A 57,671-nucleotide genomic window follows, 5' to 3' on the forward strand; every position below is an offset into this window, starting at 1 on the left:
TGCGGCAGTTGGCGCAAAGCGTGCGGCGCGAAGTGGCCGCGGGCGTCGAGCGTTTGCCGTTCGTGCTCGACGTCTCGCCGCGCTGGCCGCAAGGCGGCGATGGCACCGACGGCGCCGTCTCCCTGTTTGGCGACTACGACGCGCTGTTGCTCGAGTCCGCCGAAACGCCGCTGCATTTGCGCGGCACGTTGAACCTGCTGACCGGAACGGGACAAGTGATCTTTCGTTATGCCAAAGCCAGCGCGCGAGACTATCTGTCCGCGTGGCTCGCGCATCTGGTCTATTGCGCGGCGCAGCCGGACGGCCCGCGCCGCACCGTGTGGCACGGCAGCGGCGAGAGCTTCGAGCTCGCGCCCGTCGCGGCTCCGCTCGACGAACTCGCGCCGTTGGCTGCGCTCTTCAATGCCGGCCGCCGGCTGCCGCTGCGCTTCTTCCCGAAAAGCGCATGGGCGCGGCTCAGCGAAAGCGAATCGGCGGCGCAAGGCGTATGGGTCAACGACCGCGTGCGCGGCGAATCCGACGACCCCGCGTTGCGCATCGCGCTGCGCGGCACACCGCTCACGCTCGACGAGCCGTTCGGCAGCCTCGCCGCGATCGTTTTCAAGCCACTGATCCAGCATTTGCGGAGCGCCTCATGAGCGACGCGCTGCGCCATCAAAGCCTCGCCGCCGACGAACTCGACGTGTTCGCATGTCCGCTCGACGGCGTGAACCAGATCGAAGCGTCGGCGGGCACCGGCAAGACGTGGAACATCTGCGCGCTGTACGTGCGGCTGCTGCTGGAAAAGAACCTGAACGCGGATCAGATTCTCGTCGTCACGTTCACGAAGGCCGCGACCGCGGAGCTGCACGAGCGCATACGCGGCCGTCTCGCGGAACTGCATCGCGCGATCGAGATGGACGACGACGGCGACGATCCGTTCATCCGCCGGCTGTTCGAAACGACGCTCGCGCCGGAGCGCGGTATCGAGCGCGAGGCCGCGTTGAAGGTCGTGCGCCGCGCGCTGCGTACGTTCGATCAGGCCGCGATCCACACGATCCACGCGTTCTGTCAGCGCGCCTTGCAGGAAGCGCCGTTCGCGGCCGCGATGCCATTCGCGTTCGAGATGGAAGCCGACGACGCGGCACTGCGTTTCGAACTCGCCGCCGATTTCTGGCGCGAGCAGGTCGAGCCGGTCGCGCATGCGCATCCGGCGTTCGCCGCGTGGCTGGTGGCCAAGCGCGCCGGTCCCGCGTCGCTCGACGAGCAGCTGGCCCGGCGCCTGAAAAAGCCGCTCGCGCAATTGCGCTGGGGCAGCGTCGGCGCGGACGGCGCAAGCGCCGATCCGCAGGCCGGCTTCGATGTCGCGTGCGCGATCTGGCGGGCCGAACGCGACGCGATCGTCGCGCTACTGGCCGAGGCACAGGAGCGCCTGAGCAAGACCACGCACAAGCCCGATCACGTGAGCGCCGCGATCGCCGCGTGGACCGACTACTTCGCGCAGGGCGATTGCCATGCGCCGCCGCCGCGCGCCGCGCTGAAGCTGACGGCGTCGGCGTTGAAGAAGGCAACCAAGGTCAAGTTCGAGCCGCCCGCACATCCGTTCTTCGAGCATGCCGACGCGCTGGCCGCGGCCGTGGTCGCCGCCGAGGCCGCGCAGCGCGCGCGCTGGCTCGCGCTGGTGCAGACATGGCTCGACTACGCGCCGGCCGAGTTGGTGGCGCGCAAGCGCACGCGTCGCGTTGTATCGTTCGACGATCTGCTCGCGAATCTGTATCGCGCACTGGCCGGGCATGGCTGGCTCGCCGATGCATTGCGTAGCCGCTATCCGGCCGCGCTGATCGACGAGTTCCAGGACACCGATCCGCTGCAATTCGCGATCTTCAGCCGCATCTTCGCGCCGGCGGGACCGCTGTTCCTCGTCGGCGATCCGAAGCAGGCGATCTACAGTTTTCGCGCGGCGGATCTGCATACGTATCTCGCGGCGCGCGAGTCGGCGTCCGCGTGCTACACGCTCGCGGTCAACCAGCGTTCGACCGCACCGATCGTCGAGGCGTGCAACCGGATCTTCGAAGCGAACCGCCAGGCGTTCGTGCTCGACGGGCTCGACTATCAGCCAGTGCGTGCGGGCGAGCGGCGCCGCGCGCCGTTTACCGATCCCGACGCGAGCGGCGGCGATTTCCGCATCTGGACGTTGCCGCGCGGCGCAACGCCGCTGGACAAACGCAGCGCGCAGCGCGCCGCGAGCGAAGCGTGCGCGGCCGAGATCGTGCGGCTGTTGCGAGGGGCGCGCGAAGGTGTCGTGACGATCGGCGACAAGCCGCTCGCACCGGGCGATATCGCCGTGCTCGTGCAGACGCACAAGCAGGGCAGCCTCGTCAAACGCGTGCTCGCGGCGTGGGGCGTCGGCAGCGTGGAGCTTGCGCAGGCGTCGGTGTTCGCGACGCTCGACGCCGAGCAGATCGAGCGCGTGCTGGCCGCCATCGACACGCCCGGCGATCTGCGTCGCCTGCGCGCCGCGCTCGCCACCGACTGGCTCGGGCTCGATGCCGCCGCGCTGTGGCGTCTCACGCAGCTCGCCGATGCGCCCGCGGCCGTTGACGAACCCGCGCCGGCGCTCGACGCCGCCGACGCGATGGGCTGGGTCGAGCGTTTTTCGCGCTACCGGATGCTGTGGCACGAACGCGGCTTCGCGGTGATGTGGCGCACGCTGGTGCGCGAGCTGCGCGTCGCGCAGCGGCTCGTCGCGGGTGTCGACGGTGAGCGTCGGCTGACCAACGTGAACCATCTCGCCGAGCTCGTGCAGGCGCGCGCGGCCACCCAGCCCGGCATCGCGCCGACCTTGCGCTGGCTCGCCGCGCAGCGCGAGCAGGGCGGCGGTGACGAGGCCCAACTGCGGCTCGAGTCGGATCGCAATCTCGTGCAGATCGTCACGGTCCATAAATCGAAGGGACTCGAATACGCGGTCGTGTTCTGTCCGTTCCTGAACGATGGCGGCTTGCGCGAGCCGCCCTCGTCGGGCTTGCCCGATGCGCGCGAGTATCACGACGACAGCGGCGACGCGGTGCTGCACTACGGTTGCGACGAAGAGGAAGCCGAGCGCGCCTCGCGTTACGCGGTGCGCGAGCAGGCGGCGGAACGCGCGCGGCTCGTCTATGTGGCGCTCACGCGCGCGGTGTATCGCTGCTACCTGGTCGCGGGCACGTATCTGTCGTCGCGCTCGACGAAGGAGTCGCGGCGCAGCGTGCTGAACTGGCTCGTCGGCGGCAGCGGCCACACGTTCGACGCCTGGCTCGCCGAGGCGCCCGACGAGGCCGCGCTCGCGGCGAGCTGGCAGGCGCTCGCGGGCGGACCGGTCACGTTGCGGGGGCTGCCCGAAGTGACGCGCCGCGTACCGCTCGAAAGTCTGCGGGATCAGGGCGCGCATCTGCACGCGCGCGCGAATCGGCGGCCGTTGCGCGATCAGTGGCGCATGGCAAGTTTCAGCGGGCTGATCGCGGCCGGCGGCAGGAGCGGGGATGCGCACGCGCCGCAGGAAGACGTGCGGCCCGACCACGATGAAATCGCCGATGCGCTGCCCTCCGCGCCGCTGCTCACGCCGCTCGCCGCGGCGAGCGCCCCGGCGCATGCCGACGACGACATCCTCGGGTTCCCGCGCGGCGCGGCGGCCGGCGATTGCCTGCATCGGATGTTCGAACTCGCCGATTTTACCGAGGCGCGCACCTGGCCCGACGCGATCCGCGGCGCGCTGCGCGAGCGTCCGGCGCCGGCCGCGCCCGAGCTCGCCGCGCGCTTGCCCGCGATGATGCATCGGCTGATCGCCGACGTCGTCTCGACCGAACTCGTGCCGGGCATGACGCTCGCGCGGCTCGATCCGCGTCGGCGCCTGAACGAACTCGAGTTTCTGTTCGCGGCCCCATCGCTGGATTTTCGGGCGCTGCGCGAGCTGCTGATCGAATACGGCTATCCCGACGTCGCGCTGGAGCCCGGCGTGCTGCGCGGGTTCGTCAAAGGATTTATCGACATGATCGTCGAGCACGACGGCCGCTTCTGGATCGTCGACTGGAAGTCGAACCATCTCGGCGACACCGCCGCCGACTACGCGGCCGCGCCGCTCGAAGCGGCGATGACGAGTCACGCGTACCACCTGCAGGCGCTGCTTTATACGGTCGCGCTGCATCGCTATCTGAAGACGCGCGTGCGCGACTATGCATACGACACGCATATCGGCGGCTATCTGTATCTGTTCGTGCGCGGCGTGCGGCCCGACTGGCGCGATGTCGACGGTGCCGCCGGTGTGCACAGGCGGCGTGCGCCGTTCGAACTGGTGGCGCTGCTCGACGCGGCGATGATCGGAGGTGGCGCATGAGCACGCCCGGCACGCTTGATGAGCGCGCGGCCGCGCCGCTCGGGCTCGAAGACATCGGCGTCAACCTGCCCGCACCGGCCGATTTCAGCATCGCGCTCGCCGAAGGGTTCGCGCGCCGTATCGGCGTGCTCGCGCGGCGCGGTGGCGCCTCGACCGAGGTGGTGAAGTGGGCGGCGCGCGGCGCGTTCGCCGCGAGCCGCGCGACCGCCGAAGGGCACGTGTGCGTGCCGCTCGCGACGCTCGCGCGCTGCTTCGACGCGTCGAGCGCCGAAGTGCGCGCGGCGCTGCTCGCGAGCGGCATGGCAAGCGATGGCGCGGCGGACGCGGCGGGCGCGGCGGCGTTGCGCCCGCTCGTGATCGACGCGCAGGGGCGTCTCTATCTCGCGCGCTACTACGACTACGAGCGGCGCCTGGCCCACGCCCTGGTCGCGCATGCGACGGGCGAGGCGAGCACCGCGAAGGCCGACGCGGACACCACCCCCGCCGCTTTGCGCGAACGCCTGCTGCGCTACTTCGGTCCGCCGCGAGACGACGACGTCGACTGGCAACGCGTCGCGGCCGTGATGGCGCTGTCAGGGCGGCTGACGATCGTCAGCGGCGGCCCGGGAACCGGCAAGACCACGACCGTGGTCGGCGTGCTTGCGTGTCTGCTCGATGCGCGGGCCGATTTGCGCATCGCGCTGGCGGCGCCGACCGGCAAGGCGGCGCAACGGATGCAGGAAGCGTTGCTCGCGCGCGCGGGCGACCTGCCGCCCGAACTCGCCGCGCGTTTGCCGCAGACCTCGTACACGCTGCATCGATTGCTGGGGTCGGGGCCGGGCGGGCGCTTCCGGCATCATCGCGATAATCCGTTGCCGTATGACGTGGTCGTGATCGACGAGGCGTCGATGATCGACGTGGCGATGGCCACGCATCTGCTCGACGCGATCGGGCCGCAAACGCGGCTCGTGATGCTCGGTGACAAGGACCAGCTCGCCGCGGTCGAAGCCGGCGCGGTGTTCGCCGAACTCAGCGCGCGGCCGGCGTTGAGCGCGCGCGGATTGCAATGGGTCGCGCAGGCGCTCGACATCGACGAGGCGCGGCTCGCGCGGGCTTTGCCGCGCGCGTTGCGTGAAGTCGATGAAGCAGCGTTAGACGATTTATTTGCGCCGCCCGAGACGCCGCAAACCTTCGAGTCACCCGCGTCGGGCGATCTGTTCGGTGACGGCGTGACATCGGCGACTGGCGAGCAGGCAGATCGCGATAAGCGATCTGCGATCGAACGCAACCCGCTCGCGGACTGCGTCGTCTGGCTCGAGCGCAACTACCGGTTCGGCCTCGAGTCGCCGATCGGCCGTTTGTCCGTCGCGATTCGCAACGGCTCACCGAGCGCGGCGCTCGACGTATTGCAGATCGACCCGACCGAGGTCTGCGCCGCGGCGCTGCACGAGGACGCTCACACGACGCTGGCCGAGCGCACCATCGCGAGACTTGCCGGTGGCTTCGCGCCGTACGCCGACGCGCTTGCCAGGGCGCTCGCCGTCGATACGCCCGATCCAGTGCCGCTCTTCGACGCACTCAACCGCTTCCGCATCCTCTGTGCGACGCGGCTCGGACCTCGCGGCGTCGATCAGGTCAACGCGGCGATGGCGGCTGAGGTGCGCCGCGCCGCGGGCGTCACGCTCGCGGTCGGCGCGCAGTGGTTTGCCGGACGTCCGGTGATGGTGACGCGCAACGATTACGCGCTGGGTCTGTTCAATGGCGACATCGGCATTGCGCTGCCGGGCGCGGGTGGCGCGCTGCGCGTGTACTTCCGCACCGGCGACGGCGGTGTGCGCGCGGTGTCGCCGGCCGCGCTGCCGCCGCACGACACCGCGTTCGCGCTGACGGTCCACAAGTCGCAAGGTTCGGAGTTCGAGCAAGCGGTGCTGGTGCTGCCGTCGGCGTTCAGCCGGGTGTTGTCGCGTGAGCTCGTGTATACGGCGATTACTCGCGCGCGCGAACGCGTCGAGGTGATCGGCGCGCGGGCCGTGCTCGCGCAGGCGATCGCGACGCCGACGCAGCGTGATTCGGGGCTGGCCGCGCGGATTGCCGAAGCATCGCGTTGATCGCGCGGCAGCAGGCAGAAAAAGCGAAGTGGCGGACTTGTGGTGCGAGCGGCGCTCAACCGGCAACCCCGCTCGCCCGCTCGATGGCCTCGACGCGGCTGCGCATCGTCCTGCGATACCACAGTGTCCACAGCGCGAGTCCCGCGTAGATGCCGTAGCCGATCAAGGGCGACACGACGAGGAAGCGTTCGATCGGCCACGTCAGCGCCATCCACGCGCGTAGCGCGGTTTCGGCGGTCAGCCCGATGCCCCACACGAGCGTCATGGTTCGCATCGCGGTGGCGAGACCGGGGCGCTCGCGCCATAGCGCCTCGAAATGCGCGGCGCCGCCTTCCATTTCGCGCGCGACCGTCGCGCGCGCGAGGTAGAAGATCAGAGGACGACGCATCGGCAGTGACAGCAGGAACACGACGCCGACCGCGCCGGACACCAGCGACTCGCGCAACAGCAGCATGCGCGGACTGCCCCCGAGCGCCATGGCCGCGACCGACAGCACGATGCCCGCCACCACCATCACGCTGAGCGCATCGACGCGCCTGAAGCGCGCGAGCTCGATCGCGCTCCACACGAGCGGCGGCACGGCGGACGCGATCAGCGCGCCGGTCTCGCCGACCCGCGGCAACGCGAGCCGGTAAGCAAGCCACGGCAGCAGAAAGTTGACGGCCAGTTCGAGCACGAAACCGGGACGGATTTTCATATGAATTTACGCCGTAAGCGAAAGAACCAGTATCGATGAACCGGTCGGGCCGACGCAAATGGTTTTTTTCGTAGCGTTCGCGAGCCGGTGCCGCCGGGCGCTCCGCCGCCTTCCCGCGAGCGCGGGCATCTCGCGTCGAGCGCTTGTACACTGACGCATCTTCCTTCCCGACCACCCATGACATCCCGCTATCCGGTCCCGCCCAACGAAATCGAATTGACCGCCGTGCGCGCGCAGGGGGCGGGTGGTCAGAACGTCAACAAGGTGTCGAGCGCGATCCATCTGCGGTTCGACGTGCGTGCCTCGTCGCTGCCGGAAGTGCTGAAGATGCGTCTGCTCGCGCTGTCCGACCACCGGCTCACGCGCGACGGCGTCGTGATCATCAAGGCGCAGGAGCATCGGACCCAGGAGATGAACCGCGCGGCGGCGCTCGCGCGGCTCGATGAACTGATCGAAAGCGTCAGCGTGACCCGCAAGCATCGGGTCGCGACGCGGCCGACCCGCGCGTCGAACCTGCGGCGGCTCGACAGCAAGACCAGGCGCAGTGAGGTCAAGTCGGGGCGCGGCCGCGTGCACGAGTAGCGGCGTGGGTCGCTAACGCCCGGCGCCGCGTCTGCCGGTGCGCACATCCGGCGGCGACGCCTCCGGCACGAAGTCGACGCACAGCACGTGCGTGCCGTCGCGCTCGAACGCGATCGCCGCGGTGTAGCAGTCCTGACCATCGGCGAGCGAATAATGCGGCCCCATCATCGCGACGCGGCCCGGCGCCGCGAGCGCGTGCCGGAAATACGCGCGACGCGACCAGTTGCTGCGCGTCTCCGTATAGAGCGGCGCGAGCCGCTTCGGAGGCGGCGGGACCGACGCCGCCGTCACCGAAGGCTGGGTCTGCTCGCCCAGGCCGTCGGTGAGGAACACGCGGCGCGCTTCGGGCAGATGCCAGATCTTTTGCGCGGCCTGTTCGAGGTCACCGGTCGCCTTGTAGGTGTCGGCGGCGGCCAGCACCGCTTCCGCGAAGCCCTCGAACCCGAGCCGCTGGTGGCCGGCGTGCGCACGCTCGTATTCGGCGAACTTGCTCCAGATCGACGCGACGAGCGCAGGCACCTTCGTGCAGGCGGCCAGCACGCTGCTCTTTGGCTGACCGAACCAGAACCCCTGCACGAAATCGACGTCGGCCTGCATCAGGATCATCAGCTCTTCATCGGTTTCGACGCCTTCGGCGAGCACGAGCGTGCCCGACTGATGGAGCATCGCGATCAGATGGCTGATCATCGATTCGTCGCCCTCGCGCTTGCCCGCGCGCGCGACGAGCGAGCGGTCGAGTTTGACGATGTCGGGGCGGAAGCGCCACACGCGATCGAAGTTCGAGAAGCCGGTGCCGAAGTCGTCGATCGCGATCAGAAAATCGCGCGGCTGCGAGGCGGCGAGCATGCTGGCGACGGCGGATTCATCGTCGGCGGGCTGCTCGAGCACTTCGATCACGATGCGCTCCTGCGGCAGCCCGAAATGCGCGGACAACTCGTCGATGAAAGCGCGCTGCGGCCAGCCGGTTTCGAACACCTGCGGGCGCGTGTTCAGAAACAGCCACCCGGTGCTGATGCCTTGCTCCATGAAGTTCGCCACATGCAGGCAGCGCGCGATGCGATCGAGTTCGCGCGCTTCGGCGGCCGAGCGCGTGCCCGAGAACAATACTTCGGGCGAGACGGGCAGACCGACGGGATCGAACGCGCGCAACAGCCCCTCGTAGCCGACCACGCACTGATGCGTGACCGACAGCACCGGCTGGAACACGCTGTGCAATGTCAACGCGCGCCAGGTCGCGGTCCAGCCCGACTCGCCGCGGACCAGGTGCGGGAGCAGGCCGCTCACGGTCAATTCGCTGACGGATGGCATAGAAGCGGGCATGAAAGCTGACATGGGATCGTTGCGGCAAGGGAATGAAGGGGCACGCAAACCCATTCGGCGCGTAGCGCTCGCACACCCGAAGCGCCGCCGGAACGAAACGAATGCGTCCCGCGAACACGGAGGGCGGTACCAGCCACGCTGGACTCCGGCGAATTGGTCAAAATGAGTCTAGCAGTTTGCAGCGCGCGACAATGTGCGGGTTATCACAAACGCATGGGCGCGAAAATTGTCTGCAAAACGGCTGCCTACGGCCGTGCGGCAATCCGTTGCGGTCATGCGCCGGAGCGTCCCGCGCGGTTGCCACGCGCGAAACCGATTCTCAATCGCAATGAGTTACCGTACCACGCCGAGGGTAGCAGGGCGCCCAGTGGTCGCCCGCCAAACTCCAGGCCGACGGTGCTCACATGCTAGTGCCGCTGTAGGCGCTGATGCGGCCATTCGGGCGGCGAGCTTGGCACTGCTCTGCCGGGCGGATTCTGGCGCGACGTGCAGGAGCCGCGCCGGTTCGTGTTCATCGAGCGGTGGGAAAGCCAGGATGCGCTCGCGGCGCATGCGAAATCCGCGCATATCCAGGCTTATAAGAAGGCGGCCGCGGATTGGATCGAGCACGCGGAGATTCGCGTGGTGTCGAAGATCGCCTGAATTCGGGCGCGGGCGTCAGCGGCGCGCGGACACGCTGGACAGGTGGGGCGGCCCTGAGGCCGCCGGCGCGCCGTCAGCGATCAGTGGGTTGCTTGCGGGACATCGAGAATCAGGATGATGGTCCAGTCGGCGTCGCCGTCATGGTGATACTGGCGCTCCGCGACAATGAACGGCTCCTGCTTGCCAGCCGGGCCGAGAAACAGCACGTCGCCTTCCATCGGCAGGCATTCGACGGGCGGCAGCGCGAGGTACGCTTCCTGACCGCCACGCGGCATCAGTTTTTCGATCTTGCGAGATGCTGCTTCGGTCCATTCGATATCAAGCTGGATGTTGCTCATGCTGTCCTCCGCACCAGGGTGCGCACGGGTTAGGGGATGCCGGCGGCTCGCCGGTCGGTGCGCGACTTTAGCATACAGAGAGCAGAGCGCCGGCGGCTTGCCAAGCCGGTGCGCGCTCGGAGTGCCTTGCCAGCAGCGAGCGGGTCGCACAAATAAAAAAAAGCCGAAACCGGCGCTGCCAGCTTCGGCTTTTTCACCTTCACGACGAGGCCGCGAGGCGAGATCCGCGAAGTCGTTCAGGTGCCCGACGCGTCGGCACCCTTCTTCGGATGATGCGGAGCCATCTTGTGATGCTTGGCCGGCGCGGCCGGTGCGCTTCCCATCGACTGCTCGCGGTTTTGCAAATCTTGCGCACGCTGCTCGACGTCGGCGGCCTTCGCCGGATCGGTGCTCGTCGTGATGCCGTTGTCCTGCGCGTGAGCCGCGCCGGCTGCGGCACACAAGGAAACCAGGATCGCCATGGACACTTTCTTCATCGTTACCTCCGTAGAATGGTGGTGGACCCGAGTATTGCCTGTCCAGTGGGAAAGACAATGCATTCTATCGAGCAAACTCTTCTCCAGCCGATGGCTTTGTAACCGTGCTCAACACTTGTTACGTTTTGTAATAGCTCGAGGCTGGTTGAATAAACCGCGACGTCCTCGAGTGCGAGTGCGAGTGCGAGAGCGGAGCGGCCTACATCGTTCGTCAGAACCAGCCGATCGCGCGATACAGGTGAAATTGCGCGAGGCCGATTAGCTCATGCAACGCTATCTCCGCGGCCACGAGATTGGCGAAGCGCGGCAGCACGCCGATCCGCGCGCGCCGCGCGCTCGAAATCTGCGGCTGCGGCTCGACGCCGAAGCGCTGAAAATCGAGCAGCGCACGCGGCATGTGATACGCGGAGGTGACGAGTATCAACGTGTCGTAATGTGATTGACCGACAATAACCGAGACGTTGCGCGCGTTCTCATAGGTCGTGCGGCTGCTTCGCTCGAGCACGATGTCCGAGCGCGCCACCTGCTGACGCAGCAGATAGGGCAGGTAGGTGTCGGCTTCGGTCGCGCTATGCCGCTGCGGATTGCCGCCGCTGACGATCACCCGGCAAGTGCTCGCCGTGCGCTTGCAGGCCGCGTAGTTCTGCGCGCTGACCTCGATGCGCCAGAGTACGTCGCGCGGTGGCACCAGCACGTGGTCGTGGTCGTAGACCGTGCCGCCGCCGAGCAGGATGATCGCGGTGCGTGGCGCAAAGGTGGCGGCCGTGGCGCTCTGTCGTTGCGGCTGCGCCAGATCGAGCAGTGGCGCGGTCAGCCAGCCGGCCGCGAGCAGCCAGAACAGCGCGATCATGCAGACGATGAGCGGCCGGCGCGCACGTTTCCATAGCACGATTGCTGCAAAAAAAAGCGCTAATAAAGTGAATAGAATCAATTTAAATGGGGTAACGTATGTCTTTCGGGACAAATCCACGGGCCTGCCATCGCGCCGCGGCGGTTGCATCGTCGGTTCATGGAGAGAACGCTAACATGCCGTTCTGACGGGGGTTCCGAAAACGAGACCAGGCAGCACCTGGCGGAAATCCGCCGTCAGACAGGCGGCGAGCTTCCGACCAGGAGCGGGTGCTACGCGCGTCGCCGGTGGCGCAGTGACGCGTGGGCATGAATGTGTCATAGCTGCACTTTAAGAAAGAAGTGAGATGACCACGTATTCCAACGAAGCGGTACTTGAAGGGCTGCGGCGAGCGCAATATCGTCAGGTTCCCTGGGCCAGAAGGCCGGGTGTCTTCCAATATCTTCGCGCGCTGGGGCTGATGGACACCGTTCGTCAGCGAACCGTCGCACCGGCGCCAGGCTTTCATGCTCCCGTCGACATCGCGGTGCTCACCGAACGCGGCAAAGCGGAGTTTGCGCGGCTCGAGCACGACGAGCGTCTGCTCACATGGACAGCGCAACGCATGAACGATTATGTTCTCGGCGCGACCGAACCGCAGTCCGCCGCGACAGCCGAAGTCAGATCTTAGCTCAAGGTTCATCGCTTATCTGAACTGAGTCACTGTCCGCCCGGGCCTGTCACCCCCTCGGCGGGCCGTCGCTGACGTCGACCGGTCGCCGTGCGCGTCCGGGGGCGAATCTCGGCTTCCCATTGACAAGGCGGCGACGCGATCCGCGCAGGTCGTTGCCGTTGCGCGCCTTTCATGCCATCAACGCCTCGAGGGCGAAAAAAAGCCCGTATCACGAAGATACGGGCATACCGGAATTACTACTGCCACGCTGTGCTAATGGCGTTAAGTCAGACTGGTGCCGCGTCCGGTGGTTCCCCGATCGTAAGTGCGCAATGCAAGATACTGGGCGACCGCGTCGCGCCACGCGCCGTCCGAGCGGCGACTTAGCAAATCATCGCCGCCGCTGAACCTCACGCGGCGCATCGGGCCGTGCCCGCACATTGCTGGCGATATCGCCGCGCAGATCGCCACGCGGCGTCGGCGGCGTGAAGTCGCGATTATGGGCCTCGCTCTGCTGCCACGCTTCCAGCGTGGCTTGGCGGTCCGGGCGCCAGTTCCACCCTTGCGGGCGTTGTTGCGCAATTGCGGGCGCGGCCATCGATGAAATCACAATGCCGCACAACACCAGTGACATTGGTTTCATTTCGAAATCCCCCTCAACCTCGAGCCCCTCGACTCAAGGCCTGTTTGCATAAGTACTAACGTATGCCGGGGGACGAAAGCACGTTGTAATTAATAGTAAATGGATGTTTCACCCGGAGCTATCGGGTAGTTTGGCAGTCTGAGGCAGCGCGCAAGGAGCGCTGTGGTGGGCGTGCGGGAGGCGCGACGAAAGGGGCGCGCGAAGCGGAGAAGACAGCGTCTCGCGGCGACCGTCGAATGCTGGCGGGTCGTGGGCGCGCACGCAATCGTGGAAAAGCCGGCTGGATAAAAAACCGGGCGCCTATAGGCGCCCGGTGACCGCGTAGTTTCGCGTCAGGCCATCTTGACCGGCGCGCGCCACGATTCCGGATTGGTCCAGAACGCGCCGCGTAGGCGGTCGCGGCTCGGCGGTGCCGGCGGTTTCGCGGCCGTTGCGCCGATCCGGCCGCGCAGCGAGATTTCGCGGCCGCTCGTGCCAAGCCGTTTCACAATTTCAGCGAGCGTGCCATCGGCTTGCCACTCGTCGAAGCGCCGGCGGCAAGTCGGGGGGGACGGGTAGCGGCCCGGCAACTTGGACCAGCCTTCGCCTGTCGACAACACCCAAAGCACGGCGTTGACCACCGCCCGAGCTTCCACGCGCGGTCGACCGCGCCGTTCGCTGCGCGCCGGCTCGGCGCAGAACAAAGCCTCGACCAGCGCCCACTCGTTATCTCTCAAATCGTCGAACAGCATCATGTTTCACCTCAGCGAAGCTAACTCCGGTGCGCTGCCCCGCGCCGCGCACTCTTCACGCACTCGATAGGCGAGTGCCAAAGGGGACGGGCTTGCCACGGATTGCCGTCGGACATCATGGCGCCCTCCCTGTGCGTTTCACAACGCACGAAGTGTGCCAATCTGCTGCCGATTGCCTGAAAGCCCCGTGGCGGCGGGCCAACGCGGGCGCCAACCAGGGCCGTATAAGAATCCAAAAAACCCATCTCGCAAATCGGGACAATCACCAATCTGGGGCAGAAAAGCCCGGCCGGCGTGCGTTCGCGCTTTTTTGCTGCATTGCAGCGGCCGCGTGGACGGTGCTATGCCGCATGTATTTGGTCGTACAATGCGCATCAAGCTGCGCTATTGATGAGGTCAACAAATGAATGTGACGCTGCGACAGCTCAGGGTTTTCATCGAGGTGGCGCGCTTGCAAAGCTTCAGTCGGGCCGGCGACGAAATCGGCCTCACGCAGTCGGCGGTCAGTCGCTGCGTACGCGAGCTCGAAAGCGAGATCGGCCTGAAGCTCATCGATCGCACGACGCGCGAAGTGCAACTAACCGACGTAGGCGGCAACCTCGTGGCGAGTGTGTCGCGACTGCTGGGGGATCTCGACGACGCGTTGCGCGAGATCCGCGAAATCGGCGAGCAGCGCCGCGGACGCGTGGTGGTCGCGGCGAGCCCGACCGTCGCGTGCCGGCTGATGCCGCGCGTAGTCGCGTCGTGCGGACAGCAGTTTCCTTATGTGACGCTTGGGCTGCGCGACGACGTGCAAAGCGACGTAGTGCGCAAGGTGAAGTCGGGTGAAGTGGACTTCGGCGTGATCATCGGCCCGTTCTCCGACGACGATCTGCTCAGCGAGACGCTGATGACGGACTCGTTCTGCATCGTGTCGCGTGACGATCACCGGCTCGCCGCGCGCAAACAGGTTACGTGGAAGGACCTCGACGGCGAGCAACTCGTGATGCTCGATTATGCGTCCGGCAGCCGCCCCCTCATCGATGCCGTGATGCAGGCGCAGGGCGTGAACGCCACCGTGGTGCAGGAACTGGGCCATTCGGCGACGGTGTTCGGGCTCGTCGAGGCGGGCGTCGGGATCAGCGTGCTGCCGTGGCTCGCGCTGCCGCTGCCGGCGGGGGCGTCGCTGGTCGCGCGTCCGCTGGTGCCGCGCGCGGAACGCCTCGTCGAACTGGTGCGGCGGCGCGACCGGTCGCTGTCGCCCGCGGCCGAGGCGGTGTGGAATCTGATCCGCCAGTTGCCGGGCCGGGCCGAGGAGTTGAATTAACGGGCGGGATCGCCTGCGATCCGTTCGACTGGTGGATTGGCGCCGGGCGCGGCCCGCCGCCCACACGCCGCCCACCGCCCGCCCACCGCCCGCCCACCGCTACTCGCTGCGCCGCTGTCCGGTTACCCGGCGCGCTAAACTACCATCTTCATCGCGCACGCCTTCGCGGTTGCGCTTCGAGCCTCTTATCCTTCACCCACCCGGAAGCCTCGATGAGCGAATTGGACCTGCCCGTGCCCTCCATCCCGAATGCGCGCGACGCCGTACGCGCGCTGCGTCCATCGCAAATCCGTGAAGTCGCGAACGCCGGTTTCGGCGTCGACGACGTGCTGCCGTTCTGGTTCGGCGAGTCCGATCGCGTCACACCCGCATTCATTCGCGACGCCGCGAGCGCCGCGCTCGCCGCCGGCGCGACGTTTTACACGCACAATCTCGGCATCGCGCCATTGCGCGCGGCACTTGCGGGCTACGTCAGCGAGTTGCACGGGGCGACGTCGCCCGAGCACGTCGCGGTCACGAGCGCGGGCGTCAACGCGCTGATGCTCGCCGCGCAGCTGGTGGTCGGCGGCGGCGACCGCGTCGTCGCGGTGACGCCGCTATGGCCGAATCTGGTCGAAATCCCGAAGATTCTCGGCGCGCATGTCGAAACCGTCGCGCTCGGCTACGGCGAACGCGGCTGGGAGCTCGACGTCGGGCGATTGCTGAGCGCGCTGACGCCTGACACGAAGATGCTGATGATCAACTCGCCGAACAACCCGACCGGCTGGGTGATGAGTCGCGACGACCAGCGCAGCGTGCTCGAACACTGCCGGCGGCACGGCATCTGGATCGTCGCGGACGAGGTCTATGAGCGGCTCTACTATCCCGGCGATGACGCCGCCCAGGCGGCCGGTGTGCGCACCGCGCCATCGTTTCTCGACCTCGCGACACGCGGCGAACGCGTGATCTGCGTGAATTCGTTCTCGAAAGCCTGGCTGATGACGGGGTGGCGGCTCGGCTGGATCGTCGCGCCGACCGCGTTGATGGACGACCTGGCGAAGCTGGTCGAGTACAACACGTCGTGCGCACCGTCGTTCGTGCAGCAGGCGGGCATCGCGGCGCTCGAGCAGGGCGAGCGTTTTACGCAGCAGCTGGTGCGCGACCTGAGGACGTCGCGCGATCATCTGGTGCGCGCGCTGTCGGCGGTTCCCGGCGTCGATGTGAAGGCCCCGCTGGGCGCGATGTATCTGTTCTTCTCGATGCCGGGCTCGACGCGCAGTCTCGATTTGTGCAAGGCGATGGTGCGGGAGGTCGGGCTCGGCGTGGCACCGGGCAGCGCGTTCGGGCCGCAGGGCGAGGGGTTCGTGCGCTGGTGCTATGCGTGCGATACGGTGCGGCTCGATGCCGGCGTCGAGCGCTTGACGCGGTTTCTGGCGCGCCACGCCGGGGCCTGATCATGCGGCCTCGTACGCCCCCCGCGCTTCGTGTTGACGCACCGCGAGCGGCGAAAAGCTGCGAATCGTGAGAATCTTCTTGCTGTCGACTCGACCCGGGCGGGCGCGGCTACACCGGTCGGCGCCGCAGCAGAAGATGCACGGCAGATCGCGGCTTTACGCCCCGGTCGTTTTTGCGTAATATGGCGCTCAGTCACGCGATTCCTTTCAGGAATTTCGCCGCTCCGTCCGGCTGGGTCTGGCTCGATAAGTCTGTTCGCCACCCCCCGGTGCGTGCTCCCATCAATATGACCGATCAGAATCGGGCGAGCGCGTCTTCAGTTCCACATCGTCTGTTTGATCCGGTTCTTTGACCACAGGGTCTGACCTAGCTGCATGAATACCCAAGAGGCGAAGATCGTCCTCGAGACTGCCTTGATCTGCGCGCAGGAGCCGTTAAAGCTCGGCGAGTTGCGCAAGCTCTTTGCCGACGGCGTGTCGGCGGACACTGTTCGGACCTTGCTCGAAGACCTGAAGCGGGACTGGTCTGGGCGCGGTGTGGAGCTGGTCGGGCTGGCATCGGGCTGGCGGTTTCAAAGCAAGCCCGCGATGCGTTCGTACCTGGATCGGTTGCATCCGGAAAAACCGCCGAAATATTCGCGCGCGGTGCTCGAAACGCTCGCGATCATTGCCTACCGGCAACCGGTGACACGGGGCGATATCGAAGAAATTCGCGGTGTGACGGTGAATACGCAGGTCGTCAAGCAGCTCGAGGATCGCGGCTGGATCGAGGTGATCGGTCATCGCGACGTGCCGGGGCGTCCGGCGCTGTATGCGACCACGCGCCAGTTCCTCGATGACCTTGGTCTAACGGCGCTTGACGAGTTGCCTCCGCTTGCCGATCCGTCCGCACAACTGAACGCGGATCTGCTGGGTCAGCACGCGATCGAGTTTGCCGAGGGCGACGCGCAAAGCATGCAGCAGCCGGTGCAGGATGCCGGGCACGTCATCGCGGGTGAGGCTGGCGAGCCGGCTCCGCCGGAAGCGGCGCAGCACGCCGCGTCGGGATTTGAAGCAGCGCCTCCCGAGACGGTAGCCGAGTCGACGCTCGAACCGGAGCCCCCCGCGGAAGCGACCGGGCAGGCCGGCACGACGAATGCGTCAGACGCGTCGAGCGCGCCGCACGACACGCAACAACAGCCCGAACCGGCACCCGCGGCAGCGCATGCCAGCGTCGCCGGCTCGGCACAGCATTACGATCCGGTCGCCCAGACCGATCCGGCAACACCCGCGCACGGCTCGGGCGTAGCTCGCAATACGGAGCACGTTGCCGAGCCGAATCCGATCGAGGCGGCGCACGGCGATCCCGAGGATCGCCGCGATGCCGCGCAGGACGCAGGTTTTCTGACCGACGACGAAACCGAGTCGCGCAGCGCCTGACGTAACCGAACTTTTTTGCCGCGCCCGCAACGGGCGCGCGCGACCTGACATTTTGAGGTTGTTTTGACACATACCCACGACACCGATTCGTCCGAATCCGAGCGCCCCGTGCCGTCGGCGCGGACCGACGAACGCACTACGCAAGCGGCGGCAGGCGAGGGCGAGCGCCCGGCTCATGGCCCGGAAGCAGAGGGCGAAGAGCGCCCCCGCCGCGGTCTGCGTCGCGGGCCGCGCAGCCTGATCGCGCGACGCCGCGCCGGCGCGAAGACGAAGGCAGCCGAGGGCGCGCCCGCGCAAGGCGCGCCGGTCGTCGCCGAAACGCCGCCGGACGGCGAGGTCGTCGCCCAGGTGCGCACGCCGCGCAAGGACGCGGGCGCGAAACAGGGCGGGCGTCGTAACGCTGGCGGTGCGAAGCGCGAGGGCGTATCACGCGAAGACCAGCGCGAACGTCAGCCGCGCGAAGGTCAACGTGAGGGCCAGCGCCAGAATCGCCGCGGCGCCGATGCGGCAGCGGAGTCAGCTCAGGACGATCTGTTCTCATACGTGACGTCGCCCGCATTCGATGCCGACAACACCACGACTGGCGGCGTACGCGCGCCGATGCTGCGCCGTGGCCAGGCAGCGGGCCCGAAGCGCGTGCTGTCGCCCGATGACGACGCGCCGAAGCTGCACAAGGTGCTCGCCGAGGCGGGCATGGGCTCGCGCCGCGACATGGAAGAGCTGATCATCGCCGGCCGCGTGTCGGTGAACGGCGAACCGGCGCACATCGGCCAGCGCATCATGCCGACCGACCAGGTCCGCATCAACGGCAAGCCGGTCAAGCGCAGGCTCGCCAGCAAGCCGCCGCGCGTGCTGCTGTACCACAAACCGACCGGCGAAATCGTCAGCCACGCGGACCCGGAAGGCCGTCCATCGGTGTTCGACAAGCTGCCACCGATGAAAACCGCCAAGTGGGTCGCGGTCGGGCGTCTCGACTTCAACACCGAAGGTCTTCTGATGCTGACCACCTCGGGCGATCTCGCGAACCGGTTCATGCATCCGCGTTATAGCGTCGAGCGCGAATACGCGGTGCGTGTCGTCGGCGAACTCGCCGAGGGTATGCGTCAGAAGCTGCTAAACGGCGTCGAACTCGAGGACGGCCCGGCGAATTTCTTGCGCATCCGCGACGGCGGCGGCGAAGGCACGAATCACTGGTACCACGTCGCGCTCGCCGAAGGGCGGAATCGCGAAGTACGCCGCATGTTCGAAGCGGCCGGCCTGATGGTCAGCCGGCTGATCCGTACGCGCCACGGCCCGATCTCCCTGCCGCGTGGTCTGAAGCGCGGCCGCTGGGAAGAACTCGAGGACAATCAGGTGCGCGCACTGATGGCATCGGTCGGCCTGAAGGCGCCGGCTGAGGAGCGCGGTAGCCGCAATGCGGCGCCGGAGCGTCGTCAGCCGGATCCGATGCAGACGTCGATGGGCTTTATCAACCGCGAGCCGGTGTTGATGTCGCACAGCCGCTTCGAGCAGCAGCCGCGCGGACAGGGTCGCCGTGGCGCGGCGGGCGGTGGCTTCGGCGCGGGCATGGGGGGCGGCACTGGTTCTGGTGTCGGTGTGGGCAATCGCGGCGCCGGGGGGCAGCGCGGCCGCGACGTCGACGGCAACCGCGCGTCGTCGCCCAACGGCAACCGTGCGCGCACTGGCGGCAAGCGTGCCGGCGCGTCCGGCGACAGCGGCGGCAATCGCGGGCCGGGTGGCAATCGTGGCGGCAACGCCAACCGTGCCGGCGGCAACGCGGGTTCGGGCGGCGCGAATCGTGGCGGCGGCACGGCGCGCGGTCGCTCGCGCGGCCGTTGAGCGGGGCGCTGTACCGCGTTTGAGGGGTGGCCGTTGAACGGCCATACCCTTTGGTGCAGTTCGCATGACCTGCCAGGCTGATATGACTCCCGGTGTCAATCGGGATCGGGTTTTTAGTTTCTCGAATTCATGTTGCCGGAATTTCCTCAGGGCGGCGTAGCAGTACATTTCGGCGGTGGATCAAGCTGATATCCGCGGGTTGGGTACCGCACTAAAGATGTCCGCCCAATGAGCCTGCCGCTATCTGGAACCGCAAGTCGGATGCAGTAGTCCGTTGCGTAGCCTGGTCGCGGGTTACTCGTCCCAAGCGAGAGTAGAAAGGCCTTCACGCGTTGCCGTGCGCGCTTCAGGTCGTCTTTGGCGCCAGCCACATCCGTGCCAGATCGCGGAACGCTTCGTCGTCGTCGCTCGGCACGTACACCGCGGAGAGGTCACCGGCGCGCAAAGACCGCACAAGCTTGATCGCATTACCCCGCTCAGTCTTGACCCGTTCACCCGGTTTTTTCGGAATCAGCGATCGGGCGCACACGATGCACCCGAATCCCTTCTGCACGAACTGCCGGTAAAGTCCGTAGCCGCATGGACCGGCCTCGCAGACAACGCAGATGTGCCGCACTTTCGACTGCAGGCGCCTGCACAGGTGATCGATATCAGCCTGCGTCATACCGATCTTGCCCAGCAGTTCGACTTCGCCCGAGCCCGGCGCATACGCGACTGTGATCGAGTCCTTGTGTACATCGAGACCGACGCACAGCGTGCTGTCGTCTTCCATGCTGGCCTCCGTGCCGGAAATCGCCGGGAGCGGCCGTGTCCGCACTGTGCTGCTCTGGCTGCAATGCTAACCCGCGCTTGATTCCTTACGGCGGGCCAGCCATTGCCTCACGGGAGTCATACTGCATACTGACTAGCAATGTCGAGTGCTTCCCGGCCGAGCCGTTTATCGTTTTTGGCGATTTTATGCCGCCTCTTGTTTGCCGCGTTCGCACGGCGTTCCGATGCGTCAAACGCCGTGCGAAACTGCGCTGAAGACCGACAGGACGCATCGCCGCAAAGTGTTGGCGTAGCCCGTCCGGCTCCCCTTCCCGACGGCTCGGGCGACCTTGCAAAAGCCCGGATTTGCCGCCACATTGTCGAAAGATTCCTATCAAATCAAGCGGAAATGCGCATCGCCCGGCGTTCCGCGGATTGCGTTTGGGCCGGAAAATGGCTACAATCGCGAAGTCGCTGGGCGTACGGTTTCATGTGCGGCTCAGGTGCGACCACCGGCAATAAGATGATGGGCGTTCAGCCCATTTTTTTTTGCCGCTCAGTTCATCGTGGTTCGGCATCTCGGGTTCGCACGAACGTGCGCCGGCTTGGCGCGCGGCCCGCATTGGTTGTTTGCAGAAGAGGCGAGGCTCGCTGCGCGAACATCTAAGAGGGCACTGTGCAACTGACGGAACTGATTGAAACCACGGTCGTGGGACTCGGCTACGAGCTCGTCGATCTCGAGCGCACCGGGCGCGGCATGTTGTGTATCTATATCGACCAGCCAGCCGGCATCGCAATCGAAGACTGCGAGAAAGTTACGCGTCAGCTCCAGCACGTTCTGACGGTCGAAAATATCGATTACGAGCGGCTCGAAGTATCGTCACCCGGTCTCGATCGCCCGCTGAAGAAACTGGCGGATTTTGAACGTTTCGCGGGCAGCGAAGCGGTTATCACACTGAAAAAGCCATTGGACGGTCGGAAATCGTACCGGGGCATTTTGCATGCTCCGCAAGGCGAGACGATCGGTCTGGAATTTGAAGGAAAAGAAGGGGCCGCGATGCTCGATTTCACGCTCGCGGACATGGACAAGGCGCGCCTTGTTCCGAAAGTTGACTTTAGGAGCCGCAAACAATGAGTCGCGAAGTGTTGATGCTGGTGGATGCGCTGGCACGCGAGAAGAATGTCGATAAGGACGTGGTATTTGCCGCGCTCGAAGCGGCTCTCGCTTCGGCCTCCAAGAAACTCTTCGAAGAAGATGCGGATATCCGTGTCCACATCGACCGTGAAAGCGGCGAGCACGAAACGTTTCGCCGCTGGAAGGTGGTGCCGGACGAAGCAGGTCTGCAGGAACCGGATCAGGAAATTCTGCTGTTCGAGGCGCGCGAGCAGCAGCCCGATATTCAGCTCGACGAGTTCATCGAGGAGCCGGTGCCGTCGATCGAATTCGGCCGTATCGGCGCGCAGGCCGCCAAGCAGGTGATCCTGCAGAAGGTGCGCGACGCCGAGCGCGAGCAGATCCTGAACGACTTCCTCGAGCGCGGCGAACACATCATGACCGGCTCGGTGAAGCGCCTCGACAAGGGCAACTTCATCGTCGAATCGGGCCGCGTCGAAGCGTTGCTGCGCCGCGACCAGCTGATCCCGAAGGAAAACCTTCGGGTGGGCGACCGCGTGCGCGCGTATATCGCAAAGGTCGACCGCACCGCGCGTGGTCCGCAGATCGAGCTGTCGCGTACGGCGCCGGAATTCCTGATGAAGCTGTTCGAGATGGAAGTGCCGGAAATCGAGCAGGGCCTGCTCGAGATTAAAGCGGCGGCTCGCGATCCGGGCGTGCGCGCGAAGATCGGCGTGGTGGCTTATGACAAGCGCATCGATCCGATCGGCACCTGCGTCGGTATTCGCGGCTCGCGCGTGCAGGCCGTACGCAACGAGCTCGGTGGCGAAAACGTCGACATCGTGCTATGGTCGGAAGACCCCGCCCAGTTCGTGATCGGCGCGCTCGCGCCGGCAGCCGTGCAGTCGATCGTCGTCGATGAAGAAAAGCATTCGATGGACGTCGTCGTCGACGAGAACGAACTCGCGGTCGCGATCGGCCGCAGCGGCCAGAACGTGCGGCTTGCCAGCGAGCTCACCGGCTGGCAGATCAACATCATGACGCCGGACGAATCTGCGCAGAAGCAGAATCAGGAGCGCGGCGTCCTGCGCGACCTGTTCATGGCGCGTCTCGATGTCGACGAGGAAGTCGCCGATATCCTGATCGACGAAGGCTTCACGAGCCTCGAAGAGATCGCCTACGTGCCGCTCAACGAAATGCTCGAAATCGAGGCATTCGACGAAGACACCGTTCACGAACTGCGCAACCGCTCGCGCGACGCGCTGTTGACGATGGCGATCGCGAACGAAGAAAAGGTCGAGAATGTAGCGCTCGACCTGAAGAGCCTGGACGGCATGGACGCCGACCTGCTCGCGAAACTGGCCGAACATCAGATCCAGACGCGCGACGAACTCGCCGAGCTGGCCGTGGATGAACTGGTCGAGATGACTGGGATGGGAGAGGATGCCGCTAAGGCGTTGATCATGAAAGCACGTGAACACTGGTTCCAGTGAGAAATGACCATGGCGCACTGAATTGAACGCGGCCGTCAGGCCGCATGACCCGATGCTAACCGCAAGGAATCGGTCCTTGCATTAAGAGGAATGAATGGCGAGTAACAACGTAGCCCAATTTGCCGCGGAACTGAAAATGCCTGCAGGCGTGCTGCTTGAGCAGCTGCAGGCAGCTGGCGTCACAAAAGCGAGCGAAGCCGACTCCTTGTCCGAAACGGACAAGGCGCGTCTGCTCGACCACTTGCGCAAGTCTCACGGCTCGACTGATGCAGACAAGCGCAAGATCACGCTGACGAAACGGCATACGTCGGAGATCAAGCAGTCCGATGCGACGGGCAAAGCTCGCACCATTCAGGTCGAGGTGCGCAAGAAGCGCACGTTCGTCCGCCGCGACGAGACTGTCGCGGAAGGCGGGGATGCATCGAATCATGTGGCCGAGAACGCCGACGCAGAAGATCTCGAACTGCAGCGTCGTGAGGAAGAAGCACGTCACGAAGCTGAGCTGCTCGAAAAGCAGGCGCAGGAGCTGAAGGCGCGCCAGGAACAGCTCGAGCGCGAAGAAGTCGACCGTCAGGCGCGCGAGAAGGCCGCGGAAGCCGAGCGTCAGCGCGCGGAAGAAGATGCAAAGAAGCGCGCATCGGTTGCGGCCGAGGCGGCGGCTCGCGAGAAGGCCCAGCAGGCGGCGGCGAAAGCCGCTGCACCGGTTGCCGAGAAGGCAAACGAGCAGGACGACGAACGCGCGGCAGCGGAACGCGCCGCGCAACGCGAAGCCGCGAAGAAAGCGGAAGACGCCGCGCGCGTGGCCGCCGAAAAGGCGCGCGCCGAACAGGAAGAAATCGCCAAGCGCCGCGCGGCGGCCGAAGCCGAAGCGCGCGCGATTCGCGAAATGATGAACACGCCGCGCAAGGCGCAGGTGAAGGCGCCGGAACCGGCACCGAAGCCCGCCGAGCCGGCCAAGGCGGCCGAAGCCAAGGGCACGCTCCATAAGCCGGCGCGTCCGGCTGGTGAAGCACCGGCGCGCCCGGCAGCGAGAAAGCCGGCAACCGCCGCGACTCCGGCGCCCGCGAGCGCACCGTCGGCGGGCGACAAGAAGAAGCCGGGCGGCGGTAAGAGCGGCTGGCAGGACGACGCAGCGAAGCGCCGCGGCATCAAGACGCGCGGCGATTCGAGCGGCGGCGTCGATCGTGGCTGGCGCGGCGGTCCGAAGGGGCGTGGCAAGCATCAGGAGCAGAACACCACGTTCCAGGCGCCGACCGAACCGATCGTGCGTGAAGTGCATGTGCCGGAAACCATCACGGTCGCGGATCTCGCGCACAAGATGGCGGTGAAGGCTTCGGAAGTCATCAAGGTGATGATGAAGCTCGGCCAGATGGTCACGATCAACCAGATGCTGGACCAGGAAACGGCGATGATCATCGTCGAGGAACTGGGCCACCATGCGCTCGCGGCGAAGCTGGACGATCCGGAAGCCATGCTGGTCGAAGGCGAAGCGAGCGACGCCGAAGCGCTGCCACGTCCGCCGGTCGTCACGGTGATGGGCCACGTCGACCACGGCAAGACCTCGCTGCTCGACTACATCCGCCGCGCGAAGGTTGCGGCAGGCGAAGCGGGCGGTATTACGCAGCACATCGGCGCCTACCACGTCGAAACGCCGCGCGGCGTGATCACGTTCCTCGACACGCCGGGTCACGAAGCCTTTACGGCAATGCGTGCCCGCGGTGCGAAGGCGACCGATATCGTGATCCTGGTGGTGGCCGCCGACGACGGCGTGATGCCGCAGACGAAGGAAGCGATCTCCCACGCGAAGGCTGGCGGCGTGCCGCTCGTCGTCGCGATCAACAAGATCGACAAGCCGGAAGCGAATCCGGAGCGCGTGAAGCAGGAGCTCGTCACGGAAGGCGTCGTGCCGGAAGAGTACGGCGGCGACTCGCCGTTCGTGCCGGTGTCGGCGAAGACCGGCGCGGGCATCGACGATCTGCTCGAAAACGTGCTGCTGCAGGCCGAGGTGCTGGAGCTGAAGGCACCGGTCGAATCGCCGGCCAAGGGTCTCGTCATCGAAGCGAAGCTCGACAAGGGTAAGGGTCCGGTAGCAACGATCCTCGTCCAGTCAGGTACGCTGAACCGCGGCGACGTCGTGCTGGCAGGCAGCGCCTACGGTCGCGTGCGTGCCATGCTCGACGAAACCGGCAAGCCGACCAAGTCCGCGGGTCCGTCGATTCCGGTCGAAATCCAGGGTCTGTCGGAAGTGCCGCAGGCTGGCGAAGAAGTGATCGTGATGCCGGACGAGCGCAAGGCGCGTGAAGTTGCGCTGTTCCGTCAGGGCAAGTTCCGCGACGTCAAGCTCGCAAAGCAGCAGGCCGCGAAGCTCGAGAACATGCTCGAGCAGATGGGCGAGGGCGAAGTGCAGTACTTGCCGCTCATCGTCAAGGCCGACGTGCAGGGTTCGCAGGAAGCGCTGGTGCAGTCGCTGCAGAAGCTCTCCACCGACGAAGTACGCGTGCAGATCGTGCACGGAGCGGTCGGCGGCATCAGCGAGTCGGACGTCAATCTCGCGACGGCGTCGAAGGCGGTCATCATCGGCTTCAACACCCGCGCGGATGCGCAGGCTCGCAAGCTCGCGGAAGCTAATGGCGTCGACATCCGCTACTACAACATCATCTACGACGCCGTGGATGACGTGAAGGCAGCAATGTCGGGCATGCTGGCGCCGGAGAAGCGCGAAGTCGTGACGGGCACGGTCGAAGTACGCCAGGTATTCAAGGTGCCGAAGGTCGGCACGGTGGCCGGCTGTATGGTCACGGATGGTTTCGTCAAGCGCTCGTCGTCGGTGCGCGTGCTGCGCAACAACGTCGTCATCTTCACGGGCGAACTCGATTCGCTCAAGCGGTTCAAGGACGATGTGAAAGAAGTCCGTCAGGGCTTCGAGTGCGGTATGTCGATCAAGAACTTCAACGATATCGTCGAAGGCGATCAGTTCGAAGTCTTCGAGGTCACCGAAGTCGCGCGTACGCTGTAATTCGCGCGGCACGGCACAGCGGGCGGAACGGGCTTGACGCCCGCTCCGCCCGTTGTTTTTGAGCCCACAGTGTCGAGTTTGTTGCTGGCTTGGTTGCCGCGTTCGTCGCAAATGGACTCTCACCCCGCCGCGGCGACCGCGACGCCGTCGTATCGAACGAATATCGAACACGGCTCGCGCGAACCAATTTTTTGCATCCGTCTTAGCGGAGCACACAACACCATGCCTAAGAAACGTACTACTCCCAATCGCAACGTGCAGATCGCCGATCAGATCCAGCGCGACCTGGCTGAGCTTCTGCGCGAGGTCAAGGATCCGCGCATCGGCATCGTCACATTTCAGAGCGTCGAGCTAACGCCCGACTACGCGCACGCAAAGGTCTACTTCACGACGCTGACGGGCGACCCGCAGCAAACGCTCGAAGCGCTGACGCACGCTGCCGGCCATCTGCGCAATCTGCTGTTCAAGCGCCTGCATATCCACACGGTGCCGACGCTGCATTTCCACTACGACAAGACGATCGAGCGCGCCGTGGAGATGTCGCGTCTGATCGACGAGGCAAATTCCACGCGCGCGAAAGACGACTGAGCGTCTGCCGTGCCGTGGCGTTCCATGTAGCGCGCGGCGCCTTTTTTCGCATTTCCCGAACGTTCTGCCTCCCTCGACATGACCGCACCTCAACGCCCCCGCGTGCCGCGTCGCGCGCTCGATGGCGTGCTCCTGCTCGACAAGCCGCTCGGCCTGTCGAGCAACGACGCGCTGGTTAGCGCGAAACGTCTTTATCTGGCGAAAAAGGCGGGCCACACCGGCACGCTCGATCCGCTGGCAACCGGCCTGCTGCCGCTGTGTTTCGGCGAGGCCACCAAGTTTTCGCAAGACTTGCTCGAAGCCGACAAGACCTACGAGGCGACGATGCGCCTCGGTATCCGCACGACCACAGGCGACGCCGAAGGCGAGGCGTTCGACATCCGTGCCGTCGACTGCGACGAAGCTGCGGTGCGGGCGGCTTTGCCGAAATTCATCGGCGAGATCGTTCAGATTCCGCCGATGTACTCGGCGCTCAAGCGCGATGGCAAGCCGCTGTACGAGTACGCGCGCGCCGGCCAGACGGTCGAACGGGAAGGGCGGCAGGTGACGATTCGCGCGCTCGAGCTGATTGCGTGCGCGTTGCCGGATGTGACGTTTCGCGTGACGTGCAGCAAGGGCACCTATGTGCGCACGCTTGCCGAGGATATCGGCGAAGCGCTCGGCTGCGGCGCGCATCTGGTCGCGCTGCGGCGCACGGGCGTCGGCGCGCTGACGCTCGAGCATTCGGTCACGCTCGACGCGTTGTCCGACGCGACTGAACTCGAACGCGACGCATGGCTGCAACCGGTCGACGCGCTGCTGTCGACGTTCCCGCAGGTCTGTCTGAACGACGATGACACGCGCCGCTTCCTTCATGGCCAGCGCCTGAAGCTGTCGTCGCTGACGATCGCCGCCGACGCGGTGAATGCCCCGCGCGTGAGGGTGTACTCGGCGCAGGGGCGGCTTCTGGGGGTCGCGAAGCCGGGCGAAGGCGTGCTCGCGCCCGACCGTCTGATCGTGACGACGGAGAGCTAGAGGTCGCCGTTTTGCCAGCCCGGCGCGGACAATAAAAAAACGGGATCGCCATCGAGCGATCCCGTTTCGATCATGCCCTCCGGTGGAGCGGTGTCGAACTAAAGCAACACCACAAACGCCCCCCTCAATGTGCCGCGGCCGCCGCCGCTCCCGCATCGCCGCCTGCCCGTTCCGGCCGCGTGATCCAGATCAGCGCGATCAGCGCGACAAAAATACCGGCCGAAATGAAGAACAGATCGTTTACGCCGAGCTGCGCGGCCTGCTGCGTGACCATGGTGTTGAAGAGACCGTAGGTCTGCTGCTGATCCAGGCCCGCCGCGCCCATCTGATGAATCGATTGACCGAACACTGGGTTGTAAGCATTCGCCTGTTCGGTCAGTTGCGCGTGATGCATGATCGTGCGGTGATCCCAGGCGGTCTGGAAGATCGACGTGCCGATACCGCCGCACATGATCCGCACGAAGTTCGACAGCCCCGAGGCCGCCGGAATCCGATGGCCCGGCAAGCCCGACAGCGTGATCGACACGAGCGGAATAAAGAAGCCGGCCATACCGATACCTTGAATCAGCGTGGGCAGCATCAGCGAGTACGTATCGACGCCCGTCGTATAACGCGAGCGCATCCAGAAACACAGCGCGAAAATCAGGAACGACAGCGTCGCGATATAGCGCGGATCGGTACGCGGCAGCACCTTGCCGGTCAGCGGCGACAACAGGATCGCGAACACACCGACGGGTGCCATCACGAGTCCGGCTTCGGTCGCCGTGTAGCCGATATCGGTCTGGAGCCACAGCGGCAACAGCACGAGATTGCCGAAGTAAAGCCCATAGCCGATCGACAGCGCGATCGTGCCGCCGGTGAAATTGCGTCGGCTGAACAGCGACAGATCAACCACCGGATGCTCGGCCGTCAACTCCCACACGATAAAAAACGCGAGCGCGATCACCGCGACGAGCGCGAGCACGACGACCGTCGTCGACGAGAACCAGTCGAGGTCCTTGCCCTTGTCGAGCATCACCTGAAGCGAGCCGACCCAGACGATCAGAAGACCGAGGCCGACGCCGTCGATTGGCGCCTTCCTGATGACCGAATCGCGGTTACGGAAGATCATCCACGTCGCGGCGGCCGCGACCGCGCCGACGGGAATGTTGACGTAGAAGATCCACGGCCACGAGATGTTGTCGGAAATCCAGCCGCCGAGGATCGGACCGGCAACCGGTGCGATCAGCGTGGTCATCGCCCACATCGATAGCGCCATCGGCGCCTTCGCGCGCGGATAGCTCGCGAGCAGCAGCGTCTGCGACAGCGGGATCATCGGGCCGGCCACCGCGCCTTGCAGCACGCGCGACGCAAGCAGGAACGGCAGGTTCGGCGACAGCCCGCACATCCATGACGACAGCACGAACAGCACGATCGACGCCATGAACAGCCGCACCTGGCCGATGCGGTCGGTGAGCCAGCCGGTCAGCGGTACCGAGATCGCGTTGGCCACCGCGAACGACGTAATCACCCACGTGCCCTGGTCGGACGATACGCCGAGGTCGCCGGAAATCGACGGGATCGACACGTTCGCGATCGACGTGTCGAGCACGTTCATGAACACGGCGAGCGACACCGCGATGGTGCCGATCACCAGTTGCGCGCCCTCGAGCGGCGGGTGAGGGACTTGCGCCTGAGCCTGAGCCATTAAAAGAGCCTTCCATGAATCATCGGGCGGACCCTCAGCTCTTATGGGCCGCCGGTTTCGCGGCGGCCGCGGCGCTCGCCGCGGTCGACTTCTGCGCGCCGCCGTTCGCGTTCGTGCCGGCGTTTTCCGAGATGATGCGCGCGATTTCCGCATCGGCTTCCGCGCCGTACTTGTCGAAGACGTTGGTCTGGTAAGCCGTGGACGGCGCCTGACCGAGCTGGCCGCCGGTGTCGTCCTTGATGTTCACGTCAGCTTGCATCGACAGACCGATACGCAGCGGATGCTTCTCCAGTTCCTGCGGATCGAGCGAAATACGCACCGGCAGACGCTGCACGACCTTGATCCAGTTGCCGGTCGCGTTCTGCGCGGGCAGCAGCGAGAACGCCGAACCCGTGCCGGCCGAGAAGCCGACCACCTTGCCGTGATACGGCACCGACGAGCCGTAGACGTCGGCCGTCAGTTCTACTGGCTGGCCGATGCGCATGTGCTTCAGTTGCACTTCCTTGAAGTTCGCCTCGACCCACACGTCATGCAGCGGCACGATCGCCATCAGCGGCGAGCCGGGCGATACGCGCTGGCCGACCTGCACCGAGCGTTTTGCGACATAGCCTGTGACCGGCGCCGGCAGAGTATTGCGAGCGTGGTTCAGGTATGCGTCGCGCAGCTTCGCGGCGGCGGCCTGCACGTTCGGGTGATCGGCGATCGTGGTGTTCGCGGTCAGCGCGCGGTTTGCCGCGAGTTGCTGTTTGGCGGCGTCGAGCGCGGCTTGCGCGCTCTTCACGGAGTCGCGTGCGTGCGAAATTTCTTCCTGCGATACCGCGCCGGTCTGCGCGATCGTCATACGGCGCTTCAGGTCGTCCTGGGCGCGCGACAGATCGGCCTGGCTCGCCGCGACCCGCGCTTCGTACTGGCTGTCGTCGGCGAACAGACCGCGCACCTGGCGCACCACCTGCGCAAGATTGGCCTCGGCCTGTTCGAGTGCGACGCGCGCGTCGGCCGGGTCGAGCACGACGAGCGGGTCGCCGGCCTTGACGACCTGGGTGTCGTCCGCGTTGACCGCGATCACGGTGCCCGTGACCTGCGGGGTGATCTGCACGACGTTGCCGCTCACGTAGGCATCGTCGGTGTCTTCATGGAAGCGCGCGACGAGGAAGTAGTACAGGCCGTACGCGACCGCGGCAATCAGGATCACGATGACGAGCAGCGTCATCATGCGCTTGCGTTTGCCGTTGTTCGCCGCTTGCGGTGGAGTGGCGGGCTGCTGGGGGGTGCTCATTGATGTGCTCCGGGTTCTTTTGAACGTCGTCGTTTATTCGAGTGTTCGTGTGTATGCGTGTGCGTCGGCGCGGGCGGGCTCGCTCAGTTCGCGGCGGTGCTCGTGGCGTGGTTCGCGGCGTGGTTTGCGGCGTTGGCCGATGCGGGAGCATCGGTCGGCACGACGAGACCGGTCTGGGTTGCGTCGAAGCCGCCGCCCAGTGCCTTGATCAGACCGATCTGCAGACTACGGCGGCGCATCTGCAGACCCGTGACCGTCTGCTCGGCGGCAAGGCGGTTTTCGTCGGCGTTGAGCACCTGCAGCTGCGGCGACAGGCCGGCCTTGTAGCGGATTACGGCGAGCTGGTACGCCTTGCTCGACGCGTCGAGCGCGCGCTGGGCGTCACCCTCCTGACGGTCGATCGAGCGGATCGACGACACCTGCGTCGAGACGTCCTGCAGCGCGTTGATCAGCGTCTGGTTGTAGTTCGCGACGTCGCCCTCGAAGTCGGCGTAGCGGCCCTTCAACTGCGCGCGCAACGCGCCGGCGTCGAAGATCGGCAGATGGATCGCCGGGCCGAACTGGATCTGACGGCTCGACGCGGTCAGGAAACGGCCCCAGCCGAACGCGTCGAAGCCGAAGCCGGCCGCGAGATTCACGTCCGGGTAGAACTCGGCTTTCGCTTCCTTCACGTCATGCATCGCGGCTTCGACCTGCCAGCGCGCGGCGACGATGTCCGCGCGACGCGCCACGAGGTCGGCCGGGATGTTGTCCGGCAGAGCGACCACGTCGCCGCCGGTGAGCACCGGCTTGTCGATCTGCAGGCCACGGTCCGGGCCTTTGCCGAGCAGCGCGCCCAACTGGTAGCGCACGACGGTGATCTGTCCGTCGAGGTCGGTCAGGTTCGACTGGCTCGTCGCGACGTTGCCGGCGGCGGTCTGCTTCTCGACGTTGGTGTCGAGGCCGGCCGTCACGCGGTCATTCGTGATACGGCCGACGTCCTGGCGGTTCGCGATTTCACGCGCGGCGATGTCGCGAAACGAATACAGCTGCGAGAGCTGGTTGTAGGTGCTCGCGACCGACGCGGCGAGCGTCACGCGCGCCTGCTGCATATCGGCCTCGGCGGCTTTCTGCTGCGACACGGCCTGGCCGAGCCGCTGACGGTTCTTGCCCCACAGGTCGAGATCCCACGACGCGCTCGCGAGCACGTTGTTCTCGCTATACCAGGTGCCGCCGAACGGAGGCGGGTAAAGGGAGTTTGCCGAGTACAGCTCGCGGGTCCACGAATAGCTCGCGCTGACCTTCGGGAACAGCGCTGCGCGCGAGCTTTCGATATACGACGAAGCCTTTGCGAGCCGCGCTTGCGCCTGGGCGATCGACGGGCTGCCCTCGAGCGCTTCCGCGATCAGCTTCGGCAGTTGCGGGTCGCCGAACTGGTTGGCCCAGTCGAGCGATGGCCACTGGCCGCCCTCGTTGGGCAGACTCTGCGTCGACTCGTACTGCGTCGGCGACGCGATCTGCTTGTCGCTTTTGACGCCGAAGTAGTTCGCGCACCCCGTGAGGGCGAGCGCCGTCACCGCGGCGGCGACAGCGGCCCGGCTCGACAGCGCGGGCGCGGACAGGGAAAGGGATTTCATCGCTCGACTCTTTTTTGAGTGGAATGTATTGATGGACGCAGCAAGCAAGCTATTACGATTTGCTATCGGGATGGCTTGCGGCGTCGCGGGAAAGTCCCGTGTGTTCGCCGGAATTAACGAGCACGCGACGCAGCATGCTCTTCAGGAAGCCCACTTCTTCCGGGGTGAACCCGTTCAGCAGGTTATCGAGCACGCCATTGAAAATGGCCGGCATGCGAGCCGCGATCGCATGGCCTTCCGGCGTCAACGCGAGGCGCACGACGCGCCGGTCTTCGTTACTGCGCACCCGCGTGAGCAGGCCGCGCTTTTCGAGCCGATCGATCAGGCGCGTGACGGCGCTTGCGTCGATACCGTATTCACGCGCCAACTCAGCCGCGAGCAGGCATTTGCCGCTTGCCACCATGAACAGGATGCTGCCTTGCTGGCTGGTGATGCCGAGTTCGGCCATGCTGCGCTGCGTGATCAGGTTTGATAGCGTCGATTTCACCCGCGAGATGAGGTAGCCGACGCTTTCGCCGAGCTGGTACTCGCTGGGATCCGGCGTGAATTTGTTGGACGGCTGCGTCATGATTCTCGTGCGAATGCAATGGTTGACTAGGCATTAGTATAGCTGGCTGTTGATTGACGCGACAAGCGTTAATACAGCTTAGGCAAGGATTATTTCGCGCTCAAGCAACAAACCGTACCGAATGACGTAGGGCGGGGCAAGGCGCGATTCGCGCAACTCGCCCAGGCGCGGAGAGCGGACGGTCTATCGGGGAATACCAGAAAAGGATCATCCGTGCGTGCTATAATTTTGGGTTCCCAAAAGTGCGCTTTGGGCTTGTTGTCGTGGTTTGGCTCCTCAACCAGCAGCATAAGCAAGCGGCGCACTCAACCGTCTTCAGGTTTCCTATGACCCGCGCCCTACGCAACATCGCCATCATTGCTCACGTCGACCACGGCAAGACCACGCTCGTCGACCAGCTCCTCCGTCAGACCTCCACGTTCCGCGAGAACCAGCAGATCGCCGAGCGCGTGATGGACTCGAACGACATCGAAAAAGAGCGCGGCATCACGATCCTGTCGAAGAACTGCGCGGTGGAGTACGAGGGCACGCACATCAATATCGTCGACACGCCGGGGCACGCCGACTTCGGCGGCGAAGTGGAGCGCGTGCTGTCGATGGTCGACTCGGTGCTGCTGCTCGTTGACGCGGTGGAAGGCCCGATGCCGCAAACCCGCTTCGTCACGAAGAAGGCGCTCGCACTGGGTTTGAAGCCGATCGTCGTGGTCAATAAGGTCGACCGTCCGGGCGCGCGGATCGACTGGGTGATCAACCAGACCTTCGACCTGTTCGACAAGCTCGGCGCCAGCGAAGAGCAGCTCGACTTTCCGATCGTCTACGCATCGGGCCTGAACGGCTACGCGGGTCTCACGCCTGATGTACGCGACGGCGACATGCGTCCTTTGTTCGAGGCAATCCTGCAGCACGTGCCGGTGCGCCCGGCCGACCCGGAAGGTCCGCTGCAACTGCAAATCACGTCGCTCGACTACTCGTCGTACGTTGGTCGTATCGGCATTGGCCGTATCACGCGCGGCCGCATCAAGCCGGGCATGGCCGTCGCGGTGCGATCGGGCCCGGAAGGCGAAATCCTCAATCGCAAGATCAACCAGGTGCTGTCGTTCAAGGGTCTCGATCGCGTGCAGGTCGACTCGGCCGAGGCGGGCGACATCGTGCTGATCAACGGTATCGAGGAAGTGGGCATCGGCGTGACGATCTGCTCGCCGGAACAGCCGGAAGCGCTGCCGATGATCACCGTCGACGAACCCACGCTGACGATGAACTTCCTCGTCAACTCGTCGCCGCTCGCGGGCCGTGAAGGCAAGTTCGTCACGAGCCGCCAGATTCGCGACCGCCTGATGAAGGAACTGAATCACAACGTCGCGCTGCGCGTGCGCGATACCGGCGACGAAACGACGTTCGAAGTGGCCGGCCGCGGTGAGCTGCACCTGACCATTCTGGTCGAAAACATGCGCCGCGAAGGCTACGAGCTGGCCGTGTCGCGTCCGCGCGTCGTGATGCAGGAAATCGACGGCGAGAAGCACGAGCCGTACGAAAATCTGACCGTCGACATGGAAGACACCCACCAGGGCGGCGTAATGGAAGAACTTGGCCGCCGCAAGGGCGAAATGCTCGACATGGCATCGGACGGCCGTGGCCGCACGCGTCTCGAGTACCGTATTTCGGCGCGTGGTCTGATCGGCTTCCAGTCGGAATTCCTCACGCTCACGCGCGGTACGGGTCTGATGAGCCACACGTTCGATTCTTACCAGCCGGTCAAGGAAGGCGCAGTCGGCGAACGTCGCAACGGCGTGCTGATCTCGCAGGACGACGGCGCGGCAGTCGCGTACGCACTGTGGAAGCTGCAGGACCGCGGCCGCATGTTCGTGGCGCCGGGAGAAGCGCTGTATGAAGGCATGATCATCGGCATCCACAGCCGCGACAACGATCTCGTCGTGAACCCGATCAAGGGCAAGCAGCTTACCAACGTGCGCGCGTCTGGCACCGACGAAGCCGTGCGTCTCGTGCCGCCGGTTCAGCTGTCGCTCGAATACGCGGTCGAGTTCATCGACGACGACGAGCTGGTCGAAGTCACGCCAAAGTCGATCCGTCTGCGCAAGCGCTACCTGAAGGAACACGAGCGCCGCAGCGCGAGCCGCAACAAGGTTGCCGGCGAATAAGCCGGACTCGAATATCCGTCTGGATAGCAGGAAGCGGAAGCCACCTTCGGGTGGCTTCCTTGTTTTTGGCGCATCAAAACGTTTGGCGCTGCATCATGCCTGCCACTTTCCGGGGCGGCACACATGTAGACACCCATTGCGCCGTTCGCCTTCATTTCTCACAGAACACTGTTGCGCGCTGTGAAAAGGCACCCCGTCGCCCGCGAAACGCCCGCCATCACAGGCTTTGCGCCTGTGCCGTTCGCTATCTGGGCTATTCGTTCTGTGCTATGCTCCCGGGTGCAAAGTTTGAGGTCCTTCCAAGCAAGACTTGATTCGCGCAATCCGCTAAACGGTCAGGCCGTGTCGCGGAAGGTTCGGTAACCCGCTATTTCTCGAGAAACTCGAAGAAAGGTGAGCGTAAAAATGATGAAGCAATTCCAGTCGAACTCTTATCTGTTCGGCGGCAATGCTCCGTACGTTGAAGAAATGTACGAAGCGTATCTCGATAATCCGGCGTCAGTGCCCGAGACCTGGCGCAGCTATTTCGATGCGTTGCAGAACGTGCCCGCATCGGACGGCAGCAACGCCAACGACGTGGCCCATGGCCCGATCGTCGAATCGTTTGCCCAGCGCGCCAAGGCCAATGCCTTCCTGCCGCGCGCAACGGCCGGCGGCGAAGATCTCGCAACCGCCCGCAAACAGGTTTACGTCCAGTCCCTCATCGGCGCATATCGCTTCCTCGGCTCGCAATGGGCCAATCTCGATCCTCTGAAGCGCCGCGAGCGTCCCGCGATCCCCGAACTTGAACCCGCGTTCTACGACTTCACCGAAGCCGACATGGACCAGGAGTTCAGCGCAACGAATCTGTACTTCGGGTTCGAGCGCGCAACGCTGCGCGAGATCGTCAAAGCCCTGCGCGACACGTACTGCGGCACGATCGGCGCCGAGTACATGTACATCAGCGATCCGGAGCAGAAGCGCTGGTGGAAGGAACGCCTCGAATCGATCCGTTCGACGCCGAGCTTCAACAACGACAAGAAGAAGCACATCCTGAATCGCCTGACGGCCGCCGAAGGCCTCGAGCGTTTCCTGCACACCAAGTACGTCGGCCAGAAGCGCTTCTCGCTCGAAGGCGGCGAGAGCTTCATCGCGGCAATGGACGAAGTCGTGCGTCACGGCGGTCTGCGCGGCGTTCAGGAAATCGTCATCGCGATGGCTCACCGCGGCCGTTTGAACGTGCTGGTCAATACGCTCGGCAAGATGCCGGCAGACCTGTTCGCCGAATTCGAAGGCAAGCACGTCGATGATCTGCCGGCCGGCGACGTGAAGTACCACAAGGGCTTCTCGTCGGACGTCGCGACGGAAGGCGGCCCGGTTCACCTGTCGCTCGCGTTCAACCCGTCGCACCTCGAAATCGTCAACCCGGTGGTCGAGGGCTCGGCGAAGGCGCGTATGGACCGTCGCGGCGACGAAAACGGCGTTCAGGTGCTGCCGGTGCAGATCCACGGCGACGCGGCTTTCGCTGGCCAGGGCGTCGTGATGGAAACGCTGAACCTCGCGCAAACGCGCGGTTATGGCACGCACGGCACGCTGCACATCGTCATCAACAACCAGATCGGCTTCACGACGTCGGACCCGCGCGACTCGCGCTCCACGTTGTACTGCTCGGACGTCGTCAAGATGATCGAAGCGCCGGTGCTGCACGTGAACGGTGACGATCCCGAAGCGGTCGTGCTGGCCACCCAGATGGCGATCGACTTCCGCATGCAGTTCCACAAGGACGTCGTCGTCGACATCGTCTGCTTCCGCAAGCTGGGCCACAACGAGCAGGACACCCCGGCGGTCACGCAGCCGCTGATGTACAAGACGATTTCGAAGCACCCCGGCACGCGCGCGCTGTACGCTGAAAAGCTCGTTCAGCAGGGCGTCATCAAGGCCGAGGATGGCGAGGAATTCGTCAAGGCTTATCGCAGGGCGATGGACGAGGGCCACCACACGGTCGACCCGGTGCTCTCGAACTACAAGAGCAAGTACGCGGTGGATTGGGTGCCGTTCCTGAACCGCAAGTGGACCGACGCGGCCGACACGGCCGTGCCGCTCGCGGAACTGAAGCGCCTCGCCGAACGCATCACCACGATTCCGGAAAACTTCAAGGTTCACCCGCTCGTCGAGCGCGTGATCAACGACCGTCGCGCCATGGGCCGCGGCGAAGCGAAGCTCGACTGGGGCATGGGCGAGCACCTCGCGTTCGCGTCGCTGGTCGCATCCGGTTATGCCGTGCGCCTGACCGGTCAGGATTCGGGCCGCGGCACGTTCACGCACCGTCACGCAGTGCTGCACGACCAGAACCGCGAGCGCTGGAACGACGGCACCTACGTGCCGCTGCAGAACATCGCCGAAGGTCAGGCGAAGTTCACGGTGATCGACTCGGTGCTGTCGGAAGAAGCGGTGCTCGGCTTCGAATACGGTTACTCGACCGCTGAACCGAACACGTTCGTCGCGTGGGAAGCGCAGTTCGGCGACTTCGTGAATGGCGCGCAAGTCGTGATCGACCAGTTCATCTCGTCGGGCGAAGTGAAGTGGGGCCGCGTGTCGGGCCTGACCATGCTGCTGCCGCACGGCTACGAAGGCCAGGGTCCGGAGCACTCGTCGGCGCGTATCGAGCGTTTCCTGCAACTGTGCGCAGACCACAACATGCAGGTCGTTCAGCCGACCACGCCGGCGCAGGTCTTCCACCTGCTGCGTCGCCAGATGATCCGCCTGTTCCGCAAGCCGCTGATCGTCGCGACGCCGAAGTCGTTGCTGCGTCACAAGGAAGCCGTGTCGGATCTGTCGGAACTCGCGAAGGGTTCGTTCCAGCCGGTCATCGGCGAAGTGGACGAAACCATCGACGCGAAGAAGGTCAAGCGCGTGCTGGCCTGCTCGGGCCGCGTGTACTACGACCTGGTCGCGCATCGCCGCGAAGCGAAGGTGAACGACGTCGCGATCATCCGTATCGAACAGCTCTATCCGTTCGCGCACAAGCAGTTCGAAGCGGAAATGAAGAAGTACGACAACGCAACCGAAGTGGTGTGGGTGCAGGACGAGCCGCAGAATCAGGGCCCGTGGTTCTACATCGAGCACCATCTGAAGGAAGGCATGAAGGAAGGGCAGAAGCTGGCGTACAGCGGCCGTCCGGCTTCGGCTTCGCCTGCAGTCGGCTACTACGCGAAGCACTACGAGCAGCAGAAGGCGCTGATCGAAGGCGCTTTCGGCCGTCTCAAGAGCGCGTCGATCGCTAAATAAAGAAACAGACGAGCCGGGAAAGCGCAGTGCGCTTTCCCGCGCCGCGCCGAACGTTTCCCATGAGGTTCAGGCGCGGCGTTCACGGTTCGCAGGCGGTCGTGAAGAAGCGCCGTCACCCGATACGTATTCAGGATACTCATAATGGCTATTGTTGAAGTCAAGGTTCCCCAGCTCTCCGAGTCGGTCTCGGAGGCAACCATGCTGCAGTGGAAGAAGAAGCCCGGCGAGGCTGTCGCTCAGGACGAAATCCTCATCGAAATCGAGACCGACAAGGTCGTGCTCGAAGTGCCGGCACCGGCAGCAGGCGTGCTCGCGCAAGTCATTTCGAACGACGGCGACACGGTCACGGCTGAACAGGTGATCGCGAAGATCGACACCGAAGGCACCGCGGGCGCCGCCGCTGTCGAAGCCGAAGTGAAGCCGGCTCCGGTCGCTGCCGCGGCTCCCGCACCGGCGGCTCAGGCCGCTGTCGCAACGGGGTCGAACACCGCTGCTTCGCCGGCTGCCGGCAAGCTGATGGCAGAGAAGGGTCTGGCTGCGGGCGACGTCGCCGGCACCGGCCGCGACGGCCGTATCACGAAGGGCGACGTGCTCGTCGCCGGCCAGGCTGCTCCGGCTGCCAAGGCCGCACCGGCTCCGGCTGCCGCACCGAAGGCTGCGAAGCCGTCGCTGCCGGACGTCAAGGCCCCGGCATCGGCCGATCAATGGCTGAAGGACCGTCCGGAACAGCGCGTGCCGATGTCGCGTCTGCGTGCTCGTATCGCCGAGCGTCTGCTCGAGTCGCAGCAAACCAACGCCATCCTCACGACGTTCAACGAAGTGAACATGGCGCCGGTCATGGAGCTGCGCAACAAGTACAAGGACAAGTTCGAGAAGGAACACGGCGTGAAGCTCGGCTTCATGTCGTTCTTCGTGAAGGCAGCTGTCCACGCGCTGAAGAAGTTCCCGCTCGTGAACGCGTCGATCGACGGTAACGACATCGTCTACCACGGCTACTTCGACATCGGTATCGCTGTCGGTTCGCCGCGCGGTCTGGTGGTGCCGATCCTGCGTAATGCAGATCAGCTGAGCCTCGCCGACATCGAGAAGAAGATCGCCGAATTTGGCCAGAAGGCGAAGGACGGCAAGCTGTCCATCGAAGAAATGACCGGCGGTACATTCTCGATCTCGAACGGCGGCGTGTTCGGCTCGATGCTGTCCACCCCGATCATCAACCCGCCGCAGTCTGCGATTCTCGGCGTGCACGCCACCAAGGAACGCGCAGTGGTCGAAAACGGCCAGATCGTGATCCGCCCGATGAACTACCTCGCGCTGTCGTACGACCACCGTATCATCGACGGCCGCGAAGCAGTGCTGTCGCTGGTCGCGATGAAGGATGCGCTGGAAGATCCGGCTCGCCTGCTGCTCGACCTGTAAGCGCACGTTCCACCGACGCCGGCCGGCGGTTTGCGCGGGCCGGCGTCATCCGTAGCACGTCTGTAGCATTCCGCAGTACAGGAACGGCGCGCGCCACCTCGGGCGGCCCGGCGCCGTTCCGCCATCAAAGGGATTGTCATGTCCAAAGATTTTGACGTCGTCGTGATCGGCGCAGGCCCTGGCGGTTATGTCGCCGCCATCCGCGCAGCGCAGCTCGGCAAGACCGTCGCATGTATCGAAAAGTGGAAGAACCCGGCCGGCACGCTGAAGCTCGGCGGCACCTGCCTGAACGTCGGCTGCATTCCGTCGAAGGCATTGCTCGCTTCGTCGGAAGAGTTCGAGAACGCGTCGCATCACCTTGCCGACCACGGCATCTCGGTGGAAAACGTTTCGGTCGATATCTCGAAGATGATGGGCCGCAAGGACGGCATCGTCGAGAAGATGACCAAGGGCATCGAATTCCTGTTCCGCAAGAACAAGATCACGTGGCTCAAGGGCCATGGCAAGTTCACCGGCAAGACGGACGCCGGCGTGCAGATCGAAGTGAGCGGCGAAGGCGAAGATGGTGCAAGCAGCGAAGTCGTCACGGCGAAGAACGTGATCATCGCAACGGGTTCGAAGGCGCGTCATCTGCCGGGCATTCCGGTCGACAACAAGCTGATCGCCGACAACGAAGGCGCATTGTCGTTCGACACGGCACCGAAGAAGCTCGCCGTGATCGGCGCAGGCGTGATCGGACTAGAGCTCGGCTCGGTGTGGCGCCGCCTCGGCGCGGACGTGACCGTGCTCGAAGCGCTGCCGGAATTCCTCGGCGTGGCTGACCAGGCGCTGTCGAAGGAAGCGGCCAAGCAGTTCAAGAAGCAAGGTCTCGACATCCGCGTCGGCGTGAAGGTCGGCGAAGTGAAGACGAGCGAAAACGGCGTGACGATCGCCTACACGGACAAGGACGGCAACGCGCAGACGCTCGAAGCCGACCGCCTGGTCGTGTCGGTCGGCCGCGTGCCGAACACCGACAACCTCGGCCTCGAAGCGATCGGCCTGAAGGCCAACGAGCGCGGCTTCATCGACGTGGACGACCACTGCGCGACGGCCGTGCCGAACGTGTACGCGATCGGTGACGTCGTGCGTGGCCCGATGCTCGCGCACAAGGCTGAGGACGAAGGCGTGCTGGTTGCCGAAGTGATCGACGGTCAGAAGCCGCACATCGACTACAACTGCATTCCGTGGGTGATCTACACCGAACCGGAAATCGCATGGGTCGGCAAGACGGAGCAGCAACTGAAGGCGGAAGGCCGCGAGATCAAGACCGGCCAGTTCCCGTTCATGGCTAACGGCCGCGCGCTCGGCATCAACAAGGCGGACGGTTTCGTCAAGATGATCGCCGACGCGAAGACCGACGAACTGCTCGGCGTGCACATCATCTCGGCGAACGCATCGGACCTGATCGCGGAAGCCGTGGTGGCGATGGAGTTCAAGGCGGCGTCGGAAGACATCGGCCGTATTTGCCATCCGCACCCGTCGCTGTCGGAAGTCATGCGCGAAGCGGCACTCGCCGTCGACAAGCGCGCGCTGAACATGTAAGCACGCACGCCTGACCGAAACGCAACCTTGGCATCACCAAAGGCGGGCGGGGTTCAATCCCTCCCGCCTTTCTTTTTGCAGCAACACGATGAACGTCACCGAATACTACGAAAAAGAACTGCAGACGCGCGGTTATCAATCCGATCCGGCGCAGCGCGCGGCGGTCGACCGCCTGCAGCGGTGCTATGAAGAGTGGGTCGCATACAAGTCGCGCCGCTCGAACGCGTTCAGGAAGCTGATCATTCACCCCGATCTGCCGCGCGGCGTGTACATGTGGGGCGGCGTGGGCCGCGGCAAGAGCTTCCTGATGGACAGCTTCTACATGATCGTGCCGTTGCATCGCAAAACCCGTCTGCACTTCCACGAGTTCATGCGCGAAGTGCATCGCGAACTCGAAGAACTCAAAGGCCGGGCCGATCCGCTCGACGAACTCGCGCGGCGCATTGCGAAGCGCTATCGGCTGATCTGTTTCGACGAATTCCACGTGTCGGATATCGCCGACGCGATGATCCTGTATCGCCTGCTCGACAAGCTGTTCGAGAACGGCGTGCAGTTCGTGATGACGTCAAACTACGCGCCCGACACGCTGTACCCGGACGGCCTGCATCGCGACCGCATGCTGCCCGCGATCGAACTGATCAAGCAGAAGCTCGACGTGATCAACGTCGACGCGGGGATCGATTATCGCCAGCGCACGCTCGCGCAGGTGGAGGTCTATCACACGCCACTGGACGCCGCCGCCGGCAAGGCGCTGCGCGACGCCTTCGCGCGCCTCGCCGCGGTGCCCGACGAAAGCCCGCTGCTGCATATCGAGAAGCGCGAGCTGAAGGCGCTGCGCCGCGCGGACGGCGTGGTCTGGTTCGACTTCGCGACGCTGTGCGGGGGCCCGCGCTCGCAGAACGACTACCTCGAACTCGCGACCCGCTTTCACGCGGTGATCCTGTCGGACGTGCCGCAGATGTCGGTGCGCATGGCGTCGGAAGCGCGCCGCTTCACGTGGCTCATCGACGTGTTCTACGACCACAAGGTCAAGCTGTTGATGTCGGCTGCGGTGCCGCCGGAGCAGTTGTACGTCGACGGTCCGATGGCTAATGAATTCACGCGTACGGTGTCGCGCATCGTCGAGATGCAGTCGAAGGAGTATCTCGACACGCCGCGCCGGATTGTCGACACGTCCCTAACCTGAGCTACCGCGCACGACACATTTTCAGGAATCGGAGTGGTCTGATATACAGCGCACGGATGACTGGCTATCTTTTGTCGTTGTTCTGACAAAGGAGGAAGCATGAACCCGTATCGCGAAATCACCGATGAAGAATGGCAGCGCGTTGCGCCACTGCTGCCCGAACTCCGGCCGCGTACCGAAATGCGTGGCCGTCCACTTGCCAATACCCGCTCGGTGCTCAACGGCGTGCTTTGGGTCATGTATAGCGGCGCCACCTGGTCCGCAATGCCGCGCCGCTACCCGCCATATCAGACCTGTCATCGCCGCTTCAAGTCGTGGTACGAATCGGGCGTGCTCAAGCACGTCACGGAGCAACTGCTCGGCACCGCGAGCGAAGATTTCTGCAGATTGATGGAAGCGCGTATGCGCACGCACGCGAGCGTGCAGCACAAGCGCGCCGCGTCCAAGCGCGTGCCCGCGGCGTTTCGTGTTCCGGCCGCCGCATACAATCCGGTACCGGCCACGTCGGTGCCGGCGTCGCCGATTGCTTACGCTGCACCGCTCAAGCAGGCAGCATGACCATCGCAAACAGCTTGCCCCAATGAAAACGGCCGCGCGATTCTTGATCGCCGGCCGTTTTTTATGTTGCACCTCCTGGCGCAGAGCGCGCATCGTTGCAGCATCATGCGCACATTCAGGCGACGTGCCAGGCGCCACGCATGCGCCGCACGTCGACCCTCATTGCTGCCGTATCCACGTTTGCGAGCGGCCAAGCAGCGCGACCCCAATGTAGCCACGCACCACGAGCTTGTTGCCGCCGTCCTCGAGATGCATCTTGCATTTGTAGACCTTGCCGTTTTCAGGATCGAGAATCTGGCCGTGATCCCACGCGTCGCCATCCTTCTTCATGCTGTTGATGATGGTCATGCCGAGGACCGGTTGATCCTTGCGCGCGTCGGTGCATTCGGTGCAACGGCGATCCGGCTGGTCGTTCGCGCCGAGACCCTTGATAACCTTGCCGTTCAGTTCGCCATTGCCGTCTTGTGTGATCTGCACGAGCGCCTTCGGCTGGCCCGTGTGATCGTCGATGGTTTGCCACGTGCCGATCGGTGTATCGGTCTGCGCCATCGCGGTCACTGCGCTGGCGAGCAGGGCGCCGGCGAGCGCGGCGTGACGGGCGGTGCGCAGCGCAAGCGCGCCGGCACGTCGAGTGAATTGCGTCATTGCCTTCCTCCTTGATATGAGACAGCGCGATCATGGTCGCGCGGCGTTATGGGCATCGTGGTCGGATGTGCGGTACCAGCCCTCGCGATGCGTAACGGTGCCAGCGGTGTGCCGTTTGCATCGTCAGCGCAGAATACGCGAAAGTGCATGCGTCGTTTGATAGTGGAGCTTCTAATCCGCTCGCGGCACTTCTGAAGCGTGTCAATTCAGCTGGTAGCAGAACCTCGCGTTGATGCGCGGACTGTGCGATGCGCTCTCCACCGGCGCATCACCGACCGCTTTTCCGACGGACACATCGAGGCTGTCGCAGTACGCATAGGTGAAGCCGAGCGTGATCGGCCGGTTGGCCTCGACCGTCGCGCCCCAGCCGGAATCGCCCGACGCATCGCCCGGCTCATGGCATGTCCTTGCCGACGAGCGGTGTGAAGCGTTGCGCGACTTCGTCGAACGAAATCGACTTCCCGCCGTCGACCTGCACGGTCAGGTTCGGACCGCGGTGGGGCGCCTCGATCAGCGGCAGGGAATCGAACGGACCGTCGTCTACCGCCGCGCCGGTGAGGCGGGACTACGCTTGTGCCTGTTATAGAAGCAAACGCGCAAGTACCATATTTTCGACGAAGAGCCCGAAACCCGCGAAAGTGAGTAATAATTCCCCGTTTTCTACTAAAACAAAATCTGTTCAACAGGTATCACATGGACCGAAAGTCGAAGCTACGAGAGATTGCTCTGGCCGCATGCATCGTATTGGGGGCCCTTCAGGGCGCGAATGCACAGGCTCTGGAGAACAGTGGTGCGAGCGATACGGTCGTGTCCCAGCCGGGTACGACGAGTGCGTTGCCCGACACCTCGCAGGCCGGCCAGGCGGAAACCACTGCACTGACGCCGGATGAAAACCGGCAATCCGCCACCGGGAACGTGGCTGAATTGCAGCAGATGATCCACGGCCCGGATCTGAGCGAATTGCGCACCACGTATAACGGCAGCTATGGCGCGAGCCTGCTGTTCTACGGCAAGGAGATGACCTACTACGTCGCGCTGTTCCAGCAGAAAAACTTCTGGCGCGTGATCAAGTCGCAGGACGCCGCGCGCGCCGAGCTGATCTACAAGGATTTCGCGCGGCAGACAATGCAACTGTCGGACATCGAGATCCGCCGTACGCAACTCGAAGCGCAGAAGGCGTTCACGCAGCGCATGGTCGCGCTGTCGCAGGAACGCGCGAGCCGGCTGCAGGCCGACCTCGACGTCGCGCGTCAGCAGCAAAGCATCGTCGCGAGCCAGCAGGAGCAGAAGCGCGCCGAGGCGACCGAACTGGCGCAGCAGAAGGCCGCCGCGCAGGATCAGTTGCGCGTCGCGCAGCGCCAGGTGCGCGACCTGCAGCGTCAGCTCAATAGCGGCTTGCCGGTGCATTGAGCACGACGGTGTGAGCCTGGGTGGAGTGGCGGGATGGCGCGGAAATCGGTGCGCCGTCCGGCTCGTCCGCGGGCGTTACCGTTGTTATGTTTGATCGGTGCTTTCCATACCCCGCCAGCCCGCGCATGCACTTTTACCGCCGGGCATTTCGGCATTTGCACTCGGCATTTTTCGCGAGCCCTGACGGCTCGTTGCCGCGTCGTTGTGCGCCGCCGTCGTACGACGCAAGACGGCGCGACTTCAATGCCGCTTGCGCGTATCCGCTTGCGTTTTGCGCATCCGTTCGCGAGGCGGCTGCGTCACGTCGACGGCGATCGGATCGCTGGCGGGAAAGCTTTCCATCAGCGCTTCGTCGAGCCGCGTATCGGCGGACGTCGGGGGCGTCCGGCGCGTGCGCGCCGGTCGGGAGGCATGCTGGTTTTTGCTGGTCATGGCGCGCTCCTTCGGTAGAGGGTCGATCATTCAGCATAGCGCATCGCGGCTATCGGCGAACGACCGCCAGATGGCGCAGGCGCGTCGTTTAAAGCCGGCCGGCATCGATTCGTTCTCCGAGTGGTGTCCCGGCCGCGCTTGAGCCACGCTTGAGCCACGCTTGAGCCGCGAACGACACCTCCATCGATTCATCACACAGCGAACCTGATGAACGGGAAAAAGCCGGCGGGCTCGCGACGAGTGCTCGCAGCCCACGTCGTGGAAACCGAACTGGAACACCTGGATTGGGCGACGCGGCAACCGGCGCTGCACCTGTTCGACGCCGGCTACTGGCGGCGCCGCGTGCTGGCGGTCAAGGGGAGATTCGAGCTGACCGAGCGTCAGCTGACCCAACTGGAGAAAATTCTGCGGCGCCTCGGTTCGTCCGCGGAGTAGCGAGGCGCGGCCGCTACAGCTTCTTCGTATTTATTCCTGATTGCCGCCGGGGCTGCCGCCGCCGTGGTTGCCGCCGTGGTTGCCGCCATGATTGCCGCTTTCGCCGCCGGTGCCGAACAGACGCCGCCGCCGCGTGACGACCACCGGACCTTCGGAGTTGCCGCTGCGCTCGCTCGGCGTGCGTTCCGCCGACGGCGCGCCGTACGATTCACGCCCTTCGCGCGGCTCGCGATGTTCGCGCGAACCATGGGGACCGCGCGCGCCATGTTCGCCATGCGACGTTCGGCCCGTGCGCGGCGCCGGCCGCGTGCCGGTGTCGAGCTGGATCGTGGAGATCGCGCGCTTGTAGATGCCTTGCAGGCCAACCGGCGTGCGCAGCATCACCAGGTACTGATCGAACGACTCGATGCATCCGGTCAGGCGGATGCCGTTGACCAGATAGATTTCGACGCGCTTTCGTTCCTTGCGCGCAGCGTTCATGAAGTCGTTTTGCGGATGCGATTCTGCGGAAGCCATGGACAATTCAGGTTAGATAGACGGTGGTTCGCCGCGATTTTACCCTTTCTACCCTATGCGGGGGCAGAACGCGTCGACGGGGCGAACTTTGTCCACTATAACGACTTGCGAGCACATAAGCATCCGATAACGCGGGACTGTAACGTTGAGTTACGAATCTGCTGGTCAATGTCGTCTTCTTCCGGTCTCTCCAGGCATTGCCGGCATGGTTGGCGGAAAAGGAAGAACATAGGGGCATGTTGCGCGACCACGGCGGCGGCGTCGAAGCGCCGCGAAAAAGCCCGGAGAAACAGCGCAGCGAAACAGCGCCACGACGGCGGTGGAATAAACCACGCGATCGCGGCGTTAAGTCCAGTATGGCAGTACCGCATTCCGCGGCCTGCCGCCCGCCGCGCCGGTCGGTCGATCGTGTGCCGGGCATCTGCCAGGAGGCTCACCATGAAAGCATCCCGTATTCTGTCAGCGCTCTTCGTCCTGCTCGCGCTCGCGTGCGGCTCCCTCGCGCACGCGGCCGATACCGACAACGCCGCGTCGGGTTCTAGCAGCAACAGCAACAGCAGCGGCGGCGGCTACTAACGCCGCGACCGGGCCTGGCACGCCGGGTGACATTCGAAGCGGAAGTGATCGCGTGGCTGCCCCAGCTGCGCCGCTATGCGCGCGCACTGACGGGCGACCGCGCCTGGGCCGACGATCTCGTGCAGGATACGGCGGAGCGCGCGCTTGCGCGCTGGTCGGCATTCCGGCCGAACAGCAACCTGCGCGCGTGGCTGCTGACGATCCTGCGGCATCTGTACATCGACCAGCTGCGCGGGCGCCGCGAGATCGCCGTCGACGACGAAAGCGCGCCGTGGCGCAATCTCGAGGCGCCGCACGGTGAGGTCGACGGTCTGGTGCTGCGCGACGTGCAGCGCGCGCTGTACTGCCTGCCACTCGAGCAGCGTGAGGTGCTGCTGCTGGTGTGCGTCGAGGAGCTGTCGTACCAGGAGGCATCGAGCGCGCTGGGGGTGCCGATCGGTACGGTGATGTCACGGCTGTCGCGGGCGCGCGAGCATATGCGCGCGTTGCTGTGCGAGGAGCCGCCAGGGCCGATGCACGGACCGCAGCCCCGTGCGCCGCGGGCGGCGCATAAAGTCGCGCCGCTGAAAGTGGTGAGAAACCGACAATGAACAACGATGACTCCGATTCCGGCTTGCATGACGAGCTCGATCTGCGCGCGCTGTCGGCCTATGTCGATGGCGAATTGCCGGAAGAGCAGCGCGCCGCGATCGAAACGCAGCTTCGCCAGCATCCGCAGGCCACCGCGCGCGTGGCCGCGTGGCGCGCGCAGAAGGCGGCGCTGCGGGCGCTGTGCGGCGCGCCGGACAGCGATGCGCGGCAAGCGCAAGCAGGGCAGCGGGCCGACGATCGGCAGCAAGCCGCTGAAGCCGGCGAGCGAAGCTATGCAGGCAGCCAGCCCACGGAGGCGGAGGAGCCGGCTTTCATCGTCGTGCGTCGGACGCGGCCGTGGTGGCAGCGCGCGGGTCTCGCCGCCTGCTGGCTCGCGGCTGGCGCCGGGCTCGCGCTGGCCCTCGGTCCGCTCGCGCCGCGGCTGACCGGCGGCGCGTGGAGCGGCTTCGGCGGACAGCCGGCCGGTTTTGCGCAGCGCGCGGATGTCGCGTACGCGGTGTACTCGCCGGAGCGGCGTCATCCGGTCGAAGTCGCCGCGAGCGAAGAGGAGCATCTGATCACCTGGCTGTCGAAGCGGCTGAATCGTCCGCTGTCGGTGCCGTCGCTGCAGGAGTATGGTTATTCGCTGGTGGGCGGCCGGCTGTTGCCCGGCGAGGCCGGGCCGGCTGCGCAGTTCATGTACGAGAACCAGGCCGGCGCGCGCCTGACGCTGTACGTGACCGGCGTCACCCGCGACGAAACCGCGTTCCGCCTGTTTCGCGACGGCAACCGCCGCACCTTCTACTGGATCAGCGACGGCATGGGCTACGCGCTGTCCGGCGCGATCGCGGAAGGCAAGCTGCGCGAGATCGCGATCGACGTGTGCAGCGAGCTCGGTGGTAAGCCTGACACGTGGCAGCAGTAGCGGGCGGTAGGGTGTCGTCAAGGCCGTCAGCGGCGACGCACGCATAGCTGCCCGCGCGACTGCACCCGCGGGTTGCCCGACCGACAAGGAGACGCCTTGCCCCAGACGCTGCCGCCCAACCTGTCCGCCGCGCAGTTCGAGCGGGCGCTCGCCGGCTGGCGCGCGATCGTCGGTGAAGCGCACGTGCTGCGTTCCGACGCCGGCCTCGCCGCCTATGTCGATCCGTTCGCGCCTGGCGAGCCGGGGGCGTTTGTCGCGAGCGCCGCGCTGCTGCCCGCGTCGGTCGATGAAATCCGCGCGGTGCTGCGCATCGCCAATCAGTACCGGATTGCGCTGTGGACCGTGTCGACCGGGCGCAACTTCGCGTACGGCGGCGCGGCGCCGCGTCTCAGCGGCTCGGTCGTGCTCGACTTGCAGCGCATGAACCGCATCCTCGAAGTCAACGAAACGCTCGCCTACGCGCTGGTCGAACCGGGCGTCAGCTATTTCGATCTGTACGCGCATCTGCGCGACAAGGGCTACAAGCTGTGGGTCGATCCACCGGCTGCCGGCTGGGGCAGCGTGGTCGGCAACACGCTGGAGCGCGGCTTCGGCTATACCGACTACGGCGATCACGCGGCGGCCCAATGCGGGATGGAGGTCGTGCTCGCCAACGGCGACGTGCTGCGCACCGGCATGGGCGGCGTCGAGATCGGCACTGCGTGGCAGCTGTATCAGCCGGGCTACGGGCCGTCGTTCGATGCGATGTTCATGCAGTCGAACTACGGCATCGTGACGAAGCTCGGCGTGTGGCTGATGCCCGCGCCGCCCGCGTATCTGCTCGGCGAAATCCAGTTTCGTCGCGAGGCCGATCTGGAGGAGATCGTCGAGATTCTGCGGCCGTTGCGGCTCGACGGCACGATCCGCAATCACGCGGTGATCGAGGGCGGATTGCGGCGCGCGGCGAGCCTGTCGCCACGCCGGCAGTGGTACGACGGCGCGGGCGCGATGCCCGAAAGCGCGGTGCAGGCGATGCTCGACAAACTCGGCGTCGGGCGCTGGAACCTGCATTTCGCGCTGTACGGCACGCCCGAGTTGATCGATGCGCGCTACGCGCTGATCGAGCGCGCGTTCGCGCGGGTGCCGGAGGCGCGGCTCACGGCGGCGCGCTATGCGGGCGATGCTCAGCCGACTGGCGGCGGCGATCGCAACATGGCCGGCATTCCCGCGATGACCGCGTTTCGCATGCTCGACTGGCGCGGCGGCGCGGGCGCGCACGTCGACTTCGCGCCGATCTGTCCGGCGACCGGGCGCGACGCGATGCGCCAGTACACGATGGTGAAAGCGCGCGCCGCCGAATACGGCTTCGACTACTACGGTGGCTTCACCGCGGGCGCGCGGCATCTGCATCATATTTTCGCGGCGATTTTCGACCGCGACGACGCGAACCAGGTGGAGCAGGCCGGCGCGCTGCTGCGCTCGCTGATGAGCGACGCGCGCGCGGCCGGCTACGGCGAGTATCGCGCGCATCTCGCGTACATGGATTTCGCGGCCGCGCAATACAGCTTCAACGACGGTGCGTCGCTGCGCTTCGCCGAAACGCTGAAGGATGCGCTCGACCCGAACGGCATTCTCGCGCCGGGCAAGCAGGGCATCTGGCCGGCGGCGTGGCGCGACCGGCGCGGGTACACGTGAACGACGCGTGCGGACACGCACGGCAAACCGAAGCGCAAACAGAACGGAACGTACACGCCAATGGATCGACGCACTTTCATGCTCACCGGTGCATGCCTCGCGACGGCCGCGGGCGGCGCATGGCCGTGGCTCGCGCAAGCCGCCGCGTGCGCTGACGATGCGCGCGCGTTCGCGATCGTCGACTCGACGCTCGAATGCGGCGCGTCGTTCGCACGCTATGCCGCGCATCTTCGCTTGCCGACCTTCGAGACCGGCGACGATGCGGGTGCGCTCTGGTTCACCACACTTGCGCCACTGCTCGACGATGGGCGGACCCCGCACGTGATGCCCGCGCTGATCGGCTTCACGCGCGCGTCCGATTACTTCGTCCTGCAACACCTCGCGCTTCGCACGGGACGCTTCGTCGAGCATCGTCACGAAGCGCGCGAGGGGCTGGATGCGCAACCCGCCCACGTGGCCTTCGCGCTGACGCCGCGCAGCGCGCGCTAGAACTTGTAGTCCTTGTTCTTCGGATCGAAGGTCGAATCGTCGAATGTCTTCGGCGTGATGCTCTCGAACACGATCTGCTCGAAAATCTTGCCGTCGTTGTCGTAAGACTGGACGCTGCGAAAGAACGGATGACGCAGATCGAGCCCGAGCGTTTCCTTTTTCGAGTAGAACTGCGGCTGGCCGACCGGTGTTTCGAACGTGAACGCGACGACGCGCACACCGTCGATGGTCTTCACTTCGATCTGCACCGAACGAGGCAAGCCGGCCTCGGTGTATTTTTTTCCTTCACTCAGGTATTGATCGGCAACGTACTCGGTGCCGAGATCGCGCACGCTGTGATTCGATTGCGAGCGTGCGAGCGCGCCGGTCAGCGACGTCCACAACGGCATCACGTTCATGATGCCGCCGAGGTGGCCGTAGGTTTCGTCGCTACGTTTCGATTCGTCGTAGATGATTTCCTGGCCCGCGTGCGCGCCGTCGGGCAGCCACTTCGCGTAGATGCGCAGCGGGTCGTGCGCGACGCGCACCAGCATGTGATCGGGCTTGTCGGGCCAGATGCCGCGAATGCGCTCGGAGCGCGACATCGTGAACTCGTACGACGGGTAGTCGTTCGGCCCTTCCTTGATATAGCGCGGCAGCGCGAGCGGATCGAGCGACTGGAACAGCGCGACCAGTTGCGCGTCGTCGAGCTTTTCGAGCGTGCCGCTTTGCTGCGCGGCGCGCAGCCATTTGACCTGCTGGTCGAGCGTGAGCTTGCCGACCTGCGCGGCCGGCGTGGTGGGCGGCTTGACGGCGCTCGCGGTGTTGAGCGGGGGCGGGCGGTCGTCGTTCTGCGCGAAGGCCGTCGGCACCGACAGCAGGCCGAGCGCGACGAGCAGCGCACCCAGCAAGCGCTGTCGCAGGCGATGCGAACGGGCGGACATGCGGTGCTTCATGAATTTCTCCAGAAAGTGACGCGGCCGCTCATGCAACATGCAAGGCAATAACGCGAAGCAACAAAGCAACAACGCTTTGAAGCAACGCTTATTCCCGTCAGGCAGACCTCTGTTTCGCGAGTTCCTCGTCGCGCAACGCACGGCGCAGAATTTTGCCGACGTTGGTTTGCGGCAGCTCGTCGCGGAATTCGACGAGCTTCGGCACCTTGTAGCCAGTCAGATTCTTGCGGCAGTACGCAATCACCTGCTCGGCGGTCAGTGTCGGCGTGCGCCGCACGATGAACACCTTCACGCGCTCGCCCTGCGCGGGGTCGGACACGCCGATCGCGGCGACTTCGCGCACGTCCGGATGCGCGGCGATCACGTCCTCGATTTCGTTCGGATACACGTTGAAGCCCGACACGAGGATCATGTCCTTCTTGCGATCGATCAGACGGATAAAGCCGCGCGAGTCCATCACGCCGATGTCGCCGGTCGCGAGCCAGCCGTCGTCGTCGATCACCTTCGCGGTTTCGTCGGGGCGGTTCCAGTAGCCCTTCATGACCTGCGGGCCCTTCACGCACAGCTCGCCCGCCTCGCCGATCTTGGCCCAGCTGCCGTCGTCTTTCCTGAAGCGCACCTGCGTGGACGGCGCGGGCAAGCCGATCGAGCCCTCGAAGTCGCGCAGATTGGTCAGATCGACCGGATTCATCGAGACGATCGGCGAGCACTCGGTGAGTCCGTAGCCCTCGATGATCGGCTTGCCCGTCACCGCCTTGAAGCGCTCGGCGACGGCTTTCTGCGTCGCCATGCCGCCCGCCATCGCGAGCTTCAGGTCCGAGAAGTCGCGCCGACAGAATTCCTCGTTGTCGAGGAACGCGTTGTAGAGCGTGTTGACCGCGGTCATGCCGGTGAATTTTTCGTGACGGATGATCATCATCACGCGCTTCATGTCGCGCGGATTCGCGATCAGGATGTTGCGCCCGCCGAGCCCCATGAAGATCAGCGCATTCACGGTCAGCGAGTAGATGTGATAAAGCGGCAGCGGCGTGAGCACCGTTTCGCCCTCGCCGGACAACTGCCCCGCGGCCCACGCCTTCGCCTGCAACAGATTGGCGAGGATGTTCCGGTGCGTGAGCATCGCGCCTTTCGCGACGCCGGTCGTGCCGCCCGTGTATTGCAGGAACGCAATGTCTTCGTGGGTCGCGCGCACCGGTGTGTGCGGCCGCGCATAACCGGCCGAAAGCGCTTTCAGGAGCGGCACTGCCTGCGGCAGCTTGTAAGGGGGCACCATCTTTTTCACGTGACGCAGCATGAAATTGAGCAGGTGTCCCTTCAGGTTCGCGCCGTCGGCGAGCAGATCGCCGAGCCCGGTCACGATCACGTTGCGCACCTTGGTGCCGGGCAATGCATCTTCGAGCGTCTTCGCGAAGTTCTCGAACACGACGATCGTCTGCGCGCCGCTGTCCTTTAGCTGGTGCGCGAGTTCGCGCACCGTGTAGAGCGGATTCACGTTGACGACCACCGCGCCCGCCTTGATCGTGCCGAACAGCGCGACCGGATACTGGAAGGTGTTCGGCAGCATGATCGCGACGCGCTCGCCCGGCTCCACGCCGATGCTTTGCAGGTACGCCGCGAACGCGCTCGCCTTGCGGCCCAGTTCACCGTACGTCAGGTTCGCGCCGACGCTCACGTACGCGACGCGCTCGCGGAACTGTGCGATGCATTCGTCGAAGAACTGATCGATCGACTCGTATTGCGTGACGTCGATGTCGCGCGGCACGTCGTCCGGATAGGACGCGTACCAGATGCCGTCGGTGTTCGGAGCGGGGTGGGGCACCGGGTTTTGACGAGGCGTGCCGCCTGCGTCCGGCACGTGCAGCGGGGCTTGGGTGGGCTCGGTCATCGGTTGCCTCCTGAAAATGTTGGTATGCGCTGCCGCACTAGCGTTCCAGAATCGCGACGACCCCCTGGCCGCCCGCCGCGCAGATCGAGATCAGCCCGCGTGCGCTGCCGGCCGGTTTGTCGAGTTGCGCCAGCATCTTCGCGAGCGCGGCGACGATACGTCCGCCCGTCGCCGCAAACGGATGGCCGGTCGCGAGCGAACCGCCGTTCACGTTGAGCCTGGTGCGGTCGATCGCACCGAGCGCGCCGGCGAGGCCAAGCTGCGTGCGGCAATATTCGTCATCCTGCCATGCCGCGAGCGTGCCCAACACCTGGGCCGCGAACGCTTCGTGGATTTCGTAGAAATCGAAGTCCTGCAACGTGAGGCCGGCGCGCGCGAGCATGCGCGGCACCGCGTAGGCGGGCGCCATCAGAAGGCCTTCCTGCTTGTCGAAAAAGTCGACCGCCGCGGTTTCCGACCAGCTCAGATACGCGAGCACGGGCAAGCCACGCTCGGCCGCCCACGCTTCGCTCGCGAGCAGTACCGCGGATGCGCCGTCGGTCAGCGGCGTCGAGTTGCCGGCGGTCAGCGTGCCCGCGTCGCGGTCGAACACGGGCTTCAGGTTCGCAAGCCTTTCGAGCGACAGGTCGGCGCGCAGGTTGTTGTCGCGCGCGAGGCCTTTGTACGGCGTCATCAGATCGTTGACGAAGCCGCGCGCGTACGCATCGGCGAGCTTGCGATGGCTCTCGTACGCAAGCACGTCCTGCGCCTCGCGCGAGATGTTCCAGCGCTTGGCCGTCAGCTCGCAATGCTCGCCCATCGACAGCCCCGTGCGGGGCTCGCCGTTGCGCGGCAACAGCGGCTTGAACAACATGCCGGGCCGCAGCCTGCTGAGCGCGGCGATACGCTGACCGGTACTCTTGCCGCGATTCGCTTCGAGCAGGATCTTGCGCATGCGCTCGTTGACGCCGATCGGCGCGTCGGACGTGGTATCGACGCCGCCCGCGATGCCCGCGTCGATCTGCCCGAGCGCGATCTTGTTGGCGACGAGGATCGCGGCTTCGAGGCCGGTGCCGCAGGCCTGCTGCACGTCGTAGGCGGGCGTTTCCTTCGCGAGCGTGGTGGACAGCACGGACTCGCGCGTCAGGTTGAAGTCGCGCGAGTGCTTGATGACGGCGCCCGCCGTGACTTCGCCGAGACGCACGCCGTGCAGGTCATAGCGATCGATCAGCCCTTGCAGCGTGAAGGTCAGCATGTCCTGATTCGATGCGCTCGCGTAAGCGGTGTTCGAGCGGGCAAACGGAATCCGGTTGCCCCCGATGACGGCGACGCGGCGCACGGCAGGTTGCGGGTGGGACATGCTCGGCTCCTTTGGGTCGTTCCCAGATTATTGGTCGATGCGAACGGCGCGCTCGCGGTTCACAGCAGCCGCCACTGCATGCGCCCGCGCAAATGCGGCTTTTCCCCGGCGATATCGCGCACCTCGAGATCGCGCTCGATCAGCGAAGGCGATGCGCTCCACAGCGACGCTTCGCCCGGCAGCAGCATCGGCACCTTGAACTCGGCGCTGAGCGTTGCTTGGGCGAGCGGCTTCGGCGGCTGCAGCGACGACGCCGCGCGCGCGAGCGTCCACATGCCATGCGCGATCGCGCGCGGAAAGCCGAACGCCTTCGCCGACAGCGCACTGATGTGGATCGGGTTGTAGTCGCCGGACGCGCTCGCGTAGTCGCGGCCCAGTTGCGGCGCGAGCTGCCAGCGCGCGATCCGTTGCAGCGCATCGGGACCGAGCGTCAACGCTTCGAGCGGATGGCCGAGCGCCGGCACCGCGCGCTTCAGGTAGATGCTGTCGCCGTCCCACACCGCCTCGCCGCGCCGATAGATGCGCGTATGCACGACGAACGCCTGGCCCTTGTCGTGACGCAGCAGCGCGCCGAATTCGACCTCGATGCGCAGCAGGTCCTTGTAGGCGAGCGGGCGGCGCAGCCGCACGTGATTGGCCAGATGCACGAGACCGAGCGCGGGCCACGGAAACGCGGGGTCGGTCAGCATCAGCAGATGCAGCGGAAACGCGAGCAGGTGCGGGTAAGTCAGCGGCACGCCGTGCTCGGGAATGAAGCCGCACACGCGCGCATAGCGCCACACGGGGCCGGGCTCGAGCACGACGGCGGGGCGCACGAGCCGCAACGGCGGCAGCCGCGTGTCGCGGCCGCGCTTGACGATGCCCGTCAGCGCGCGCCCGTACAGCTTTGCCGGGGAGGGCAGCGTTTCGATGACGACGGTTTTCGGCCGCGCGCCGTCGCCCGGCGCGGGAGCGAGCTGACGGCTGCCGAACGGATCACGCGGTTCGTCCATACCCATGCTCCCGTTCAGGCGCCAATCAGGCTTTGACCGCACACGCGCACGACCTGGCCCGTCACGCCCGCCGAGCCCGGATGCGCGAGCCACGCGATGGTCTGCGCGACGTCGACGGGCTGGCCGCCCTGGCTCATCGAGTTCATGCGGCGGCCGGCCTCGCGGATCGCGAGCGGAATCTTCGCGGTCATCTGCGTTTCGATGAAGCCGGGCGCGACCGCGTTGATCGTGATGCCGCGCGCGCGCAGTGGCGGCGCCATGCTCCGCACCCGGCCGATCACGCCAGCCTTAGACGTCGCGTAGTTGGTCTGGCCGGGATTGCCCGCAATGCCGCTGATCGACGACACCGCGACGATGCGCCCGCCGTCGCGCAGGATGCCGCCCGCGAGCAGCGCGTCGTCGATGCGTTCCTGCGCGCTCAGGTTGATGTCGATCACGCTTTGCCAGACGGCGTCGGTCATCTTTGCGATGGTCTTGTCCTTCGCGATGCCGGCGTTGTGCACGACGATGTCGACGCCGAGCTCGTCGAGCGCGGCGGCGATCTGCGCGGGCGCTTCGGGCGCGGCGATGTCGAACGCGAGCGGGCTGCCGTTCAGCTGCCGCATCGTCGCATCGAGCGCGTCGCGCGCGGACGGAATGTCGAGGCCGATCACATGCGCGCCCTCGGCCGCGAGCACGCTCGCAATTGCCGCGCCGATGCCGCGTGCCGCGCCCGTGACCAGCGCACGCCGGCCGGCGAGCGGCTGGCGCCAGTCGAACGCGGGCGCGTCGTGCGGCAGCGCGCCATGTGCCGCGATCCGCACCACCTGACCGGACACATAGGCCGAGCGCGGCGACAGGAAAAAGCGCAGCGTCGCCTCGATGGCGTTTTCAGCGCCTTCCTCCACGTACACGAGATTCGCGGCGATGCCGCGCCGCGCTTCCTTGCCGAGCGAGCGCACGAGCCCTTCGAGCGCGCGCTGGGCAGTCCACTGACGCGGGCTCGCGCAGGCCTCGGGCGGCCGGCCCAGCACGACGATGCGCCCACACTTGCCGAGCGAGCGCAGCGTGTCGTGGAAAAAGCCGTGCAGCGGTTCGAGCAGGCTGCTGTCGTCGATACCGCTCGCGTCGAACATCAACGCGGCAAGCTTGCCCGGCGCACCGGCTTCGGCCGGCTCGAAGCGGCCGGTCATCAGGCCGTGGCGATGGGCGAGCGGCACCCACAGCCCGGCGCTTTCGTGCGCGACGCTCGTCATGCCGATGGTGGCGATCAGACTCGCGAGCGCGTCGAACAGGCGCGGCTCGCGGCCCGCGCCGATCGCGATCAGTCCGTCGAACTCGGGCCGGTCCGCGCGATAGCGCCGCAGCACCTCGGGCTTCGGCAGCCCGAGCGCGCGCGCGAGACGGCCGCCGAACGGCGAGTTGACGAACTTCAGGTAGGAGTCGGTCATGTTATCGGTTGCTCTGCTGGACGCGCCGCGGGCAGCCCCGTGATTTTCAGGGGCGCCGGACGTGTGTCAGTGTGCCTTGAGTTGCGTGACTCGGGTACGGTTTGCCGCGCCGGGTCGGTAGTTTTTTCTGCGTGAGCGCGCGCATCAGGCCACCAGTTCCAGCGCCTTTTCGAGCGCCTGCTTGCGCTGTTGCAAGCTCGCGAGCAGGTCGAAGTCGGCCGGGAAATCGTCGACCTTGACGACCTGCGCGCCGTAGCGCGCGTAGTCGTCGAGCACGCGCCGCTCGTCCGCGTCGACGAGGCCCTGGCGTTGCGCCGCATCGGTCCATGCGGCGAACTGCGGCAGGCTTTGCGGCAGCGGTTCGAGCAGACCCTGCTTCACCGCCTCGCGCAGCTTCTGCTCGATTTGCGCGAACTGCGGATTGAGCGCGAACGCGAGCTCGCCATAGCCGAGCGCATCGACGTCGGGGTGCGGCACGTACGAGTCGGCGACGAGCCGCTCGCGCGCGGCGCCGGGCGTTTGCATCAGTTCGGCGATCTCGCTGCCGAGCCGGTCCGACGGCTCGCGATGCGGCAGGCCGAAGGGGAATGCGAGCACACGCACGAGCGTCGCGGCGACCCGGTTCGGGTAGTTCGCGAGCACGCCGTCGAGCGCGTGCTGCGCCTTGTACAGCGCATCCTCGACGCCCCACCGCACGAGCGGCAGGTCGTCGTGCTGTCGGCCTTCGTCCTCGAAGCGCTTTAGCGTCGCCGAGATCAGGAACAGCTGC

General features: G+C 65.4%; 46 protein-coding genes and 5 pseudogenes (2 of these 51 cut by a window edge). 29 read left to right on the plus strand and 22 right to left on the minus strand.

Annotated elements, in window-relative coordinates; translation table 11 throughout:
• The 3 genes in view from recC to HDG32_RS24005 are tightly spaced (each overlapping or abutting the next) and all read left to right on the plus strand, a layout consistent with a single transcriptional unit that may run on beyond the window.
• Positions 1–638, plus strand: the end of a protein-coding gene (gene recC, locus HDG32_RS23995; RefSeq protein ID WP_184071216.1) for an exodeoxyribonuclease V subunit gamma. It extends 2,755 nt beyond the left edge of the window; 638 of the gene's 3,393 nt are visible here — the last part of the coding sequence; its start codon lies beyond the left edge, outside the window; its stop codon occupies positions 636–638.
• Positions 635–4,348 carry an exodeoxyribonuclease V subunit beta gene (recB, locus tag HDG32_RS24000; protein WP_184071218.1) on the plus strand — a complete coding sequence of 1,238 codons (3,714 nt, stop codon included), beginning with the start codon at positions 635–637 and terminating at the stop codon, positions 4,346–4,348. The genes recC and recB overlap by 4 nt, the downstream gene beginning before the upstream one ends.
• Complete coding sequence (locus HDG32_RS24005; protein WP_184071220.1) at positions 4,345–6,435, plus strand: AAA family ATPase; 2,091 nt, start codon at positions 4,345–4,347, stop codon at positions 6,433–6,435. Before recB ends, HDG32_RS24005 begins: the two co-directional genes overlap by 4 nt.
• 55 nt (positions 6,436–6,490) lie before the next feature.
• Here the strand turns inward: HDG32_RS24005 and HDG32_RS24010 are convergent, their stop codons facing one another.
• The gene (locus HDG32_RS24010; protein ID WP_184029948.1) at positions 6,491–7,132 is read right to left on the minus strand and encodes a VC0807 family protein; all 642 of its coding nucleotides are present in this window, start codon (positions 7,130–7,132) and stop codon (positions 6,491–6,493) included.
• A 177-nt stretch (positions 7,133–7,309) separates the two neighbouring features.
• Between HDG32_RS24010 and arfB the strand changes: the two genes are divergently transcribed.
• A complete protein-coding gene (gene arfB, locus HDG32_RS24015; protein ID WP_184029945.1) occupies positions 7,310–7,714 on the plus strand; it encodes an alternative ribosome rescue aminoacyl-tRNA hydrolase ArfB in 405 nt (134 codons plus the stop codon).
• Between the two features lie 12 nt (positions 7,715–7,726).
• On the opposite strand, the gene HDG32_RS24020 is transcribed toward arfB, so the two are convergent.
• Positions 7,727–9,022, minus strand: a complete 1,296-nt coding sequence (locus HDG32_RS24020) for an EAL domain-containing protein (protein ID WP_184071331.1) — start codon at positions 9,020–9,022, stop codon at positions 7,727–7,729.
• Between the two features lie 492 nt (positions 9,023–9,514).
• On the opposite strand from HDG32_RS24020, the pseudogene HDG32_RS24025 reads away from it, so the two are divergent.
• Positions 9,515–9,676 (plus strand): annotated as a pseudogene (locus tag HDG32_RS24025) (putative quinol monooxygenase); the annotation flags it as partial.
• An 80-nt stretch (positions 9,677–9,756) separates the two neighbouring features.
• On the opposite strand, the gene HDG32_RS24030 reads toward HDG32_RS24025, so the two are convergent.
• The 3 genes from HDG32_RS24030 to HDG32_RS24040 all read right to left on the minus strand — a co-directional run bounded on the left by HDG32_RS24030 (position 9,757) and on the right by HDG32_RS24040 (position 11,421).
• Entirely contained in the window at positions 9,757–10,014 is a 258-nt protein-coding gene (locus tag HDG32_RS24030; protein ID WP_090804111.1) for a DNA-binding protein, read from the minus strand.
• 236 nt (positions 10,015–10,250) lie between these two features.
• Entirely contained in the window at positions 10,251–10,490 is a 240-nt protein-coding gene (locus tag HDG32_RS24035; RefSeq protein WP_090804113.1) for a hypothetical protein, read from the minus strand.
• A 211-nt stretch (positions 10,491–10,701) separates the two neighbouring features.
• Positions 10,702–11,421 (minus strand): YdcF family protein, encoded by a 720-nt coding sequence (locus HDG32_RS24040; RefSeq protein ID WP_409340056.1) that lies wholly within the window; start codon positions 11,419–11,421, stop codon positions 10,702–10,704.
• A gap of 265 nt (positions 11,422–11,686) precedes the next feature.
• Here HDG32_RS24040 and HDG32_RS24045 point away from each other — a divergent pair, with 265 nt between their 5' ends.
• Entirely contained in the window at positions 11,687–12,010 is a 324-nt protein-coding gene (locus HDG32_RS24045; protein WP_184071222.1) for a hypothetical protein, read from the plus strand.
• 373 nt (positions 12,011–12,383) lie between these two features.
• Here the strand turns inward: HDG32_RS24045 and HDG32_RS24050 are convergent, their stop codons facing one another.
• Together HDG32_RS24050 and HDG32_RS24055 are read right to left on the minus strand one after the other, a co-directional pair.
• Positions 12,384–12,635, minus strand: coding sequence for a hypothetical protein (locus HDG32_RS24050; RefSeq protein WP_184071224.1), 252 nt, complete (start codon positions 12,633–12,635; stop codon positions 12,384–12,386).
• Between the two features lie 335 nt (positions 12,636–12,970).
• Positions 12,971–13,366, minus strand: a pseudogene (locus tag HDG32_RS24055) (transposase); the annotation flags it as partial.
• 403 nt (positions 13,367–13,769) lie between these two features.
• Here HDG32_RS24055 and HDG32_RS24060 point away from each other — a divergent pair.
• The 4 genes from HDG32_RS24060 to rluB all read left to right on the plus strand — a co-directional run bounded on the left by HDG32_RS24060 (position 13,770) and on the right by rluB (position 19,363).
• On the plus strand, positions 13,770–14,672 hold the full coding sequence (locus HDG32_RS24060; protein ID WP_184071227.1) for a LysR family transcriptional regulator: 903 nt from the start codon (positions 13,770–13,772) through the stop codon (positions 14,670–14,672).
• A gap of 212 nt (positions 14,673–14,884) precedes the next feature.
• Entirely contained in the window at positions 14,885–16,105 is a 1,221-nt protein-coding gene (locus HDG32_RS24065) for a pyridoxal phosphate-dependent aminotransferase (protein ID WP_184071229.1), read from the plus strand.
• 375 nt (positions 16,106–16,480) lie between these two features.
• On the plus strand, positions 16,481–17,524 hold the full coding sequence (gene scpB / locus HDG32_RS24070; RefSeq protein ID WP_184071230.1) for an SMC-Scp complex subunit ScpB: 1,044 nt from the start codon (positions 16,481–16,483) through the stop codon (positions 17,522–17,524).
• Between the two features lie 63 nt (positions 17,525–17,587).
• Positions 17,588–19,363, plus strand: a complete 1,776-nt coding sequence (gene rluB, locus HDG32_RS24075) for a 23S rRNA pseudouridine(2605) synthase RluB (RefSeq protein ID WP_184071232.1) — start codon at positions 17,588–17,590, stop codon at positions 19,361–19,363.
• Between the two features lie 302 nt (positions 19,364–19,665).
• On the opposite strand, the pseudogene HDG32_RS24080 reads toward rluB, so the two are convergent.
• Positions 19,666–20,135, minus strand: a pseudogene (locus HDG32_RS24080) (transposase); the annotation flags it as partial.
• Positions 20,136–20,789: 654 nt separating this feature from the next.
• On the opposite strand from HDG32_RS24080, the gene rimP reads away from it, so the two are divergent.
• The 5 genes from rimP to truB all read left to right on the plus strand — a co-directional run bounded on the left by rimP (position 20,790) and on the right by truB (position 27,338).
• Positions 20,790–21,248 carry a ribosome maturation factor RimP gene (rimP, locus tag HDG32_RS24085; protein WP_006052964.1) on the plus strand — a complete coding sequence of 153 codons (459 nt, stop codon included), beginning with the start codon at positions 20,790–20,792 and terminating at the stop codon, positions 21,246–21,248.
• Entirely contained in the window at positions 21,245–22,720 is a 1,476-nt protein-coding gene (gene nusA, locus HDG32_RS24090; RefSeq protein WP_176120042.1) for a transcription termination factor NusA, read from the plus strand. The genes rimP and nusA overlap by 4 nt, the downstream gene beginning before the upstream one ends.
• 94 nt (positions 22,721–22,814) lie before the next feature.
• Entirely contained in the window at positions 22,815–25,736 is a 2,922-nt protein-coding gene (infB, locus tag HDG32_RS24095; protein WP_184071234.1) for a translation initiation factor IF-2, read from the plus strand.
• Positions 25,737–25,958: 222 nt separating this feature from the next.
• Positions 25,959–26,324, plus strand: a complete 366-nt coding sequence (gene rbfA, locus HDG32_RS24100) for a 30S ribosome-binding factor RbfA (RefSeq protein WP_008922231.1) — start codon at positions 25,959–25,961, stop codon at positions 26,322–26,324.
• Positions 26,325–26,402: 78 nt separating this feature from the next.
• Entirely contained in the window at positions 26,403–27,338 is a 936-nt protein-coding gene (gene truB / locus HDG32_RS24105; RefSeq protein WP_184071236.1) for a tRNA pseudouridine(55) synthase TruB, read from the plus strand.
• A gap of 124 nt (positions 27,339–27,462) precedes the next feature.
• Here the strand turns inward: truB and HDG32_RS24110 are convergent, their stop codons facing one another.
• The 4 genes from HDG32_RS24110 to HDG32_RS24125 form a co-directional block, all read right to left on the minus strand.
• On the minus strand, positions 27,463–29,025 hold the full coding sequence (locus tag HDG32_RS24110; RefSeq protein WP_184071238.1) for a DHA2 family efflux MFS transporter permease subunit: 1,563 nt from the start codon (positions 29,023–29,025) through the stop codon (positions 27,463–27,465).
• A gap of 34 nt (positions 29,026–29,059) precedes the next feature.
• Positions 29,060–30,301, minus strand: a complete 1,242-nt coding sequence (locus HDG32_RS24115) for an EmrA/EmrK family multidrug efflux transporter periplasmic adaptor subunit (protein WP_184071240.1) — start codon at positions 30,299–30,301, stop codon at positions 29,060–29,062.
• 83 nt (positions 30,302–30,384) lie between these two features.
• Positions 30,385–31,917 (minus strand): efflux transporter outer membrane subunit, encoded by a 1,533-nt coding sequence (locus tag HDG32_RS24120; protein ID WP_184071242.1) that lies wholly within the window; start codon positions 31,915–31,917, stop codon positions 30,385–30,387.
• Positions 31,918–31,969: 52 nt separating this feature from the next.
• Positions 31,970–32,485: a MarR family winged helix-turn-helix transcriptional regulator gene (locus HDG32_RS24125; RefSeq protein WP_184071244.1), complete on the minus strand. Its 516-nt coding sequence runs from the start codon at positions 32,483–32,485 to the stop codon at positions 31,970–31,972.
• A gap of 326 nt (positions 32,486–32,811) precedes the next feature.
• Here HDG32_RS24125 and typA point away from each other — a divergent pair, with 326 nt between their 5' ends.
• The 6 genes from typA (at position 32,812) to HDG32_RS24155 (ending at position 42,649) form a co-directional block, all read left to right on the plus strand.
• The gene (gene typA / locus HDG32_RS24130) at positions 32,812–34,641 is read left to right on the plus strand and encodes a translational GTPase TypA (protein ID WP_184071246.1); all 1,830 of its coding nucleotides are present in this window, start codon (positions 32,812–32,814) and stop codon (positions 34,639–34,641) included.
• Positions 34,642–35,046: 405 nt separating this feature from the next.
• Complete coding sequence (locus HDG32_RS24135; protein WP_184029901.1) at positions 35,047–37,908, plus strand: 2-oxoglutarate dehydrogenase E1 component; 2,862 nt, start codon at positions 35,047–35,049, stop codon at positions 37,906–37,908.
• 141 nt (positions 37,909–38,049) lie between these two features.
• Positions 38,050–39,324, plus strand: coding sequence for a 2-oxoglutarate dehydrogenase complex dihydrolipoyllysine-residue succinyltransferase (gene odhB, locus HDG32_RS24140; RefSeq protein WP_184029896.1), 1,275 nt, complete (start codon positions 38,050–38,052; stop codon positions 39,322–39,324).
• A 138-nt stretch (positions 39,325–39,462) separates the two neighbouring features.
• Positions 39,463–40,905, plus strand: coding sequence for a dihydrolipoyl dehydrogenase (gene lpdA, locus HDG32_RS24145; RefSeq protein ID WP_184071248.1), 1,443 nt, complete (start codon positions 39,463–39,465; stop codon positions 40,903–40,905).
• A gap of 88 nt (positions 40,906–40,993) precedes the next feature.
• Positions 40,994–42,091 carry a cell division protein ZapE gene (zapE, locus tag HDG32_RS24150; RefSeq protein ID WP_090804139.1) on the plus strand — a complete coding sequence of 366 codons (1,098 nt, stop codon included), beginning with the start codon at positions 40,994–40,996 and terminating at the stop codon, positions 42,089–42,091.
• 99 nt (positions 42,092–42,190) lie between these two features.
• Positions 42,191–42,649, plus strand: coding sequence for a transposase (locus HDG32_RS24155; RefSeq protein ID WP_184029885.1), 459 nt, complete (start codon positions 42,191–42,193; stop codon positions 42,647–42,649).
• Positions 42,650–42,808: 159 nt separating this feature from the next.
• Here HDG32_RS24155 and HDG32_RS24160 read toward each other — a convergent pair whose 3' ends face one another.
• Together HDG32_RS24160 and HDG32_RS36655 are read right to left on the minus strand one after the other, a co-directional pair.
• Positions 42,809–43,294, minus strand: coding sequence for a DUF2147 domain-containing protein (locus HDG32_RS24160; RefSeq protein ID WP_184066797.1), 486 nt, complete (start codon positions 43,292–43,294; stop codon positions 42,809–42,811).
• A 201-nt stretch (positions 43,295–43,495) separates the two neighbouring features.
• Positions 43,496–43,693: pseudogene (locus HDG32_RS36655) on the minus strand (ShlB/FhaC/HecB family hemolysin secretion/activation protein); the annotation flags it as partial.
• Between HDG32_RS36655 and HDG32_RS24165 the strand changes: the two are divergent.
• Together HDG32_RS24165 and HDG32_RS24170 are read left to right on the plus strand one after the other, a co-directional pair.
• Positions 43,614–43,880 (plus strand): hypothetical protein, encoded by a 267-nt coding sequence (locus HDG32_RS24165; RefSeq protein ID WP_184071250.1) that lies wholly within the window; start codon positions 43,614–43,616, stop codon positions 43,878–43,880. The pseudogene HDG32_RS36655 and the gene HDG32_RS24165 overlap by 80 nt on opposite strands.
• Positions 43,881–43,987: 107 nt before the next feature.
• Positions 43,988–44,704 (plus strand): DUF2968 domain-containing protein, encoded by a 717-nt coding sequence (locus HDG32_RS24170; RefSeq protein ID WP_184071252.1) that lies wholly within the window; start codon positions 43,988–43,990, stop codon positions 44,702–44,704.
• A 240-nt stretch (positions 44,705–44,944) separates the two neighbouring features.
• Here the strand turns inward: HDG32_RS24170 and HDG32_RS24175 are convergent, their stop codons facing one another.
• The gene (locus tag HDG32_RS24175; protein ID WP_090805694.1) at positions 44,945–45,136 is read right to left on the minus strand and encodes a hypothetical protein; all 192 of its coding nucleotides are present in this window, start codon (positions 45,134–45,136) and stop codon (positions 44,945–44,947) included.
• Between the two features lie 207 nt (positions 45,137–45,343).
• Between HDG32_RS24175 and HDG32_RS24180 the strand changes: the two genes are divergently transcribed.
• Positions 45,344–45,571 carry a hypothetical protein gene (locus HDG32_RS24180; RefSeq protein WP_184071254.1) on the plus strand — a complete coding sequence of 76 codons (228 nt, stop codon included), beginning with the start codon at positions 45,344–45,346 and terminating at the stop codon, positions 45,569–45,571.
• A gap of 30 nt (positions 45,572–45,601) precedes the next feature.
• Here the strand turns inward: HDG32_RS24180 and hfq are convergent, their stop codons facing one another.
• Positions 45,602–46,087 carry an RNA chaperone Hfq gene (hfq, locus tag HDG32_RS24185; protein WP_184071256.1) on the minus strand — a complete coding sequence of 162 codons (486 nt, stop codon included), beginning with the start codon at positions 46,085–46,087 and terminating at the stop codon, positions 45,602–45,604.
• Positions 46,088–46,525: 438 nt separating this feature from the next.
• On the opposite strand from hfq, the gene HDG32_RS24190 reads away from it, so the two are divergent.
• From HDG32_RS24190 to HDG32_RS24210, 5 genes are all read left to right on the plus strand, one after another.
• Entirely contained in the window at positions 46,526–46,663 is a 138-nt protein-coding gene (locus HDG32_RS24190) for a hypothetical protein (protein ID WP_184071258.1), read from the plus strand.
• A gap of 26 nt (positions 46,664–46,689) precedes the next feature.
• Positions 46,690–47,253, plus strand: a complete 564-nt coding sequence (locus HDG32_RS24195) for a sigma-70 family RNA polymerase sigma factor (protein WP_184071260.1) — start codon at positions 46,690–46,692, stop codon at positions 47,251–47,253.
• Positions 47,250–48,158 carry an anti-sigma factor gene (locus HDG32_RS24200; protein ID WP_184071262.1) on the plus strand — a complete coding sequence of 303 codons (909 nt, stop codon included), beginning with the start codon at positions 47,250–47,252 and terminating at the stop codon, positions 48,156–48,158. Before HDG32_RS24195 ends, HDG32_RS24200 begins: the two co-directional genes overlap by 4 nt.
• Positions 48,159–48,254: 96 nt before the next feature.
• Positions 48,255–49,832 (plus strand): FAD-binding oxidoreductase, encoded by a 1,578-nt coding sequence (locus tag HDG32_RS24205; RefSeq protein WP_184071264.1) that lies wholly within the window; start codon positions 48,255–48,257, stop codon positions 49,830–49,832.
• Positions 49,833–49,892: 60 nt separating this feature from the next.
• Complete coding sequence (locus HDG32_RS24210; protein ID WP_184071265.1) at positions 49,893–50,321, plus strand: hypothetical protein; 429 nt, start codon at positions 49,893–49,895, stop codon at positions 50,319–50,321.
• On the opposite strand, the gene HDG32_RS24215 is transcribed toward HDG32_RS24210, so the two are convergent.
• The 6 genes and pseudogenes from HDG32_RS24215 to HDG32_RS24240 form a co-directional block, all read right to left on the minus strand.
• Entirely contained in the window at positions 50,318–51,256 is a 939-nt protein-coding gene (locus HDG32_RS24215) for a DUF1571 domain-containing protein (protein WP_184071267.1), read from the minus strand. The genes HDG32_RS24210 and HDG32_RS24215 overlap by 4 nt on opposite strands.
• 97 nt (positions 51,257–51,353) lie before the next feature.
• Complete coding sequence (locus tag HDG32_RS24220) at positions 51,354–53,141, minus strand: AMP-binding protein (protein WP_184071269.1); 1,788 nt, start codon at positions 53,139–53,141, stop codon at positions 51,354–51,356.
• A gap of 37 nt (positions 53,142–53,178) precedes the next feature.
• Entirely contained in the window at positions 53,179–54,480 is a 1,302-nt protein-coding gene (locus tag HDG32_RS24225) for an acetyl-CoA C-acetyltransferase (protein WP_184071271.1), read from the minus strand.
• A 59-nt stretch (positions 54,481–54,539) separates the two neighbouring features.
• Positions 54,540–55,472 carry a MaoC/PaaZ C-terminal domain-containing protein gene (locus HDG32_RS24230; RefSeq protein ID WP_184071273.1) on the minus strand — a complete coding sequence of 311 codons (933 nt, stop codon included), beginning with the start codon at positions 55,470–55,472 and terminating at the stop codon, positions 54,540–54,542.
• A 14-nt stretch (positions 55,473–55,486) separates the two neighbouring features.
• On the minus strand, positions 55,487–56,902 hold the full coding sequence (locus tag HDG32_RS24235; protein ID WP_184071275.1) for a 3-oxoacyl-ACP reductase: 1,416 nt from the start codon (positions 56,900–56,902) through the stop codon (positions 55,487–55,489).
• A 144-nt stretch (positions 56,903–57,046) separates the two neighbouring features.
• Positions 57,047–57,671 (minus strand): annotated as a pseudogene (locus tag HDG32_RS24240) (acyl-CoA dehydrogenase domain-containing protein) (it continues 1,168 nt past the right edge of the window).

It is taken from the genome of Paraburkholderia sp. CI2, from assembly GCF_014201055.1.
Taxonomy (GTDB): Bacteria; Pseudomonadota; Gammaproteobacteria; order Burkholderiales; family Burkholderiaceae; genus Paraburkholderia; species Paraburkholderia tuberum.

Coding starts and splice junctions, on each gene's coding strand:
- HDG32_RS24160 (WP_184066797.1), bottom strand. CDS start 43,294: ATGACGCAATTCACTCGACGTGCCGGCGCGCTTGCGCTGCGCACCGCC.
- scpB (WP_184071230.1), top strand. CDS start 16,481: ATGAATACCCAAGAGGCGAAGATCGTCCTCGAGACTGCCTTGATCTGC.
- HDG32_RS24060 (WP_184071227.1), top strand. CDS start 13,770: ATGAATGTGACGCTGCGACAGCTCAGGGTTTTCATCGAGGTGGCGCGC.
- typA (WP_184071246.1), top strand. CDS start 32,812: ATGACCCGCGCCCTACGCAACATCGCCATCATTGCTCACGTCGACCAC.
- HDG32_RS24065 (WP_184071229.1), top strand. CDS start 14,885: ATGAGCGAATTGGACCTGCCCGTGCCCTCCATCCCGAATGCGCGCGAC.
- HDG32_RS24170 (WP_184071252.1), top strand. CDS start 43,988: ATGGACCGAAAGTCGAAGCTACGAGAGATTGCTCTGGCCGCATGCATC.
- rbfA (WP_008922231.1), top strand. CDS start 25,959: ATGCCTAAGAAACGTACTACTCCCAATCGCAACGTGCAGATCGCCGAT.
- truB (WP_184071236.1), top strand. CDS start 26,403: ATGACCGCACCTCAACGCCCCCGCGTGCCGCGTCGCGCGCTCGATGGC.
- HDG32_RS24210 (WP_184071265.1), top strand. CDS start 49,893: ATGGATCGACGCACTTTCATGCTCACCGGTGCATGCCTCGCGACGGCC.
- infB (WP_184071234.1), top strand. CDS start 22,815: ATGGCGAGTAACAACGTAGCCCAATTTGCCGCGGAACTGAAAATGCCT.
- HDG32_RS24155 (WP_184029885.1), top strand. CDS start 42,191: ATGAACCCGTATCGCGAAATCACCGATGAAGAATGGCAGCGCGTTGCG.
- HDG32_RS24115 (WP_184071240.1), bottom strand. CDS start 30,301: ATGAGCACCCCCCAGCAGCCCGCCACTCCACCGCAAGCGGCGAACAAC.
- lpdA (WP_184071248.1), top strand. CDS start 39,463: ATGTCCAAAGATTTTGACGTCGTCGTGATCGGCGCAGGCCCTGGCGGT.
- arfB (WP_184029945.1), top strand. CDS start 7,310: ATGACATCCCGCTATCCGGTCCCGCCCAACGAAATCGAATTGACCGCC.
- HDG32_RS24215 (WP_184071267.1), bottom strand. CDS start 51,256: ATGAAGCACCGCATGTCCGCCCGTTCGCATCGCCTGCGACAGCGCTTG.
- HDG32_RS24035 (WP_090804113.1), bottom strand. CDS start 10,490: ATGAAGAAAGTGTCCATGGCGATCCTGGTTTCCTTGTGTGCCGCAGCC.
- HDG32_RS24200 (WP_184071262.1), top strand. CDS start 47,250: ATGAACAACGATGACTCCGATTCCGGCTTGCATGACGAGCTCGATCTG.
- HDG32_RS24225 (WP_184071271.1), bottom strand. CDS start 54,480: ATGTCCCACCCGCAACCTGCCGTGCGCCGCGTCGCCGTCATCGGGGGC.
- HDG32_RS24050 (WP_184071224.1), bottom strand. CDS start 12,635: ATGAAACCAATGTCACTGGTGTTGTGCGGCATTGTGATTTCATCGATG.
- HDG32_RS24190 (WP_184071258.1), top strand. CDS start 46,526: ATGAAAGCATCCCGTATTCTGTCAGCGCTCTTCGTCCTGCTCGCGCTC.
- HDG32_RS24030 (WP_090804111.1), bottom strand. CDS start 10,014: ATGAGCAACATCCAGCTTGATATCGAATGGACCGAAGCAGCATCTCGC.
- recB (WP_184071218.1), top strand. CDS start 635: ATGAGCGACGCGCTGCGCCATCAAAGCCTCGCCGCCGACGAACTCGAC.
- HDG32_RS24230 (WP_184071273.1), bottom strand. CDS start 55,472: ATGGACGAACCGCGTGATCCGTTCGGCAGCCGTCAGCTCGCTCCCGCG.
- HDG32_RS24010 (WP_184029948.1), bottom strand. CDS start 7,132: ATGAAAATCCGTCCCGGTTTCGTGCTCGAACTGGCCGTCAACTTTCTG.
- HDG32_RS24135 (WP_184029901.1), top strand. CDS start 35,047: ATGATGAAGCAATTCCAGTCGAACTCTTATCTGTTCGGCGGCAATGCT.
- nusA (WP_176120042.1), top strand. CDS start 21,245: ATGAGTCGCGAAGTGTTGATGCTGGTGGATGCGCTGGCACGCGAGAAG.
- HDG32_RS24235 (WP_184071275.1), bottom strand. CDS start 56,902: ATGACCGACTCCTACCTGAAGTTCGTCAACTCGCCGTTCGGCGGCCGT.
- HDG32_RS24020 (WP_184071331.1), bottom strand. CDS start 9,022: ATGCCATCCGTCAGCGAATTGACCGTGAGCGGCCTGCTCCCGCACCTG.
- hfq (WP_184071256.1), bottom strand. CDS start 46,087: ATGGCTTCCGCAGAATCGCATCCGCAAAACGACTTCATGAACGCTGCG.
- HDG32_RS24175 (WP_090805694.1), bottom strand. CDS start 45,136: ATGACCAGCAAAAACCAGCATGCCTCCCGACCGGCGCGCACGCGCCGG.
- HDG32_RS24180 (WP_184071254.1), top strand. CDS start 45,344: ATGAACGGGAAAAAGCCGGCGGGCTCGCGACGAGTGCTCGCAGCCCAC.
- HDG32_RS24120 (WP_184071242.1), bottom strand. CDS start 31,917: ATGAAATCCCTTTCCCTGTCCGCGCCCGCGCTGTCGAGCCGGGCCGCT.
- HDG32_RS24125 (WP_184071244.1), bottom strand. CDS start 32,485: ATGACGCAGCCGTCCAACAAATTCACGCCGGATCCCAGCGAGTACCAG.
- odhB (WP_184029896.1), top strand. CDS start 38,050: ATGGCTATTGTTGAAGTCAAGGTTCCCCAGCTCTCCGAGTCGGTCTCG.
- zapE (WP_090804139.1), top strand. CDS start 40,994: ATGAACGTCACCGAATACTACGAAAAAGAACTGCAGACGCGCGGTTAT.
- HDG32_RS24220 (WP_184071269.1), bottom strand. CDS start 53,141: ATGACCGAGCCCACCCAAGCCCCGCTGCACGTGCCGGACGCAGGCGGC.
- HDG32_RS24045 (WP_184071222.1), top strand. CDS start 11,687: ATGACCACGTATTCCAACGAAGCGGTACTTGAAGGGCTGCGGCGAGCG.
- HDG32_RS24110 (WP_184071238.1), bottom strand. CDS start 29,025: ATGGCTCAGGCTCAGGCGCAAGTCCCTCACCCGCCGCTCGAGGGCGCG.
- HDG32_RS24005 (WP_184071220.1), top strand. CDS start 4,345: ATGAGCACGCCCGGCACGCTTGATGAGCGCGCGGCCGCGCCGCTCGGG.